A 55,553-nucleotide genomic window follows, 5' to 3' on the forward strand; every position below is an offset into this window, starting at 1 on the left:
TGACTGCGGGGGCGGCCCCTGAACGCCAGTGCTCCGGCAGGCAACGTTTGCCCGTCAAGGAGCGGCGTCGTGGGGGTCCCCCCGCTCGGGCGGAGCCGAGAGTGGGGGAGCGTGCTCTCGGCGTGCCGGGTGCACGTCCTCGTACCGGATGTACGTGGGCTTGTGCCCGGTGCGGCGAGTGGGGGCGCCCCCCGCTCGAAGAGCTCGGGGGAGCGGGCCGGGCGTCGCGACGGGGCGAACGTTGCCTGTTGGGGCACTAGGCTACTGATGTACGCAGGGCCGCCGACTGCTGGAGTTCGTGGGGTCGCTTGGCCTGGTGGTGGCGGTGCCGGGGCCGCTGCCGGCCCGCCGGTCCTGACGCACCGCCCGCGGCCGCGGCGCCCGTCCCCCCGCACCCGGTGCCGGTCGGCCTCCCCCGCCGCCCGTCACACGGTGGACGCGCGCGCCGCACCGTACGCCGCCACCGGCTCCCGTCGCCCGCCGAGGACCCCCCGGACCAGCAGCGCCTGCGCGGCCACGTAGGTGGCCATGACCCAGAAGTCCGCCCGGGGAAGCTGCGGCCAGTCGGCGACACCGGTCGCGATGAGCGTGTCGGAGAGCATGAACAGCGCGCCGCCGACGCCCGCGACGGGGCCGGGCCGGGTGGCGCCGTACGCCATCGCGGTCAGCAGCAGGCTGTAGCCGGCGACCGGGACCCGCAGGCCGGCCGGGAGGCCGGGCCACAGCAGGGCGACGAGGACGACGAGGGCGATGCCGTAGGCGGCGGCGAGCCGTGCCCGCCGCCGGCCCGGCGCGCCGTACCGCCGGAAGAGCAGGAGGTAGCAGACGTGCCCCGCGGCGAAGGAGGCCATGCCGCCGAGGAAGGCGGCGTCCGCGTGGGACATCAGCAGGAGGTCGCCGCCCCACCCGAAGAGCAGGGCCGCGAGCAGCAGGCGCGGACCGCCGCGCACGCCCGCGTGGAGGGCGAGCAGGGGCATCAGGAGGGGCTTGGCCAGGACGTGCCCCAGATGGTGTCCGGCGGCCAGGGATCCGAGGTCGACGACGGCGGCCACCCCGAACGCGACGAGCGACACGCGCCCGAGGCGCTCACGCAGGGGGCTCACGCGGCCGGCTCCCCGACAGCGGGTGCCGTGGTGACGGCCGGTGCCGGTGCCGGTGCCGGTGCCGGCTCCCAGCCGGGCCCGCGGAACATCCGCCCGGCTCGTTCACGCCAACTGCGCGCGGCCCTGACGTCCCTGGCGATGGCCGCGTACTCGTGCGTGGCGACCCTCAGCGGGTTGTACGTGCCGATGTTCTTGGTGAGCCCGTACACCGGCCGTTCGGTCTCGGGGACGAACGAGCCGAACAGCCGGTCCCAGACGATGAGGATGCCGCCGAAGTTGCGGTCCAGATAGCCGCCCTGGGAGGCGTGGTGCACCCGGTGGTGCGACGGCGTGTTGAAGACGGCCTCGAACCACCGGGGCATCCTGTCGATGCGCTCCGTGTGGATCCAGAACTGGTAGACGAGGCTCACGGAGGAGCAGAACGCCAGCGCGGCCGGGTGCACGCCGAGGACGATCAGGGGGAGGTAGAAGGGCCAGCCGGTGAGGGACGTCCAGGGCTGGCGCAGCGCGGTGCTCAGGTTGAACTTGCGGCTGGAGTGGTGCACGACGTGGCAGGCCCACAGGATCCGGATGACGTGGTGCCCGCGGTGGTTCCAGTAGTAGAAGAAGTCCTGCCCGAGGAGCATGAGCGGGACCGTCCACCACAGCACGGGCACCCGCAGCGGCGTGAGCGAGTAGACCGCGTCGTAGATCAGGACGATCGGTATCTTCCACAGGAAGTCGAAGAAGAGGCTGCCCAGCCCCATGCCGATGCTGGTCGCGGCGTCCCTGGCGTCGTACCCCTCGGCGTCCTCGTCGGGGTGGATCCGGTAGCTCACCGCCTCGAGCACGGTGAGCAGCACGAAGGCGGGTATCGACCACAGCACGACATCGGGCAGGTTCGGCATGGATGCACCGTAGGGCCGCAGGTCGGCTGCGGCTAGAGGTTGTTACCGACAAGTATGGCCGGGGTGGGGGCTCGTTCGGTGATCTCCGCCCGTGGACGGCCGGACCTCAGCGAAACCTCAGCCGGACCTCAGCCGGACCGCGGCTAGACCCCTGCCGCGCCCAGCAGCGCGCCCGCCGCGTAGGTGACGGCCATCGCCAGCGCCCCGCCGGCCACGTTCCGCAGCACGGCCCGCCCCGGCTCGGCCGCCCCCAGGCGCGCGCTGGTCCAGCCGGTGAGGACGAGCGCGGCCAGGACGGACACCACGGTCACCGGGATCCGCCAGCCCGTCGGGGGCAGCACGATCGCCAGCAGCGGCAGCAGGGCACCCACCGTGAACGCCAGGAAACTCGCCCACGCCGCATGCCACGGGTTGGTCAGCTCGTCGGGGTCGATGCCGAGTTCCACGCGCGCGTGGGCGCGCAGTGCGTCCCGTTCCGTCAGCTGGACCGCCGCCTCGCGGGCCACCTCCCGCGACAGGCCGCGGTCCTGCAGCAGCCGGGTCAGCTCCTCCAGCTCCGCCTCCGGCCGTTCCCTCAGCTCCCATCTCTCCAGCGCCAGCGCCGCCTTCTCCGAGTCACGCTGGGTGGAGACCGAGACGTACTCGCCGGCCGCCATCGACATGGATCCCGCCAGCAGCCCGGCCAGGCCGGCCGTCACCAGGGCCGAGCGGTCCGTCGTCGCGCCGGCGACACCGACCACGAGGCCCGCGGTGGAGACGATGCCGTCGTTGGCGCCGAGGACCGCGGCCCGCAGCCAGTTCAGCCGCGTGCCGAGGTCGCCGCCGTGGGGCTCGGTGTGCATGGGTTTCGTCACAGGGTGAGGATGGCATCCCGGGCGAACCCTCCGACGCACCGACCCGGGCCCCCGGAGCGCCACCGGACCCGTACCCGGCCCCGGAGTGTCACCAGACCCGTACCCGGCCTCCCCGGGCGAACGCGGGACTCCTCGCGTCCCGCGGCGGCTCGGTCAGCGGTTCCGCGGTCCCCGCGACCGTGGGGCCCGTCCTGGCGGCGATGGGGTCCAGGAAGGCCAGGTCGAAGCCGTACAGCCGGGCCGCGTTGCCGCCGACCATCGCCGCCACCTCCTCGCGCGGCACGCCGGCGTACGCGGCTCTGAGGGCCTCCCGCGTGTACGGGTGGGTGCCTTCGTCGTGCGGGTAGTCGCTCCCCCACATGATCTTGTCGAGGCCGATGCGGTCCCGCAGCGGCACCTCGTGCGGGCGCATGAAGCTCGCGCCGACGAAGCAGTTGGAGCGCCACACCTCCGACGGGCCCCTGCCCATGGACGCCGCCAGGCCCGCGCCGAACTTCGACTCCGCCGTCGACGCCCCCGCGCCCGCCGCCACCAGCCGGCCGTGGTAGTAGTCCAGCATGTCGAGCACTCCGGGGATCCAGCCCGAGCCCTGCTCGGTCAGCACCAGTTTCAGCCCGGGATGGCGGTGGAAGGCCCCGCCGAAGACCAGGTGCCACAGGGCGCGGTGGGAGAACCACGTCGTCTCGACCATGAAGACCGCCCGTGCGGCCGGTTCGTCCCCCAGGGGCGGCGACGCCGACCCCGCGTGGTGGTTGACGGGGACGTCCAGTTCCGCGCACACCGCCCAGATCGGGTCGTAGACCGGCGAGTGGAGCTCGGGCAGACCCGACCCCGGCGGCGTGCCGGGGAGCAGCAGGCCGCCGCGCAGGCCCGCCGCCACCGCCCACCGGATCTCCCGCACCGCCTCCCCGACGTCGTTGAGGAGGATCTGGAAGACGCCCGCCCGGCGGCCGGGGGCCGCCGAACAGAAGTCCGCCAGCCAGCGGTTGTGCGCCCGCAGGCCCGCCCAGCGTCGCTCGAACTCCTCCCGCGTGGGCGTCGGGGCGGTCAGCGAGCCGGACGGGAAGAACGGCGGGATCGTGTTCGGGAAGACGACCTCCGCGACGATCCCGTCCGCCGCCAGTTCCGCGAGCCGCCGGTCCGAGTTCCAGTTCCGGTCGGCGGAGTCGGCGAGCAGGTCCTCGTACGGGTTGACGTACGAGGCCGCCCACGCGTCGAAGTCGTCGTGGTACCGCGACTCCAGATAGGGCCGGTAGTCCAGGAGGTCCGCGCCCGCGTGGCAGTCCGCGGAGATCACGGTGTACCGCTCGCTCACGGGGTCGCTCCCAGGGCCGGGAAGTCCTCGCCGGTGAGCCAGTGGCGGCCCACCTCGCGCGAGCGGGCCCACGACGCCTCCACGGCCGCCTGGTCGTCGCTCTGGCCGAGGTCCGCGGGGGTGGGGCCGATGCGCCGGGCCAGCGGGGTCAGCCGCGCCACGTCGAAGCCGAAGACCTCCGCCGCCGCCAGTCCGAGCATGCGGCGCGTCTCGCCCACCGGGATGTCGTGGAAGGTGCGCCGCAGCCACCCGCGCGTGTCGGGCCAGGTGCCCTCGGGGTGCGGGAAGTCGCTGCCCCAGAGGATGTTGTCCACGCCGATCTCGTACCGCTGGGCCAGTTCGCGCCGTTTGGTGTTGGTCGCGCAGACGAAGACCTGGCGGTCCAGGTACTCGTGGGGCGGCCGCTTCAGCTCGGCGAAGGGCGAGAGCTTCTTGCCGCCGTGCGCGCCCAGATAGAGGCGGTCCATGAACCAGAGCAGGTTCGGCAGCCACCAGCAGCCCGACTCCGCGACGCCGAACCTCAGCCCCGGGTGCCGTTCGAAGACCCCCGACCACAGCAGGAACCAGAGCGGGCGCGCCGGCCACCAGGTGACTTCGGAGACGTAGATGCCCAGGTGGTCGCCGTACTCGTCCCGCGGCGCGGCCCCCGAGTGGGTGAGGACCGGCATCCCGCACTCGGCCGCCGCCGCCCACACCGGGTCGTAACGGCGGTCGTGGTAGGGCTCCTTGCCGGCCCACATGGCGGGGATCAACAGCGCCCCCAGGCCGGACTCCTTGGCTCGGCGCACCTCCGCGACGACGCGGCCGGTCTCCGCCGTGACGGGCAGCAGGGCCACCCCGCAGTGCCGCTCGGGGTGCTCGGACACGAAGTCCGCGAGCCAGCGGTTGTGCGCCTGCGCGCCCGCCATGCCCAGCTCGGGGTCCTGGTCGCCGGAGAGGCCGAGGCCCACGCCGAAGGGCGCGGCCGTCCGGCTGTCCACCGCGTCGGCGTCGGGGAAGACCACCTCGGCGGCCACGCCGTCGCCGTCCAGTTCCTTCAGGCGCTGCGCGGTGTCCCATCCTCCGCGCAGGCCCTCCTCGTTGTCCTGGAACCACCGGGCGGCGAACGTCTCGTTGCGGATGCCGAGCCGGGTCATCTCCTCGCGGCGGCGGTCGCGCCCCGCGAGGAACTCGTCGAAGTCCCGGTGGAAACGGCGCTCCAGATAGGGCCGGTACTCCTCGGTGGGCAGCCCGGCGTGGCAGTCGGAGGAGATGATCAGGTACGGGTCGTGGTCGGTCACGGCTGCCCCCTGTCAGTCCAGGACGAAGCGTTCGAGGTACGACGGGTTCGCGCGGTCGAGCATGGAGCGCGCCCGCGCCCGGATCTGTGCGTCGCTGTGCTCGCTGTCGGGCAGCAGCCAGAAGCGGTCCGCGCGGATGCCGTCCACCACCAGCCCGGCGACCTCCTCGACCGGGGTGAACCGCACCTCACGTCCCGCCGCCCTCATGGCGGCCTCCCACTGGGCGAGGCTGCGGTAGGGGGTCCTGCGGGGCGCGCGTTTGGCGTACCGGTCGGGCCGGTTGCGGTGCGACTCCCACAGTCCGGTGCGCAGCATGTGCGGGCCCGGGAAGAGCACGGAGGCGCCCACGCGCGCGTGCTCGGCCCTCAGGTGCGCGTACAGGGACTCGGTCATCGTCACGACGGCCGCCTTGGTGACGGCGTACACGGAGGCGGTGGGCAGCGGCGCGATGCCGCCGTCGCCCGACGAGGTGTTGACCACGTGGCCGGGCTCGCCGCCCGCGATCATCCGCGGGACGAACGCCTGGACGCCGTGGAAGACGCCCCACACGTTGACCGCGAAGGCCCACGCCCAGTCGTTCGGGTCGTGCTCCCACATGCGGCCCTCCGCGCCCGAGCCGACGCCCGCGTTGTTGCAGAGCACATGGACGGCCCCGAACCGCTCGTAGACGTCGTCGGCGAGGGCCAGCACCTCGGCGCGCTCCCCGACGTCGACCACGCGCGCGTGCACGGCGCCACCCTCCCCGCGCAGCAGGGACGCCGCCTTCTCCAGGGCGCCCTCCTCCACGTCCGCGAGGACGACCCGCAGCCCCTCGGCGGCGAACCGCCGCGCCATCGCGAGCCCGATGCCGCTCGCCGCGCCGGTGACGACGGCGACCTGTCCGGCGCTCAGTTCCATCACACGCTCCCCTCGGGCGGTCCGTCGAGGACCTGCTGCGGGTCGTCGTAGCGCTGGTGGACGTAGGGCAGCAGGGCCTCGGCGCTGACCCGTTCGACGACCGTGCCGCGCTGGTCGCTGGTCTTCTCGCCGATGGTGATCTCGACCAGGCGGCGCACGGGGAGGTCCGCGACGGGGTCGTACGCCGACTCCCGCAGGACGACGTCGCCGGCGATCCGCTCCAGTCTGCGCACCGTCTCGCGGCGTACGCAGTGCACGAGGACGGGGTCGGCGTCGAAGCCCGAACCGTCCACCGCCGGGAGGAACTTGAAGTAGAAGTCGGTCTTCGGGCGGGGTTCGGGCAGCGGCAGGTCACCGCTCACCGTGCCGCGCACCTCCACGAACGCGACGCCGTGGCGGGCCAGCGAGGCGCGGACGACGGGGCCGTCGCGCTCGACGGTCACCTCGCCGAGCTTCTTCGGCTCCCCGAAGACCTCGCGGCCGCCGGTCAGGGCCCGCTCATGGGTCATCGGCATGACGAGCGGGTACCAGCCCTCGACGCCGCCGTGCGCCGCGGCGACCGCGAAGGAGCCCGCGCCCAGTGGGTGTCCCGGCAGCTCGACCGTGCTGATGTTCACCCGCGCCAGGGGGCGCCCGGTGGGTTCGAGCGGGGGTGGCAGCACCGCCGCGACCGCGTCCGGATCGCTCTCCCAGACGGCCACCACACCGGTGGACCAGATGTCGGGGAGCTTCGCGTGTGCGGTGCGTGCCGCGGCGATCTCCGCCTCCGTGCGGGGGCCGTAGCGCACTCGTGCCATGTCGTACCGCCCTTCTTCTGATGGGCCGTCACCTGTAACACAGTTACAGCAGTCCTCGTGCCGGGTAAACAGGGCTGCACGGGCGGACCTTGGGGGGATCATGGCGAGAGCGGCACTCACCCGGGACGAGGTCCTGGCCGCCGCCGCGGACCTGGTGGAGCGGGACGGTCCGGACGCGCTCACCATGCGCGGGCTCGCGGCCCGGCTGGGTACCGCCGTCACGTCGATCTACTGGCACGTCGGCAACCGCGAGTCCCTGCTGGACGCGCTGGTCGAGCGTACGGTCGCCGACCTCGGCGAGATCCGGTCCTCGGGGCGCACGCCCGCAGAGCGGATCGTCTCCGTCGCACGCGCCCTGCGCCGGCGACTGCTCGACCGTCCCCACCTGATCGCGCTGGTCCACGGCCGCGGCCTGACGGAGCGGATGTTCCTGCCCGCCCAGCAGGCCCTGGTGCGCGAGGCGCACGCGGCCGGGCTGCGCGGCGCCGGGGCCGCCGACCTCGTACGGGCGGTGCAGTTCCAGGTCGTCGGTCACGTCCTGGTCGAGCGGAACCGCGAACGCGCCCCCGCGCAGCACCCCGGCGAGCAGGAACTGTGGAGCGCCGCGTCCGCCGGGGACGACCCCGTGCTGGCCCGCGCGCTGGCCGGTCCGCCGGACCCGGAACGGCTGTTCGTCACCTCCGTGGAGGCGCTGACGCGCTCCCTGCTGGCGTCCGCGGACGGGCCCGGCGGACGACCGGCGGACGACGGGCGGACGGAGTTCCCGAAAGCCCCGCGGGCGCCCGTCCCGGACAGGGAACGGACGCGGCGGCGTCCGGGCGGGCGCTGAACTCCTCCGGCTCGCGACCCGGTTGCGGGCGCCCCGTGCGCGAGCGACGCGGGCCGGCGCCCGGGCGCGGGTGCGCGCGGGAGTGTCAGACGGGGCCCGTATCCTCAGTGACCATGCTCGAAGACCGTACGACCGCAGCGGCCCCCGCCGCCTGGCCGGCCGCGTACCCGGAGGGGTACGCGGTCGTCGACGTGGAGACCACCGGCCTGGCCCGGGACGACCGGATCGTCTCGGCCGCCGTCTACCGGCTCGACGCCCGCGGCGAGGTCGAGGACCACTGGTACACCCTGGTCAACCCGGAGCGCGACCCGGGGCCCGTGTGGATCCACGGCCTGACGAGCGAGGTGCTGGAGGGGGCGCCGCTCTTCCGGGACATCGCCGAAGAGTTCGCCGCCCGGCTCGACGGCCGCGTCCTCGTCGCGCACAACGCGGTCTTCGACTGGTCGATGATCGCCCGGGAGTACGCCCGCGCGCAGAGCGAGGCGCCGGTCCGCCGGCGGCTGTGCACCATCGCGCTCTCCAAGGAGCTGGGCCTGCCGCTGGCCAACCACAAGCTGGAGACACTGGCCGCGCACTTCGGCGTGGTCCAACGGCGGGCGCACCACGCCCTGGACGACGCACGCGTGCTGGCCGAGGCCTTCCGGCCGAGTCTGCACGCCGCGGCGAGCGGGGGCCTGCGGCTGCCCCTCCTTGAGTGCCGCCCGCTGGTCGAGTGGTCCGCCTCCCCGACGATCGGCCGGCAGTCCTCCCGGGGGCACTCCCCGGGCAGTTGGCGCCCCTCCCGCAAGCGGCCCGCCTGCCCGTACCCCAACCCGGGGCGGTACGAGGCCGGCAAGCGCCTCAAGCAGGGCATGCGGGTCGCCTTCTCCGGCGACACGTCCGTCGACCGCGAGCTGCTGGAGGACCGGGCCGTCGAGGCCGGGCTGCACGTCGCGACGAGCCTGTCCCGGCTGACCAGCCTTCTCGTCACCAACGATCCGGACTCGGGCACCTCCAAGGTGGTCAAGGCACGGGCGTACGGGACGCCGGTGGTGGACGAGGCGGCGTTCGGGCAGCTGCTGCGCGACGTCGAGCCCGCGGCGGGCGACGCGACACCCGCCACGAAGGAGTGAGGGACGGCGGTTGACCGACGTACGGGTGATTGCCGTGCGACTCGCCCGGCGCCCGCTCGCCCGCGCCGCGCCGACGGCCCACCCTGTGGCGCATGGCGAGATGCGAAGTATGTGGCAATGACTACGGAATGACCTTCGAGGTGCACGCGCAGGGCGCGGTGCACGTCTTCGACTGCTTCTCCTGTGCCATCCACCGGATGGCCCCCATCTGCGAACACTGTCGCGTGCAGATCATCGGGCAGGGTGTGGAGGTCGACGGCCACTTCTACTGCGGGGCGCACTGCTCCCGCGCCGAGGGAAAGGCGGGCATCGTCGACCACGCGTGAAGAGCCCCCGTGCCGGTGCCCCACGTCCCGAGATGTACGGTCGTGGGGTGTACCGCTTCCTGTTGTCCCGGCAGTGGGTGATCCTCACCCTTGTCGCCCTCGCCCTCATCCCGACGATGATCGAGCTAGGCTTCTGGCAGCTGCACCGCCATGAGCACAGGGTCGCGCTGAACAAGGTGATCGCCGACTCGCTCGCGGCGAAGCCGGTGCCCGCGGAGTCGCTCACCTCCCCCGGGGCGCGGGTCCCGCACCGGGACCTGTACCGGCGGGTGACGGCGAGGGGCACCTTCGACACCACGCACGAGGTCGTGGTGCGCCGCCGCACCAACGCCGACGGCGAGGTCGGCTATCACGTCCTGACCCCCTTCGTCCTCGACGACGGCAAGGTCCTCGTGGTCAACCGGGGCTGGGTCCCCGCGGACGCCACGCAGACCGCGTTCCCCCGGATCCCGGCGCCGGCGACCGGCGAGGTCACCATCACGGGCCGGCTGATGCCGGACGAGACGACCGCGGACAGCGGCATCAAGAACGTGCGGGGCCTGCCGGACCGCCAGGTCATGCTGATCGACAGCAGGCAGCAGGCCGGGCGTCTCGGCGGCAGGCGGGTCCTCGGCGGCTACGTCGAGCTGACCTCGCCCGCCCCCGAGGGCGGCAGCCCCCAGCTGCTGCCCGACCCCGAACACGGCGACATCGGGCCGCATCTGGCCTACGCCATCCAGTGGTGGCTGTTCACGGCGGGCGTTCCGATCGGCTGGGCCGCCCTGGCCCGCCGGGAGGCCCGCGACCGCTCCGCGGCGACGAAGCGTCCGAGCGGGGAGCCGGCACCGGCCACGGCGTGAACACCGCCGGCTAGTGCCCCGGCAGGCAATGTTTGCCCGTCAAGGAGCGGCGTCGTGGGGGTCCCCCCGCTCGAGCGGAGCCGAGAGCGGGGGAGCGTGCCGGACGCCGCGACGGGGCGAACATTGCCTGTTGGGGCACTGGCACCGGCCACCGCGGGCGTCAGCAGCAGCGGCTCTGCGGATGGGTCTCCCGGTGCCGTGTGCGCAGCACCTCGTACTCGCGGCGGGTCGGCACCGGCGCGTGCGGATGGCGGCGCCGGTGGTGCGCGCAATAGCGGTCGTACTCCGCCTCCCCGGTCAGCTCGCGCAGGTACCAGCGCACCGCCCGTGCCCAGGTCCGGGCGCTCACGAGGGTGCCCCCACCAGCGGGTCGCCGGCCTGCTCGGGCACGTCGATGCGGGACTCGACGTACGGCGCCTCGGTGGTCGGCGGCGGCACCGGGGAGCGCAGGGCGCGGACGCACACCACCGCCGCGTTGCCGATCACGACGGCGACCAGCAGCAGGAACAGCGCGATCAGCACGCCGTCGACCGTGGAGTTGGTGACCACGGTGTGCATGTCGTCGAGCGTCTTGGCGGGCGGCAGGACCGTGCCGGTGTGGATGCCGTCGACGTACCGCGCACGCTGGGCGAAGAAGCCGATCTTCGGGTCGTCGGAGAAGATCTTCTGCCAGCCGGCGGTGAAGGTGATCGCGACCACCCAGGCCAGCGGGATGCCGGTGACCCAGGCCCAGCGCAGCCGTCCGGACTTGACGAGGACGGTGGTGCACACGGCGAGGGCGATCGCGGCCAGCAGCTGGTTGGCGATGCCGAAGAGCGGGAAGAGCTGGTTGATCCCGCCGAGCGGGTCGGTGGCTCCGGTGTGGAGGAAGTAGCCCCAGGCGGCCACGACGAGACCGCTGCACAGCCAGCTGCCCGGCTTCCAGTTGACCCGGCCGATCGGCTTCCAGACGTTGCCGAGCATGTCCTGGAGCATGAAGCGTCCCACGCGGGTGCCCGCGTCGACCGTCGTCAGAATGAACAGCGCCTCGAACATGATGGCGAAGTGGTACCAGAACGCCTTCATCCCGCTGCCGCCGAAGACTCCGGAGAAGATCTCCGACATGCCGACGGCGAGGGTCGGCGCCCCGCCCGTGCGGGCGATCAGCGTCTGTTCCTCGACGGCCTCGGTCGCCTGCGTCAGCTGGTCGGGCGTGATGGTGAAGCCGAGGCCCGCCACCGCGTGCGAGGCCGACTCGGCCGTCGCGCCGAGCAGCCCGGCGGGTGCGTTCATCGCGTAGTACAGGCCCGGTTCGAGGGTGGCCGCGGCGATCAGCGCCATGATCGCCACGAACGACTCCATGAGCATCGCGCCGTAGCCGATCAGCCGGACCTGGGACTCCTTCTGGATCAGCTTCGGAGTCGTGCCGGAGGCGACCAGGGCGTGGAAGCCGGAGAGGGCGCCGCACGCGATCGTGATGAAGAGGAACGGGAACAGGGAGCCGGCGAAGACGGGTCCGGTGCCCGAGGTGGCGAAGTGGCTGACCGCGTCCTGGCGCAGCACGGGCGCGGCGGCCACGACGCCGATCGCGAGCAGCCCGATGGTGCCCATCTTCATGAAGGTGGAGAGGTAGTCGCGGGGCGCGAGCAGCATCCACACCGGCAGCACGGAGGCGACGAAACCGTATCCGGCCAGGCAGAACACCAGGGTCGTCGGGCTCAGGGTGAACGCGCCGGCCACCGAGGAGTCCTGGATCCAGCTGCCCCCGACGATCGCGAGCAGCAGCAGCGCCACCCCGATGACGCTGGTCTCGACGACCCGGCCCGGACGGATGACGTGCAGCCAGAAGCCCATGAACAGCGCGATGGGGACGGTCATGGCGACGGAGAAGGTGCCCCAGGGCGAGTGTGCGAGGGCGTTGACCACGACCAGGGCCAGCACGCCCAGCAGGATGATCATGATGGCGAACACGGCGATCAGCGCGGCCGCACCGCCCACCCGGCCGATCTCGTCGCAGGCCATCTGGCCGAGCGACCTGCCGTCGCGCCGCATGGACAGGAACAGCACCACCATGTCCTGCACGGCACCGGCGAAGATCACTCCGGCCACGATCCAGAGGGTGCCGGGCAGGTATCCCATCTGGGCCGCGAGCACGGGCCCGACCAGCGGCCCGGCGCCGGCGATCGCCGCGAAGTGGTGGCCGAGCAGCACCCGGCGGTCGGTCGGCTGGAAGTCGACGCCGTCCTCCAGCCGCTCGGCGGGGGTGGCGCGGCGGTCGTCCGGCTTCAGCACGCGGCGCGCGATGAACCGGGCGTAGAAGCGGTAGGCGATGGCGTACGAACCGAGCGCCGCGACCACCAGCCAGACCGCGGAGACCCGCTCGCCGCGGGCCAGCGCGAGGACTCCCCAGGCACCCGCCCCGACCAGCGAGACGGCGGCCCACCCGAGGATCGCCCGGGGGGACGTGCGGGACCGCCCCGGGGGCGGACTCTCGGGGCCGGAGTGCCCGGATCCGGGCATGACTGATGTAGACATGACGACTCCTCGGTCGGCGGGTGACACGGTCACAGGGGTGGGGCAGCGGGGCGCGCGGCAGGGATCAGGGGCCGCCTCGGCGGCCCCGCCGGTGCCGGGCCGGTGGGAGGCCCTCGGCGGGCGCGAGGAGGAGGACGGCGGTCGCGACGCGCCGTGCCCGGCGTTCGCCGGTCCCTGCCATGACCTGGGCTCCTCTCCCGCTCCGCTGCCGGTCTGTGCAAGAGTTGCGCACCCGCCGGAAATGGTGGACGGCGGATTTCCAGCAGATTTCGCGCCGTTTTCGGTCCTCCGAACCGGCCGCTCGCGCAACTCCCCCCTGAGGGCACAGGCACACCAAGGACGGTGACCCATGGCCGACAGCGCCATGACCGCGACGTTCCTCGCCGTGATCGGCGGAGCGTCGCTGCTCGCCGTCACCGCGCGCCGGCTGCGCCCGAACGACCGGCTGCCCTCCCTGGAAGGCTGGGCCCTCGCCGACCGGAGCCTCGGCCCCGTGTGGACCTGGCTGCTGCTCGGCGGCACGGTCTTCACCGCGTACACGTTCGCCGCCGTCCCCGGACTCGCCTACGGCACCGGCGCGCCGGCCTTCTTCGCGGTGCCGTACACGGTGATCGTCTGCCCGCTCGCCTTCGTCCTGCTGTCCCGTCTGTGGTCGGTGGCCCGCCGGCACGGCTACGTCACCGCCGCCGACTTCGTGCGCGGCCGGTACGGGTCGCCGCCCCTGGCCCTGGTGGTCGCGCTGACCGGGATCCTCGCCACGATGCCCTATCTGGCCCTGCAGCTGCTCGGCATCCGCGCGGTGCTGACGGCCGGCGGCGTGTACCCGCGGGGCGCGACCGGCGACCTGGTGATGGTGGCGCTCTTCGCGGGGCTCGCGGTGGCGACCTACCGGCACGGGCTGCGGGCGCCCACCGTCATCTCCGCGCTCAAGGCGGTGGCCGTGTTCGTCTCCCTCACCGCCGTCTGCTGGCTGGTCCTGCACCGGCTCGGCGGCCCCGGTCCGGTCTTCGACGGCGCGGCACGGCGGCTCGGCGGGACGGACGCCGCGCACTCCCCGCTGCTCCTCTCCCCCGCCCAGCAGCCGGCCTACGCCACCCTCGCCCTCGGCTCCGCGCTGGCGCTGCTGATGTACCCGCACGTGCTCACCGCCGCGTTCGCCGCCGACGGCCCGCGCACCCTGCGCAAGGTCTGTGTGGCGCTTCCCGCCTGGACCGGGCTGCTCGCGCTCTTCGGCTTCCTCGGCGTCGCGGCCCTCGCGACCGGAGTCAGGGCCCCGAAGGGCGGGGCCGAGGCCGCCGTGCCCATGCTGGTCGACCGGCTGATGCCGGGGCCGCTGGCCGGGCTGGTGTTCGGCGCGATCACCGTGGGGGCGCTGGTGCCGGCGGCCGTGATGTCCATCGCCGCCGCCACGAGCTTCGTCCGGAACGTGTACGTCGAGTACGTCCACCCGACCGCCACGCCCAAGCGGCAGGTGCGCATCGCCAAGGCGGTGTCCCTCACCGCGAAGGTGGGGGCGGTGGCGTTCGTGTTCGGGCTGCGCGACCAGGACGCCATCAACCTCCAGCTGCTCGGCGGGGTCTGGATCCTGCAGATCTTCCCGGCGGTGGCCGTGGGGCTGTTCACCCGACGGCTGCACCCGCGGGCGCTGCTCGCCGGGTGGGGCGCGGGCATGGCGGCCGGCACGTTCCTGGTGGTGCGGGAGGGGTTCTCGTCGATCGTGCCCCTCGGCGCCGCACAGCCGCCCCTGGAGATCTACGCGGGGCTCGCGGCCCTGCTCCTGAACCTGACCGTCGCCGTGGCCGGGACCGCGGCCCTCGAACGCCTCGGCGTCCCGCGCGGCGCCGACGCGACCGACCTACCGTCGCGCCTGACCGTCAGGCGGCGCCCCGAGACCGGAGCGAACAACCCGTGAGACGCAGACCCAGCCCGCCCGCCACGCTGCCGCAGGAACCGCTCCTCCCGCAGCCCGTCGGCGCCGCCGCGCCCCTCGCCCCCGCGGTCGGCGACCCGGCGGAGCTGGAACGCGAGGCCGCCCTGGCCCGGCTGTTCGAGCTGCACTACGCCTCGATGCTGCGGCTCGCGGTGCTGCTCGGCGCGGACGACCCGGAGAACGTGGTCGCCGAGGCGTACTACCAGATCTACCGGAGGTGGCGGCGGCTGCGGGACACGGAGGCGGCGGAGGCGTATCTGCGCTCCACCGTCTGCAATCTGACCCGCATGCGGATACGCCATCTCCAGGTCGCACGCAAGCACGTCGAGCACCTCGAACACCTCGAGACCCCGGCCGACGACATCGTCGCCTCGGCCGAGAGCACCGCACTCCTCCGCGACGACCAGCGCGTGCTGATCGACGCGCTCCAGCAACTGCCGGCCCGCCAGCGGGAGGCACTCGTGCTGCGGCACTGGCTCGGACTGAAGGAACGTCAGATCGCTGCGGCGATGGGGATCTCCTGCGGCTCCGTCAAGACTCACACGGCGCGCGGCATCGCCGCCCTGACCCAGGCGATGGAGGCCCGGCGATGAACGACACCAGCCCGGACCGGACCGAGCGGGAACTGCGCGAGGCCCTCGCCGCACTGGCGGACGGGGTGCGGGCCGCCCCCGACGCCTATCGCACGGCACGCGGCGAGTGGCTGCGCCGCGAACGCCGGCGCCGGCTCGTCCTCGCCGTGCTCGTCACGGTCGTCTTCACCCTGGCCGTGCTGATCGGCCTGTGGGTCCTCAACCGGGCCCCCGCGGACCCCGGGGTGATCTTCTCCCGCGCCGGCGGCGGCACCGGCGCGCCCTGGGCACCCGGGCGGACCACGACCTGACCGGAAGTGCGCCGACCGGGCCACGGCCTGACCCGGGGGGTACGCCGACCGACCACGGCCTGACCCGGGAGGTACGCCGACCGACCACGGCCTGACCCGGGAGGTACGCCGACCGACCACGGCCTGACCCGGCAGGTACGCCGACCGACCACGGCCTGACCCGGCAGGTACGCCGACCGGGCCACCGCCGCCTCGCGCCCGGTTCGGCCCGCGCCTCGCCGGGAACCCGCACCCCGTGCACCCGTGCATCGAGGACTACGCGCTCATCGGCGACGAGCAGACGGCCGCGCTGGTCGGCCGTGACGGCTCGATCGACTGGCTGTGCCTGCCCCGCTTCGACTCGGCCGCCTGCTTCGCCCGGCTGCTCGGCACCGAGGACCACGGCCACTGGAGGATCGCGCCCGACGGCGCCGGCGCGTGCACCCGCCGCGCCTACCGCCCCGACACCCTCGTCCTGGACTCCGAATGGGACACCCCGGACGGCAGGGTCCGCCTCACCGACTTCATGCCGCAGCGTGACCGCGCCCCCGACCTCGTGCGCGTCGTCGAGGGCCTCGACGGCCGCGTCACCCTGCGCGGCAGCATCCGGCTGCGGTTCGACTACGGCTCGATCGTGCCGTGGATGCGCCGCGCCGAGGGCCACCACGTGGCCGTCGCGGGTCCCGACTCGGTATGGCTGCGCAGCCTGCCCCAGGTGCGCACCTGGGGCAAGGACTTCGTCACCCACTCCGAGTTCACGGTCGAAAAGGGCGAGAAGATCGCGTTCGTCCTCACCTGGCATCCCTCGCACGAACCGCATCCGCCCTTCATCGATCCGTCGGAGGCGCTGGACAGCAGCGTCGCGGACTGGCAGGCCTGGGCGGCGCAGTGCCGTTACCGGGGCCCGCACCGGGACGCCGTCATGCGCTCCCTGATCGTCCTCAAGGCCCTCACCTACGCGCCCACCGGAGGCATTGTCGCCGCCCCCACCACCTCGCTCCCCGAGGTGCTGGGCGGCGTGCGCAACTGGGACTACCGCTACAGCTGGCTGCGCGACTCGACGCTCACCCTGAAGGCGCTGCTGGCGGCGGGCTACCACGAGGAGGCGGAGGCATGGCGCGACTGGCTGCTGCGCGCGGTCGCCGGCGACCCGGCGGACCTTCAGGTCATGTACGGCCTGTCGGGCGAACGGCGGCTGCCCGAGTACGAACTGGCCTGGCTGCCCGGTTTCCGGGGTTCGGCACCGGTCCGGGTCGGCAACGAGGCGGTGCGGCAGATGCAGCTGGACGTGTACGGCGAGGTCATCGACTCGCTCTCGCTGGCCCGGAGTTCGGGGCTGCTGGTCAAACCGCACATGTGGCAGGTGCAGTGCGCGCTGATGGAGTACCTGCGGTCGGTCTGGCGGCAGCCGGACGAGGGGGTGTGGGAGGTGCGCGGCACTCGCCGCCACTTCGTGTACTCGAAGGTGATGGCCTGGGTGGCCGCCGACCGCGCCGTCCGCGCCCTGGAGGAGAACCCGCGGCTCGAAGGCGATCCGGAGCGATGGCGGGCCATGCGCGACCAGGTCCACCGGGAGGTGTGCGAGCGCGGCTTCGACCCCGAGCGGAACACGTTCACGCAGTACTACGGCTCCCGCGCGCTCGACGCCGCGCTGCTGCTGATCCCCCGCGTCGGCTTCCTGCCGCCGGACGACCCCCGGGTGACCGGGACCATCGACGCGGTGCGGGCGGAACTGACCTGCGACGGCCTCCTGCGCCGGTACTCCACGGACGGCCCCGTGGACTCGCTGCCCGGGCGGGAGGGCGCCTTCATCGTGTGCTCGTTCTGGCTCGCCGACGCCCTGCACCTCACCGGCCGCACGGACGAGGCCCGCGAGCTGTTCGAACGGCTGGTGGGACTCGGCAACGACGTCGGTCTGCTCGCCGAGGAGTACGACCCGGCCGCCGGCCGCCTGCTCGGCAACTTCCCGCAGGCGTTCAGCCATCTCGGCCTGGTGGCCAGCGCCCTCGACCTTTTCGGGAGCGGGACGGCAGGATAAGGCCATGGATCTTGGACTGAAGGACCGTGTGTACGTCGTCACCGGCGCCACGCGCGGGCTGGGCAACGCGGCGGCACGGGAACTCGTCGCCGAGGGTGCGAAGGTGGTCGTCACGGGCCGCGACGAGAAGCGGGCCGCCGAGGCCGCGGCCGGCCTGGGCGCCGACGCGGTGGGCGTGCTCGCCGACAACGCCGACCCCGGGGCACCGGCCCGGCTCATCGCCACGGCGCGGGAGCACTTCGGCGGTTTCGACGGCGTCCTGATCAGTGTCGGAGGGCCGCCGCCCGGCCATGTCGCCGACAACACGGACGAGCAGTGGACGGCCGCGTTCGAGTCCGTGTTCCTCGGCGCGGTGCGGCTGGCCCGCGCGGCCGCCGCCGAACTGACCGCGGGCGGTGTCATCGGCCTGGTGCTGTCCAGCTCGGTGCACGAGCCGATCCCGGGGCTGACCATCTCCAACGGCCTGCGTCCCGGGCTCGCGGGCTTCGCCAAGTCCCTCGCGGGCGAGCTGGGTCCGCGCGGCATCCGCGTCGTCGGGCTGCTGCCCGGCCGCATCGACACCGACCGGATCCGTGAGCTGGACGGCCTCTCCGCCGATCCGGAGGCGACGCGCGTGGCCGGCGAGGCCCGCATCCCGCTGCGCCGCTACGGCACCCCGGAGGAGTTCGGCCGCACGGCCGCGTTCCTGCTGTCCCCCGCGGCGTCGTACCTGACGGGCGTCATGCTGCCCGTGGACGGCGGCGCCCGGCACGGCTTCTGACAGCGGGACACCCACCGCGTACGGGCACCGGCGGCGCGGGCCGGTGCCCCGGTCGTCAGCTCACTCGTTCCGGCCGGTGCCGCACCGCGCGCAACCTCACCTCCGCGGGCAGCGCCGCGAGCCCGGCGGAGTCGCGGGCGTGGGCGAGCGCCTCGGTGGTCAGGCGGTGCAGCGCGTCGCCGGGGTCCACGTGCGGTTCCAGCAGGAGCCGCACCCTCGCCTCGGGTGCGCTGCGGCGACCCGTCAGCAGGACCTGCGCCCGCTCGACGCCGTCCAGCCGCCCCGCCTCGCCGGCGATCACGTCCTCCAGGGCCCGGCCGCGCAGCAGGGCGCCCTCGCCGTCGCCGGTGTCGACCAGGACCTCCGTGAGCCGGTGCCGGCGCAGCACCGCCGCCAGCCACCACAGCGCGAGCAGGACGAGGACGGCGAGCCCGGCGAGGACCGCCGGCCACCACCAGCCCTGCTCCCGCCACCGGGTGCGTTCGGTGTCGCTCAGCAGGACGTCGTGCGGGCCCCGGTGGATCCACCACGAGGGCGGTGGGGCGCCCAGGCCGACGGCGAGCACCGAGCCGCCGAGGAGGAGCAGGACCCCTCCGGCCAGCCCGATCAGGACCCGGTTGACGATCCGCAGCATCACGCTCACCCCCTCCGCCCGGGCCGCCGCACATGCACCGACAGCGCGGGCGGCCGGGCGAGCCCCAGGCCCCGTACGGCGTCGGCGAGCACGGCGTCCAGGTCCGCGCGTACGTCGTCGAGCTCCCGGAAGTGCGACACCGCCCGCACGTCCGTGCGGGTGCGCCCCAGACGGACCCGCACGGACCGCACCCCGGAGACCTCCATGGCCCGGTCGCGCAGCACCAGGGCGGCGGCCTCGCGGTGCAGCCCCGCCCTTACGTCCGCGGGCGCCGGGCGCATCCGCAGCACGCCCCGCAGTCCCGGCGCCGTGGCGAGCACCAGCAGCCACAGGCCGAGGGCCACCGCCGCACCGGCCACGACGAGCACCCGGGTGTCGTCGAGCGGAAGCTCGGCCAGCCGGTGGGCGAGGGCCGGGCGCCAGCGCATGGCGGGCCGGTGGGCGCGGACGGCCGCGACGTCGTACAGGGTGAGGCCGGCCGCGATCAGGACGAGCACCGCGAGGACACCCGCGGGAACCCGCCGCGCGGACCAGAACCGGCGGCCCCCGCCGTCCGCCCCGGGAGCCGGCCCGTAGTCCGCCGCCGACGAGAGCTGCCCGGGTCCGCCGTCCGTGGTCTTCTCGAGAACCGGGAGCCTCTGGCTGCTCTCTTGGCCCTGGGACTCGCTCATTGCGTCCTCCCGTGTGCCGGTGCGAGATGCAGCCGCTCCACCCGGACGGCCACCTCGCGCACCTCCATCCCCGTCAGAGCGCCTACCCGCTCGGCGACCCGGCGACGCACCGCACGGCACCGGCCGCCGATGTCGCAGGGGTAGCCGAGCTCGACGACGACGCGGACGTCCGCCGTCGCCGTCCGGGCCGGGGGCTCCCCCGCCCGGAAGGAGCCGACAGCCGGGGCACGTACGACGACCGTGGCGTGCGGCGAAGCGGCGTCCGGCGGCAGGGGGCCGAGCGCCTCGCGTGCCGCCTGCGCCGCGACCTTCGCGACGACCCGGTCGGCGATCCGGGTGGCGCCTCGTTCGGCCGGTGCGACGGCGGTCGCCGCCCGTCCGGCCCGGTCCGCCTGCCGCTGGTCACCGGTGGGGCCGGGCACGGGTCACCGCCGCCTGCCGTCGCGGGGACGGAAGAAGTCTCCGAGGTCCAGGTCCCCCTCCAGGAAGCGGCCGACGACGAAGCCGACGGCGCCGAGGGCGGCCACCAGCAAGAAGGCGCCGAATCCGCCGAAGTACCCGGCGAAGCCCAGCGCCATTCCGGCGATCATGCCGATCACGGCCGAGCTCATGCTGTGCTCCTCACCTCACCCTTCCCCTCGTCCGGCTACTGGAGCCGCGGCTCCGGCTCCTCCTCTTCCTCCGGCAGCTTGACATCGATGACCGCGATGTTGACCTCGACCACCTCGAGTCCGGTCATGCGCTCGACGGACGCGACGACGTTCTCGCGCACGGCGCGGGCGACGTCGGCGATGGACACGCCGTACTCGACGACGATCTCCAGGTCGAGCGCGGTCTGTACCTCGCCGACCTCGGCCTTCACCCCGCGGGCGGCGGCCCGCGACCCGCCGGGCACCCGGTCGCGCACGGCGCCGAAGGTGCGGCTGAGACCGCTGCCCAGCGCATGCACGCCGAGCACCTCGCGCGCCGCGAGCCCGGCGATCTTCTCCACCACGCCGTCGGCGATGGTCGTCCGTCCCCGGGTCGCCGGATGGCCCCCGCCCCGCCGGGTGGGCCTGATGCGCGTCTGCGACGTCTCCGTCGCCCCCGCGGAGGTCGTCTCCGGCCGGTTCGGCCCCGTCGTCTCGGTCATCGCCGCACGTCCCTCTCGGTCGTCCTCCTTCGCCCACAGTAAGGCGGGTTCCACCGTGCGGCGCCCGGCATGCGGCAGGGTGGAGGAACGCCGCGGCGCCCGGCCCCGGGAGGCCCGCGCCGGGGCGGCGGACGGCGGACGGGCCGCGGAGCCGCGGTGACGGAACGGCCCGGTCCGACCGTCGCGGCGGTGGTCCTGCGGATGACGGATCCGCCGGACGGGGGCCGGCCGCCGCCGACGGGCCGCGGCGGCCGGTCCGGGCGGGCCCGGCCGGGCCGCCCGTCGGCCGCCGTGTGGAGGACCCTCGAACCTATTCGCCGACCCCGGCCAGGTCCCGCAGCCGACGCGCCTGGGCGGCCCGCTCGGCGGCCCGCTGCTCCTCGTAGGACCGCCCCCGCGCCCCGCGCAGCAGTGCCTTGGTCTCGATCACCGCGTCCCGGGGCGCCGCGAGCAGCGCGGAGGCCAGGTCCCGCACGGCGTCGTCGAGCTGCTCACGGGCCACCGCGAGGTTCGCCAGTCCCGTGGCCACGGCCTCCTCGGCCGTCACGAAGCGGCCCGTCGCGCAGATCTCCAGCGCACGGGCGTAGCCGACCAGCTCCACCAGCGGATGCGTACCCGTGAGGTCCGGCACGAGGCCCAGGCTGGTCTCGCGCATGGCGAACTGCGCGTCGTCCGCGACGACGCGCAGGTCACACGCGAGGGCGAGCTGGAAGCCCGCGCCGACCGCATGCCCCTGCACGGCGGCGATGGACACGACGTCGTTGCGCCGCCACCAGGTGAACGCCTCCTGGTAGTCGGCGATGGTCGCGTCCAGCTCGGCGTCGCTGCTGCGCGCGAGGTCGATGAAGGTCGGCTCACCCTCGATTCCCTCGGGCGTGAACATCTGCCGGTCGAGACCGGCGGAGAACGACTTGCCCTCGGCGCGCAGCACGACCACGCGAACGGAACCGGGCAGCGCGCGGCCGGCCTCCGTGAGCGTGCGCCACAGAGCGGGGCTCTGGACGTTCCGCTTGGCCGGATTGGCCAACGTCACCGTGGCGATCGCCTCGTCGACGGTGAGCCGTACGCCGTCCGTGTCGAGTACTGGGTCGAGCGAAGCCATGGGGCGCCTCCGATGGGTGCGGTCAGAGAGGATGCCGTGCCACGACATCCATAAGTGACTGCACAGTAACCACCCGGCCGGAGGGGGGCACCCCCAGGGCCCTCAAGGCACTGGGGGACCGACCGACCGGGTGGCCACCACCGAAGCCGATGGGGCGCCCGGCGTCAGGCCGACGGGGCCTTCTTGCCCCGCGTCGCCCCGCCACGCCCTCGGAGCGTGACGCCCGACTCGCTGAGCATCCGGTGGACGAAGCCATACGAGCGGCCGGTCTCCTCGGCCAGCGCCCGGATGCTCGCACCGGAGTCGTACTTCTTCTTCAGGTCTGCCGCGAGCTTGTCGCGCGCGGCGCCGGTCACCCGGCTGCCCTTCTTCAGAGTCTCGGCCACCCGTGCCTCCTCATGGGAAGTGCGCTCTGGTCTCCTCATGATCACCCCTCGGCGGCGCGATGGCCACCCATTCGGCAAGGTCCGTGAGACATGGTTGTGACGACAGGAGCGCATCCCCACGAACGGAATCCGGGATTCCGCCCGGTGGCATCGGTACGCCCGAACGGGTTCATCGGGGAAGCGCCAGGTCAGCGGCGCGCGGCGGGCGGGCCCCCGGGGCGACGGGGTCCGGCCGCCGATTCCGTGCAGGACACACCCGGGTACGAGGAGATCTCACACAGATGATGGATCACGCGTCGGCCGAATGATCCATACGCGGGGGATCAACCATTCGGTCAAACGGCGCTGACCGCCTCCGCCTCCGCGCCGACCGCCGTCGGCCCGTGCTCAGGCGAGCGCGACGAGGTCCTGGTAGCCGGCGCCCCACAGGTCCTCGACACCGTCCGGCAGCAGGATGATGCGCTCCGGCTGGAGCGCCTCGACCGCGCCCTCGTCGTGCGTGACCAGGACGACCGCGCCCGTGTACGTGCGCAGCGCGCCGAGGATCTCCTCGCGGCTCGCCGGGTCGAGGTTGTTCGTCGGCTCGTCCAGGAGCAGCACGTTCGCGGACGACACGACGAGGGTGGCCAGCGCAAGACGGGTCTTCTCACCGCCGGAGAGGACACCGGCGGGCTTGTCGACGTCGTCCCCGGAGAACAGGAAGGACCCGAGCACCTTGCGGACCTCGACGAGGTCCATGTCCGGCGCGGCGGAACGCATGTTCTCCAGGACCGTGCGGTCGGGGTCCAGCGTCTCGTGCTCCTGGGCGTAGTAACCGATCTTGAGACCGTGCCCGGGGACGACGGCGCCCGTGTCCGGCTGCTCGACGCCCGCGAGCAGGCGCAGCAGGGTGGTCTTGCCGGCGCCGTTGAGGCCGAGGATCACGACCCTCGATCCCTTGTCGATGGCCAGGTCGACGTCGGTGAAGATCTCCAGCGAGCCGTACGACTTCGACAGCCCCTCGGCCATCAGGGGGGTCTTGCCGCAGGGCGCGGGCTCCGGGAAGCGGAGCCTGGCCACCTTGTCGGACCGGCGGGCCTCCTCCAGGCCCGCCAGCAGCTTCTCGGCGCGGCGGGCCATGTTCTGCGCGGCGACCGTCTTGGTGGCCTTGGCGCGCATCTTGTCCGCCTGCGCGTTGAGGGCGGCCGCCTTCTTCTCGGCGTTGGCACGCTCGCGCCTGCGGCGCTTCTCGTCGGCCTCGCGCTGCTGCTGGTAGAGCTTCCAGCTCATGTTGTAGATGTCGATCGTGGCGCGGTTGGCGTCCAGGTAGAACACCTTGTTGACGACCGTGTCGACCAGGTCGACGTCGTGCGAGATGACGACGAAGCCGCCGCGGTAGGTCTTCAGGTAGTCGCGCAGCCAGACGATCGAGTCGGCGTCGAGGTGGTTCGTCGGCTCGTCGAGCAGCAGGGTGTCCGCGTCGGAGAACAGGATGCGGGCCAGTTCGATGCGACGGCGCTGACCGCCGGAGAGCGTGTGCAGCGGCTGGCCGAGCACCCGGTCGGGCAGATTGAGGGCGGCGGCGATGGTGGCGGCCTCGGCCTCGGCGGCGTACCCGCCCTTGGTGAGGAACTCGGTCTCCTGGCGCTCGTACTGCTTGAGGGCCTTCTCACGGGTGGCGCCCTGTCCGGTGGCGATGCGCTGCTCGTTCTCGCGCATCTTGCGGATCAGGGCGTCGAGGCCGCGCGCGGAGAGGACGCGGTCGCGGGCCAGCACGTCCAGGTCGCCGGTGCGGGGATCCTGCGGGAGGTAGCCCACCTGGCCGGAGCGGGTGACGGTGCCGCCGGCGGGGAGGCCCTCGCCCGCGAGGACCTTGGTGAGGGTGGTCTTCCCGGCGCCGTTGCGGCCGACCAGGCCGATGCGGTCGCCCTTGGCGACACGGAAGGTGGCGTTCTCGAGGAGGACGCGCGCACCGGCGCGCAGCTCGATACCGGATGCGGAGATCACGGACAGACTCCAGGGCGGGAGGGTGGCGGAATGGGCGGCTGAGGACGTTCCCGCCGTCTAATGCGCGAGGAGAATGGCCATGGGCCCCAGTCTAACGGGGCGGCGCAAGCGCTTTTTCCCGGTGCGGACGTTCGCCGCCGTGATGCCCGTGCCCCGCCCCGCGACCGGGCCGGGGTCACTGTCAGTGGCCGGTGCGAGACTGGGCGCGGCCATGATTCCAGGATCTCAGCAGGACACCGGAGAGGAGTGATCGCGATGGTGGGCATGGACGGCAGGCGTCCGAGCATCTGCCCCACGCTGCTGTACGCCGACGCGAAGGCGGCGATCAAGCAGCTCACGGAGGCGTTCGGCTTCACGGAGCTGTCGGTGTACGAGGACGAGAACGGCTCGGTGCTGCACGCCGAGCTGGTGCAGGGCAACGGCGCGGTGATGCTCGGTTCCAAGGGCCGGGGCGGCGCCTTCGACGAGGCGATGAAGGGCGCGGGCCCGTGCGGGGTGTACGTCGCCGTGGACGACGTCGACGCGCACCACCGGCGCGCGGTGGAGCACGGCGCGGACATCCTGATGCCCCCGACGGACCAGGAGTACGGCTCGCGGGACTACATGGCCCGTGACGCCGAGGGCAACATCTGGAGCTTCGGCACGTACGCCCCGGACATAGCCGTCTGACGGCCGGTCAGCTGCCCCCGGTGTGCACCTGGAAGGCGGCGCGGCGCACGATCTTGGCGAGCGCGGGGTCCGGGTGGGCGGCGGCGAGCGCGACCAGGACCTGCACGGTGCGGGGGTGTCCGACGGCCCGCACCTCGTCGAGGAGCGCGGGCACGGTGGGCTGTACCGCCGACTCCAGGTGGCGCACGAGGAGCGGGGCCTCGCCGTGGTCCGCGACGGCCGCGGCGGTGTCGACCCACAGCCATGTGGCCTCCGCCCGGGTCAGCACCTCGTGGGCGTCCTCGGGATCGGCGCCCTCGTGCTCGGCGAGCCAGAGCAGGGCGTAGGGGCGCAGCGGGGTCTCCTCCGCGGCGGTGCGCACATCGGGCTCGGCGGGGGCCCCGACCACCCGCAGGGCGTCGAAGGCCAGACCGCGCAGCAGGGCGTCCTCGCCGCGGGCGGCGTCCAGGAGTTCGGTGACGGCGCTGCCGACGGTGCGGGCGGCGAGCCAGGCGCGGTACTCGGCGCGGGCCGCGTTCGGGCGGAGCTGGGCGCAGCCGCGGAGCATGTCCTCCGCGTTCTGCTCGATGTTCCCGGCGGGGCTCTGCGCGGCGACGCAGATCTGCTCCAGCTTGACCCAGACCGCCCAGCTGCCGAGCGGGGTCAGGGTGGCCTGCCCGTCCCCGTAGACGAGGGCGCCCACCGAGGCCAGCGCGCGCAGCGCCCAGTCGAGCAGGGGGGCGAGCCGGGTGTCCTCCGCGGGCCGCTGGTCCGGCGTCGGCACGGGGCCGGAATCGGCGGATGCGGCGTGGAGCGCCTCGGCCTCGGGGTCGTGGGCGACGGCCGGGACCAAGGGGATCTCGCAGCGCTCGGTGCGCAGTTCGGTGACCCGCTGCTCCAGGAGGTCGAGGAGCTGCTCGACCGGGACGGGTCCCGCGGACAGCTGCAGGAAGGAGAGCACCTGGGGCATGGCCGAGACGACCTCGGCGACGGCGGCGTGCTCATGGTCCGCGGGCTCGGGGCAGGCGAGCGACCATGCGTCGAAGAGGGCGACCCAGCCGCGCAGCACGGCGGAGTCGTCGCGGTTCCAGGCGCGCAGCCGCCAGCCGGGCCGGGCGCTGTCGCCGTGCACCTCGACGAGGCCGGCGAGGCGGGCGGTGTCCCAGTCGGCACGGACCTGTTCGGGGGTCAGACCCAGTTGGGCGGCGGCCCGTTCGGCGGTGGTGTCCGAGAGGGTGCCCTTGCCGCCCGAGGCCGCGCCGTCGCGTCCCGGCCGGAGCGCGGCGTCCGCCCAGCGGGCGACGCGGGCCGCGTCGGCCAGGCGGGCGCGGGCCATGGCGGCCAGTTCCGCGGGCGGAGGTGTGCCCTCGGGCGGCCGGGGTGCGGGGCGGCGCGAGCGGCGCTGGGTCACCGCTCGGGGAGCGTCGGCCAGAGGCCGCGGGCTGACGAGTCGGAGCCTGGAGTCGCGTGGGTTACGGGACGTCACGGGTGCAGTCTTCCGGTTGACGGTCCGAAAACCCAAACGGAATGTCACGACGCACGACGGGGCCGGCCGACGCACGGGGTCCGAGAAGGATCGCGGCAGGTGCAAGGGCTTGCCCGACGGCTCAAACGGAAGGCGGCGCGGGTCCCGGATCCGAGGGGTGCGGCGGGCTGGGAGGCGGCCCGGTCCGCCGTCACATGAGGGGGGTCAGGAAGCGCCGCATGGCCTCTTCGTAGGCGGCGGGGTCCGCGTTCCACATCGCTCCGTGCGGGGCGTCCTGCACGGTGTGGAGGGTGACCAGGTCCGGTCGGCGCTGCGCCAGGCGGCGCGAGGGCCCCCAGGGAGCGACCGTGTCGCCGGGGCCGTGGAAGATCAGGACGGGCACCGTGAGGCGGTCGACGGCGGCGGACTCCCGCACCCGGTCGAGGCGCAGACCGGCACGGCCCTGCGCGGCGCGCACGGCCAGCGGCAGCAGGGCGTCGGGGGTGCGGCGGGCCGCGGCCAGGGCGCGCAGCGTGGCCTCCCAGCTGAGCACGGGCGAGTCCAGCACGAGCCCGGAGATCCGCTCGCGCAGCGCCGAGTGCGCGGCGGCGCGCAGCGCCATGGTGGCGCCGGTGGACCAGCCGTGCAGGACGACGCGCTCGGCGCCGTGGTCCACGGCGTAGCGGACGGCGGCGTCCACGTCGTGCCACTCGGTCTCGCCCAGGTGGTTCAGGCCGTCCGCGGGGCGGGGTGCCTCGGGGTCGCCGCGGTAGGCGGGGTCGAGGACCGGGAAGCGGTAGCGGCTGAGGAACTCCATGACGTTCATGGGATGTTCCCGGGTGGTGCCCAGGCCGTGCACGGTGATCACCCAGGTGTCGCGGGCGCCGGGCACGAACCACGCGGGCAGGGCCCCGAGTTCGCCGGGCACGTCGACGTCGGTGTGGTGCAGGCCGAGGGCGGTGGCCGGATCGCCGAGGTGCACGGCGGGGGTGAGCCAGGCCCGGTCGCCGGGTTCCATCGTGCCGCGGGTGACGCGTTCCAGGCGGCGTACGACGGTGTCGGCGGAGTGGGGGGCGGCGTGCAGGACCGGCCCCACGACCGCGTGCGAGCCGTCGGCGGACAGACCGTAGACGCCGGGGCGCTGGGAGGCCAGGTCCCGGGTGAGGGTGATCCGGCCGGCCGCCGTGGAGTGCACGGTGAGGCGGGGTTCGGTGGGCAGGGGGCGGCCCGGCGGCGCCTTGAGCGCCGCGTTGCTGGCCATGCGGCCCACGACAAGGCCGGCCGCGGCTGCTGTGGCGATGGCTGCGGTGGCGGCTGCGGCCGCCGCTGTGACAGTGCGCACCCGTCCAGTCTCGCTGTGGAGCCCGCCCCCGGCCAGCGGGAGGACGGCGCGGGGTGACCCGCCCCGGCGCGTCCCGGCGCGTCCCGGCGCGGCCGCCGCGGTTCCCGGCCCTTACCGCTGCCCGTATCCCCGCAGCCGCTCCCCCACCTCCGTCACCTGTTCCCGGGTGAGCAGCGCCGGTGCGAGGCCGGGCACGGACGACGCCGCCAGCCAGACGCGGCACATCCACTCCAGTTGGGCCGTGCGGTCGTACGCCTGGGACAGCGACGAGCCGTAGACGATCGTGCCGTGGTTCTCCAGGAGACAGGCGTTGCGGTCCCGCAGGGCCCGGAGCATGTTCTCGGCCAACTCGGGCGTGCCGTAGGTCGCGTACGGGGCGACCCGGACCGGTCCGCCGAGCGCGGCGGCCATGTAGTGGATCAGCGGCAGCTCCGGGACCAGGGTGGAGACGGCCGTCGCGTGCACGGCGTGCGTGTGGACCACGGCACGCGCCCCGGTGGTGCGGTAGACGGCCAGGTGCATGGGGAGCTCGCTCGTCGGGCGCAGCGAGCCGAGCACCTGCCGGCCGTCGAGGCCGACGCCGACCGTGTCGGCGGGCGTCAGCCGCTCGTACGGCACGCCCGTGGGCGTGACCAGCACGATGTCGCCGACGCGTACGGAGACGTTGCCGGACGTGCCGACGACCAGCCCGTCGGCCACGGTGCGGCGGGCCGTCGCGAGGAGTTCGTCCCACGCCCCCGCCACCTCGTCCGCGGCGTCCGCACCGCCCCGCTCCCGACCGCCCGCCGCGCCCTGCGGCAGGGCCCGTGCGTCGCCTCGCTGCTCAGCCATGCCGCGATCCTGCCAGAGATCGCACACGACCCGGTGGCTGGACCGAGCGGGACCGCAAGGGCCGCAAGGGCCGCAAGGGCCGCAAGGGCCGCAAGGGCCGCAAGGGCCAGAAATAGGCTGAAAAGTGCCGAAAAGAGCCGGAAGGGTCTCGGAGGAAAGGATTCCGCCTTCGTTCGAGAGCACCGCACCGCCGCCCGGCCGCAAACGGAGCGGCGGCACCCCGATCGGTACACCCTTCTGCCTGCCCCAGTTCATCTTCCGTTCACCCAGGTTGCGTACGGTTCACGCGCCACTGACGTCCTAGAGAAGCCTGGGTAAATGGAACACATCACGCTCCTCCTCGGAATCGTGATCGTCACCGCTCTCGTGTTCGATTTCACGAACGGTTTCCACGACACAGCCAACGCGATGGCCACGACCATCTCGACCGGCGCCCTCAAGCCCAAGACGGCGGTGGCCATGTCCGCCGTGCTGAACCTCGTCGGCGCCTTCCTCTCGGTGGAGGTCGCCAAGACGATCTCCGGCGGCATCATCAACGAACAGGGCATACGCGTCGAAGTGATCTTCGCGGCCCTGGTGGGCGCGATCCTCTGGAACCTGCTGACCTGGCTCCTCGGTCTGCCGTCGAGTTCCTCCCACGCTCTCTTCGGTGGCCTGATCGGCGCCGCCGTCACCTCGGCGGGCTGGTCCGCGGTGAACGGCTCGACGGTCGTCACCAAGGTGCTGATCCCGGCGGTCGCCGCGCCGATCGTGGCGGGCCTCGCCTCGATGCTGGCGACGCGCCTGTCGTACGTCGTCGGCCGCCACGCGGACGAGAAGGCGAGCGCGAAGGGCTACCGCGCCGGGCAGATAGCCTCGGCCGGCCTGGTCTCCCTGGCGCACGGCACGAACGACGCGCAGAAGACGATGGGCGTCATCACGCTGGCGCTCGTCACCGGCAATGTCATCGCCCCCGGCTCGAACCCTCCCGTCTGGGTCATCGTCTCGGCCGGCGCGGCCATCGCGCTCGGCACCTACCTCGGTGGCTGGCGCATCATCCGCACGATGGGCAAGGGGCTGACGGACCTGGCCCCGCAGCAGGGCTTCGCCGCGCAGACCAGCGCCGCGACCGCGATCCTCGCCTCCTCCCACCTCGGCTTCTCGCTCTCCACCACCCAGGTCGTCTCCGGTGCCGTCACGGGCTCCGGTCTCGGCCGCAAGGGTGCCGCGGTGCGGTGGTCCACCGCGACCCGGATGCTCGTCGCCTGGGCCCTCACCCTGCCGGCCGCCGGCCTGGTGGCCGGCGCCGCCGAAGTACTCACCAAGCAGGGCACCTGGGGCACCATCGCCACAGGGGTGCTGCTGGTCGCCGGCGCCGGCGCCATCTGGGCCCGCTCCCGCCGCAAGCCGGTCACCGTGCACAACGTCAACGACGTCGAGACGGAGCCCTCGGGCGTCGTCACGGCCGCGATCGCCGCGGTGACCCCGCCGCCGGCGGGCCCGGTCGAGGCGGACCCCACCACGGCGGAAGCCGCAGTGGAAGCCGTGGTGGAAGCCACGGTGGACAGCGCCGCGGTGGACGCCGCCGGACTGAAGACCACCCTCCAGGTCCCGGACGGCGGCCCCTCCGCGGAACCGACCCGCCCCGCGACGGTATAAGGAAGTACACCCCTCATGAAGATCGACTGGGCAGCCCTCGGCTCCGTCTTCGGCGTCAGCCTCGTGGTCACCGTGGCCCTCGTGGGCCTGTTCACGCTGGGCGTCGTGAGCCTGACGAAGAAGGACACGGCGCGCGGCGGCACGGCCGCCCTGGCGGCCACCGGCGCGTACGTCTGCTTCGCGGCGTGCGCGGCGGCCGTGACGTACGGGATCTATCTGATCGTGGCCAAGTAAGCCACCACGACTCATCCGCGCGCTCAGGCGCACACGGTCAAGCCCCCGCAGTGACGATCACTGCGGGGGCTGATCTTTGTTAGATATATGCCGATTTGCTACGGTCTACCCGATACGACCACGTCGAAAAGACAGGTGGCGAATCGGCAGCCCTCTGGCCGCCCATGCCCAACTCACCTAGTCTAATGGGTGAGTTGCTGCCCGACGTTGGCCGCCCGACCAGCCGAAGACGACGTGTAGCAGGGAGCGACATGGCCAGGGACATCGATCCGAGCCTGAACCGACGCAGGCTCCGTATCGAGTTGCGCAAGGCGCGGGAGGAAGCCGGGCTCACCCAGCGGGAGGCGGCCGACGCGCTGGAGTGGTCCCTGTCGAAACTGATCCGGCTGGAGGCCGGCACGGTCAGCCTCAGCGTCACGGACCTGCGCGCCCTGCTCCAGCTGTACCGTGTCACGGACCCCGGGCTGGTGGGCGAGCTGGAGGAGGCGGCCCGCGGCTCGAAGGGGCCGTCCTGGTGGGCGCCGTACAGCGACATGGTGCGGCCGCAGTTCGCCCAGTACCTGGGCTACGAGAGCGCCGCGACCTCGATCCGCTTCTACCACCCGTCGGTCGTCTACTCGCTGTTCCAGATCGAGGACTACACGATGGCCCAGCTGGAACCCCGCGAGACCGCGGAAGTGGCGCGGCGGTCGGCGGAGCTGCGCACCACCCGGCAGGAACGGATCTTCGACGGCGGGCAGGGGCCGGACGTCAGCATCGTGCTGGACGAGGCGGTCGTGCGGAGGGTCATCGGCGGACCGGGGGTGATGCGGCGCCAGCTGGAACATCTCAAGACGATGTCCCAGCACCCCAGAGTCACCATGCGCCTGCTGCCGTTCACGGCGGGCGCGCACTACAGCATGGGCGGATCCTTCACCCTGCTCGGCTTCAAGGACGACGACGATCTGCTCTATCTGGAGGGCGCCACCGGCAGCGTGGCGAACCGGGACGATCTCGATCTCACGTCCCGCTACCAGGAGTGCTTCGAGGACATCAGCAGCAAGGCGTACGACGGCGACCGGATGATCGAGCTGATCGACGCGGTCAAGGAGAGTCTCGGCAACAGCTGAAGCCCGGCCGGAAGGGCCCGGGCGGACAACGGGGAGGGGCCATGGCGGCCTTGGGGATCGCTGACTGGTACAGGTGGCTGCGCACGCTCCGTTCCGTCGCGGCGGGCAGGCCGCCTGCCGCCCCGCCGAGGGCCGCCGGGCCCCAGGGGGGCGCCCCCGCGCCCGACGGGACGCGGCACGCGGGCGGCGACGGCGGCACGCGGCCCCCCGGGGGCCGTCTGCTGCTGGGCACGGCATGCGGCAGCGTCCTGCTGTTCGGCATCGCCGTGTCCGCCCGGGTGGCGCCCAGCCTGGAGCTGCACGCTCTGACCCCCCTGACCGCGACGGTGGCGGGGGTGCTCGGCGCGGCCGCCGTCACCGCGCTCGCGGCGTGCGCCGGCCGCTCCCTGCGCGGCCGCTCCCCGGCGCCGCGCACCCGGGAGTTCAGCGGGTCCCCGAGCCCCGCGGACGAACCGTCGCCACAGCCCGGTCGAGAGCGCGGAGACGCTCCGTGACGGGGGTGAGGCCCCACCACAGGCCGGCGCTGGCGGCCGCGACGATCGTCACCACGAGCCAGACCAGGGCCCGTGCCGTGGACCCCGGCACGAGCAGCGCGGCGAGCGCCCCGAAGCCCACCGCGAACACCCCCGTGGTCAAGGAGAAGAGTGCCAGCGGGGCCGCCGCCGACAAGGACGGGCGCGGAGTGCGGGGACCGCCCGCGCGTGCCGGGACTTCCCTGGCCCTGTCTCCCATTCGGGTCCCTCCCGCCCTCTGGCGGCCCCTTCAGAAACCGTCGGCCGCCGGATTCTCAAGTCCAGCCAGCAAACCACACCACGCGGCACGGCGAAAGACGACCACCGGCCCGCCCCGCCGTTTCGAGTCACGCACCAGCACGTGCCCCTTCTCCACGGCCACTTCGACGCAGTTGGTCTCATCGCTTCCCGAGTGACTGCTCTTGCGCCACACCCGCCCCGTCGGGTCCCTGCCGATCACACCGACCTCCACTCACCAGTCAGCGCACCGACACAGCGTCCTCACCGTGACGCTCCCGAGCGCCGTGTCCCACCGCTGCCCCAGGCAGCAGAGGCCCCGGCCACACCAGGTTCGTCTCCCCGCAACGAATCACCCAATGCCGCTCGTCGGCGCTCTTCGCGTTGGTCATGCCGATTCGTTCGTAGTGCCGTCCCTAGTCTTCCCAGCTTCCCCGCGCGGAAAGAGCGCAGAAACCGCCGATTCGGGTGGCTGACGATATTTCAGCGGTGTGGGGCTCAGCACACCGCAGCGTCGCAGGTCAAGACCCAGTTGACGGGTGTTCGGGGGGCGTGGTGGACTGCCGGGGCCACCACGGCGGCAGGAGAGGAAGCCGGTGCGAGTCCGGCGCGGTCCCGCCACTGTCACCGGGACGGAACGTCCCGCGAGCCAGGAACTCTCACCGCCGGTCTCATCGAACCAGGGCGTGGACACCCTGAGTGAGGACATATCGCCATGCGCGGCTGCCGAACGAGGTCCTGTACCCGGCCCCTGCCCGCCCCCGCGGCCGGCTGAGCCGATGGGTGCCGATCGCGTCTTCGCGTACGGCGCCGCCGCCGGCCTCCTCGGTGACCTGCTGCTCGGCGATCCACGCCGTGGGCATCCGGTCGCCGCGTTCGGGCGGGCCGCGGGCGCCGTGGAGCGGGTGCTGTGGCGGGACCACCGCGGGTGGGGCGCACTGCACACCGCCGTGTGCGCCGGGGGCGCCGTGGCATCGGCGGCGCTGGCCGCCTCCGCCGCGCGCCCCTCACGCGCCGCGTCCCTCGCCCTGACCGCCGCCGCCACCTGGGCCGTCGTCGGGGGGACGTCCCTCGCCCGGGAGGCGCGGGCCGTCGGACGCGCCCTGGAGGCGGGGGACGTCGAGGCCGCCCGTGCACGGCTGCCCCACCTGTGCGGGCGGGATCCCCAGGCGCTCGACGCCGACGGGATCGCGCGGGCGGTCGTGGAGTCCGTCGCCGAGAACACCTCCGACGCCGTGGTGGGCGCGCTGGTGTGGGGGGCCGTGGCCGGTGTGCCCGGGCTCGTCGGCTTCCGCGCCGTCAACACCCTCGACGCCATGGTGGGTCACCTGTCGCCCCGCCACCGGCACTTCGGCTGGGCCTCCGCCCGGCTCGACGACGTCGCCGGCTGGCCCGGGGCGCGGCTGACCGCCCTCCTCGCGGCGGCGTCCGGCCCCGACCCGCGCGGCGCCGTGCGCGCCTGGGGCGCCGATGCCGCCCGTCATCCGAGCCCCAACGCGGGACCCGTGGAGGCCGCGTTCGCGGGCGCGCTGGGCGTGCGGCTGGGCGGAACGCTGTCGTACGGGGGCCGCGTCGAACACCGGCCCGTCCTCAACGCGGCGGGGCGCGGCGTGCGCACGGGCGACATCGAGCGGGCCGTACGGCTCTCCCGCCGGGTGAGCACGCTCGCGCTCGGCGTCACGCTCGCCGGGCGCCTCGTGGCGCGACGGCTTCTCTCGAAGGGACGGACGTCATGAGCGGCGGACTCCTCGTCGCCGGCACCACCTCCGACGCGGGCAAGAGCGTCGTCACCGCCGGGATCTGCCGCTGGCTGGTACGGCAGGGAGTGAAGGTCGCGCCGTTCAAGGCGCAGAACATGTCCCTCAACTCCTTCGTCACCCGCGAGGGTGCCGAGATCGGGCGGGCACAGGCCATGCAGGCCCAGGCGTGCCGGGTCGAGCCGACCGCGCTGATGAACCCCGTGCTGCTCAAGCCGGGCGGCGAGCAGAGCAGCCAGGTCGTGCTGCTCGGCAGGCCGGTCGGAGAGCTGAGCGCGCGCAAATACCACGGGGGGCGGCAGCAACAGCTGCTCGGCACCGTCCTGGACTGCCTCGCCGAACTGCGGGGCAGCCACGACGCGGTGATCTGCGAGGGCGCCGGCAGTCCCGCCGAGATCAATCTGCGGCGCACCGACATCGTGAACATGGGCATCGCCCGCAACGCCCGGCTCCCCGTACTCGTCGTCGGTGACATCGACCGCGGCGGCGTCTTCGCCTCCTTCTTCGGCACGGTGGCGCTGCTCTCGCGCGAGGACCAGGACCTCGTCGCCGGTTTCCTCGTCAACAAGTTCCGCGGCGACGTCTCCCTGCTGGAGCCGGGGCTCGACATGCTGCACGGGCTCACCGGACGGCGGACATACGGTGTGCTGCCGTTCCGGCACGGCCTCGGGATCGACGAGGAGGACGGGCTGCGGGTCTCCCTGCGGGGAGCCGTCCGCGAGTCGGAGGTCGCCGCACCCGCCGGCGAGGACGTGCTGCGCGTCGCCGTGTGCGCCGTCCCCCTCATGTCCAACTTCACCGACGTGGACGCGCTGGCCGCCGAGCCGGGCGTGGTGGTCAGGTTCGTGGACCGGCCCGAGGAACTGGCCGACGCCGACCTCGTCGTGGTTCCGGGCACCCGAGGCACCGTCAGGGCCCTGGAGTGGCTGCGCGAACGCGGCCTCGGGGACGCCCTGGTGCGCAGGGCCGCGGAGGGACGCCCCGTCCTCGGCATCTGCGGCGGCTTCCAGATCCTCGGCGAGCACATCGAGGACGAGGTGGAGAGCCGCCGGGGTGACGTCGACGGGCTCGGGGTACTGCCCGTCCGGATCCGGTTCGCGCCGGAGAAGACCCTGGCCCGGCCCGTCGGCGAAGCTCTCGGGGAGCGCGTCGAGGGGTACGAGATCCACCACGGCGTCGCCGACGTCACCGGTGGTGCTCCCTTCCTGGACGGCTGCCGGGTCGGTCAGACCTGGGGCACGCACTGGCACGGCTCCCTGGAGTCGGACGGTTTCCGGCGGGCGTTCCTGCGCGAGGTGGCCGCCGCCGCGGGCCGCCGCTTCGCGCCCGCGCCCCACACGTCGTTCGCCGCGCTGCGCGAGGAGCAGCTCGACCGGCTCGGCGACCTGATCGAACAGCACGCGGACACGGACGCGCTGTGGCGGCTCATCGAGTCGGGCGCGCCGCGAGGACTGCCCTTCATCCCCCCGGGAGCGCCCGCATGAGCACAGTGTTGTTGTTGTCGACCGCCGACACCGATCTGCTGGCGGCCCGTGCCTCCGGCGCGCCCTACCGGATCGGCAACCCGGTCCGGGTGGACGTGGCGGAGGAGCTTCCGGGGCTGATCGAGGGCGCGGACATCGCCGTCGTACGCCTGCTGGGCGGCAGGCGCGCCTGGGAGGAGGGGCTCGCCCGGCTGAGGGCCTCCGGTGTGCCGACCGTGCTGCTGGGCGGGGAGTCCGTGCCCGACGCCGAGCTGATGGCCGAGTCGTCCGTGCCCGCGGGGGTCGTGGCGGAGGCGCTGCGCTACCTCGTGGAGGGCGGGCCCGCCAACCTCGCGGAACTGGCCCGGTTCCTGTCCGACACCGTGCTGCTGACCGGCGAGGGGTTCGCCGGGCCGCGGAAGATGCCCGAGTACGGGATCCGTGGAGAGCGCGGGCACGTCGAGGGGCGGCCCACCGTGGGCGTGCTCTTCTACCGGGCCCACGAACTGAGCGGCAACACCGCCTTCGTGGACGCGCTGTGCGACGCGATCGAGGCGAAGGGGGCCAACGCCCTGCCCGTGTACTGCGGTTCGCTGCGCGGCGCGGACGAGGGGCTGTACGAGATCCTCGCCGGGGCCGATTCCCTGGTCGCCACCGTCCTCGCGGCCGGCGGCACACACGCCTCGCACGCCTCGGCGGGCGGCGACGAGGAGTCCTGGGACATCGGGGCGCTCGCGGACCTCGACATCCCGGTGCTCCAGGGCCTGTGCCTGACCTCCTCCCGCGCCGCGTGGCAGGAGTCCGACGCCGCCCTGTCCCCCATGGACGCGGCGATGCAGGTGGCGATCCCGGAGTTCGACGGCCGGCTGATCACCGTCCCGTTCTCGTTCAAGGAGCAGGGCCCGGACGGGGTCCCGGTGTACGCGGCCGACCCGGAGCGAGCCGCGCGTGTCGCCGGGATCGCCGTGCGGCACGCCACGCTGAGGCACAAGCCGAACGCGGAGAAGAAGCTCGCGCTCGTCTTCACGGCGTACCCGACCAAGCATTCGCGGGTCGGCAACGCGGTCGGCCTGGACACGCCCGCGTCGGCGGTACGGGTCCTGGACGCGCTGCGCGAGGCGGGGTACGCCGTCGAGGGCCACCCCGCGGAGGGCGACGAGCTGATCCACCGCCTCATCGAGGCCGGCGGCCACGACGTCGAGTGGCTGACGGAGGAGCAGTTGGCCGCCGCGCCCGCGCGCGTGCCCCTCGCCGACTACCGGGCGTGGTTCGACACGCTCGACGCCGGGCTGCGGGACGCGATGGTGGCGGCGTGGGGCGAGCCGCCGGGCGGCCTGTACGTCGACGGCGACGACATCGTGCTGGCGTCGCTGCGGTTCGGGAACGTCGTCGTGATGATCCAGCCGCCGCGCGGCTTCGGCGAGAACCCGATCGCGATCTACCACGACCCCGACATGCCGCCGTCGCACCACTACATGGCGGCCTACCGCTGGCTGGAGAACGGCTTCCGCGCCGACGCCGTCGTGCACATGGGCAAGCACGGCACGATGGAGTGGCTGCCCGGCAAGGGGCTCGGGCTGGGCGCCGGTTGCGCGCCGGACGCCGTGCTCGGCGAGCTGCCGCTGGTCTACCCGTTCATCGTCAACGACCCCGGGGAGGGCACCCAGGCCAAGCGGCGCGGCCACGCCACCGTCGTCGACCATCTCGTACCGCCCATGGCGCGGGCCGACACCTACGGCGACCTGGCGAAGCTGGAGCAGTTCCTCGACGAGTACGCGCTCGTCTCCGACCTGGACCCGGCGAAGGCGCCGGCCGTGCGGGCCCAGATCTGGACGCTGGTCAAGGCGGCCGAGCTGCACCACGACCTGCATGTGGACGAGCAGCCCGACGAGGACGCGTTCGACGAGTTCGTCATGCACATCGACGGCTATCTGTGCGAGATCAAGGACGTGCAGATCCGTGACGGGCTGCACGTCCTGGGCGCCGGACCGGTCGGTGAGCCGCGCGTCAACCTGGTGCTCGCCGTACTGCGCGCCGCGCAGGTGTGGGGCGGGCGGGCCGACGCGCTGCCGGGGCTGCGGGCCACGCTGGCCCGGCACTTCGGACTGGTGGAGAAGGAGTTGCTCGCCGAGCCCGGCCTCCCGGTGAAGGTGCCGGTGGAGCTGACGGCTCTGGTGGACGGGCCGTCCCGTACGGCGGCGGACGCGATCGACCTGCTGGAGCAGCTGTGCCGGCGGATCGCGGAGGGGATGGAGGAGCGCGGCTGGGCGGCCTCCGAGAGCAGTGCCCTGCTGCGGGAGGTGCTCGGCACGGAACCCCCCGACGCCGTGGCCGTCGTGACCTTCGCCTGCGCGGAGGTCGTACCGCGGCTCGCCCGCACCACCGACGAGATCGGCCACATCCTCAAGGCGCTGGACGGCGGCTATGTCCCGGCGGGCCCGTCCGGCTCCCCGACCCGGGGCCTGGTCAACGTCCTGCCGACCGGCCGCAACTTCTACTCGGTCGACCCGAAGGCCATCCCGTCCCGGCTGAGCTGGGAGGTCGGTCAGTCGCTCGCGGACTCGCTGGTCGGCCGCTATCTGCAGGACACGGGCGAGTACCCGAAATCGGTCGGTCTGACGGTCTGGGGTACGTCCGCGATGCGCACCCAGGGCGACGACATCGCCGAGATCCTGGCGCTGATCGGCTGCCGCCCCGTCTGGGACGACGCCTCCCGCCGGGTGACCGGCTTCGAGATCGTGCCGCTCGCGGAGCTGGGCCGCCCCCGCATCGACGTCACGGTCCGTATCTCGGGCTTCTTCCGCGACGCGTTCCCGCACGTCGTGGGCCTCGTCGACGACGCCGTCCGCGCGGTGGCCGAGCTGGACGAGCCCGCCGCACGGAACTTCGTGAAGGCCCACGCCGACGAGGACACCGCCGTCCACGGCGACCGGCGGCGCGCGACCGCGCGTGTCTTCGGCTCCAAGCCGGGCGCGTACGGCGCGGGACTGCTGCCGCTCATCGACGCCCGCAACTGGCGCTCGGACGCCGACCTCGCCGAGGTGTACGCCGTGTGGGGCGGTTACGCGTACGGGCGCGGACTCGACGGACGGGCGGCGCGCGGCGACATGGAGACGGCGTTCCGGCGGATCGCCGTCGCCGCCAAGAACGTCGACACCCGCGAGCACGACCTCGTCGACGCCGACGACTACTTCCAGTACCACGGCGGCATGGTCGCCATGGTGCGCCATCTGACCGGGGCCAGCCCCGAGGCGTACGTCGGCGACTCCGCCGTCCCCGACCAGGTGAAGACCCGGACGCTGGGCGAGGAGACGCACCGGGTGTTCCGGGCCCGTGTCGTCAACCCGCGTTGGATGGCGGCCATGCGGCGCCACGGCTACAAGGGCGCGTTCGAGATGGCGGCGACCGTCGACTACCTCTTCGGCTACGACGCCACGGCCGGGGTCGTGGACGACTGGATGTACGAGAAGCTCAGCGCGGAGTACGTCTTCGACGCCGAGAACCGGGACTTCATGAAGAAGTCCAACCCGTGGGCGCTGCGCGGCATCACCGAGCGGCTGCTGGAAGCGGCCGACCGGGGCCTGTGGGCCGAGCCGGACGCGGACACGCTGGAGCGGTTGCGCGCCACCTATCTGGAACTCGAAGGCGATCTGGAGGGCGACGAGAAGTGAGTACTCCTTTTCCGTTCACGGCCGTCGTCGGACAGGACGACCTCCGGCTGGCACTGCTCCTGAACGCCGTGAGCCCCGCGGTCGGCGGCGTCCTTGTGCGGGGCGAGAAGGGCACCGCGAAGAGCACCGCTGTGCGCGCCCTGGCGGCACTGCTGCCGGAGGTCGCCGTGGTGCCCGGGTGCCGGTTCTCCTGTGACCCGGTTGCCCACGACCCGACCTGTCCCGACGGCCCGCACCAGCCGGGCGTTGCCGGGTCGCGTCCCGCCCGCATCGTCGAACTGCCCGTCGGCGCCTCGGAGGACCGGCTCATCGGCGCGCTGGACATCGAGCGTGCCCTTTCCGAAGGCGTCAAAGCCTTCGAACCCGGCCTCCTGGCTGCCGCAAACCGGGGCATTCTTTATGTCGACGAAGTCAACCTGCTTCACGACCACCTCATTGACGTCCTGTTGGACGCAGCCGCCATGGGCGCCTCGTACGTCGAGCGCGAGGGCGTCTCCGTGCGGCACGCCGCACGGTTCCTGCTCGTCGGGACCATGAATCCCGAAGAAGGCGAACTGCGGCCCCAACTGCTGGACCGCTTCGGTCTCACGGTGGAGGTGGCCGCCTCACGGGAGCCCGACCAACGGGTGGAGGTCGTGCGGCGCAGGTTGGCGTACGACGACGACCCGGCCGGCTTCGCCGCGCGCTGGTCCGGCGAGGAGGCCGCCGTACGGCAGCGGATCGTCGCCGCGCGGGAGTTGCTGCCGCAGGTGCGGCTGGGCGACGGCGCGCTGCGGCAGATCGCAGCGGTGTGCAGCGCCTTCGAAGTGGACGGCATGCGGGCCGACATCGTGGTGGCCCGGACGGCCGCCGCGCTGGCGGCGTGGGCCGGGCGGACCGATGTGCTCGCCGAGGACGTGCGGCAGGCGGCGCTGTTGGCGCTGCCGCATCGCAGACGACGTTCGCCCTTCGACGCCCCCGGGCTCGACGAGGACAAGCTCGACCAGACGCTGCAGGAGTTCTCCGGCGACGACGACCCCGACCCGGGCCCCGACGGCGGCGGACCGGGCGGGGGCGGGGGCGGCGGACAGCCGGCGCCGGACGCCGGGCCGCAGGGCGGGGACACGGGCGCACGGCCCGAGGCCGGGGACGGCGGCGAGCCGCAGCCGTCAGGGGCTTCCGAGCAGTCGCCCGTACGCGCGGCCGAGCCCTTCCGCACCAAGGTGCTGAGCGTGCCCGGGATCGGCGAGGGTGCCGCCGGACGGCGGTCACGGGCGCGGACCGAGCACGGGCGGACCACCGGGGCCCGTCGGCCCCGGGGGACGCTCACCAAGCTGCACCTGGCCGCGACCGTGCAGGCCGCGGCGCCCCACCAGCGGGCGCGCGGCCGGTCCGGGCCCGGGCTGGTGGTGCGCCGCGACGACCTGCGGCAGGCCACCCGCGAGGGGCGCGAGGGCAATCTCGTGCTGTTCGTCGTCGACGCCTCCGGATCGATGGCGGCGCGGCAGCGGATGAGTGCCGTGAAGGGTGCGGTGCTGTCCCTGCTGCTCGACGCCTACCAGCGGCGGGACAAGGTGGGGCTGGTGACCTTCCGGGGATCGGCGGCCGAGGTCGCGCTGCCGCCGACCTCGTCGGTGGACGCGGCGGCGGCCCGGCTGGAGTCGCTGCCGACGGGCGGCCGGACCCCGCTGGCGGCGGGGCTGCTGAGGGCCCACGACCTGCTGCGGGTGGAGCGGCTGCGGGATCCGGCGCGGCGGGCGCTGCTCGTGGTCGTCACCGACGGGCGGGCCACCGGCGGCGGCGCGGACCCGGTCGGGCTGGCGGGGCGTGCGGCACGGCTGTTCGCGGCGGAGCAGGTCGCGTCCGTGGTCGTGGACTGCGAGTCGGGGCCGGTGCGGCTGGGGCTGGCCGGGCGGCTCGCGGGTGAGCTGGGCGGTACGGCGGTGACGCTGCAGGAACTGCGCGCCGACGGCATCGCCGGACTGGTGAGGGACGTGCAGGGGACGCAGAGGACCGCGAGGAGGGCCGCGTAATGCCGCAGGGACAGCCGAGTGTGGTACCCGACGACGGTTTGACGACCCGTCAGCGGCGGAACCGGCCGCTGGTGGTCGTGCACACCGGGATCGGCAAGGGCAAGTCGACCGCCGCCTTCGGGCTCGCGCTGCGCGCCTGGAACCAGGGGTGGCCGATCGGGGTGTTCCAGTTCGTCAAGTCGGCGAAATGGAAGGTCGGTGAGGAGAACGCGCTGCGCGTGCTCGGGGCGTCCGGGCAGGGCGGCACGGTCGCCTGGCACAAGATGGGCGAGGGCTGGTCCTGGGTGCAGCGCGGCCTCCAGGGGGACAACGCGACCAACGAGGAGAAGGCCCGCGAGGGCTGGGAGCAGGTCAAGCGTGACCTGGCGGCCGAGACCTACCGACTGTACGTGCTCGACGAGTTCGCGTACCCGATGCACTGGGGCTGGGTCGACACCGACGAGGTGGTCGAGGTGCTGCGCAACCGGCCGGGGACCCAGCACGTCGTGATCACCGGACGCAACGCGCCCGCCGAGCTGGTCGGCTTCGCGGACCTCGTCACCGACATGTCCAAGGTCAAGCACCCCATGGACGTGGGCCAGAAGGGCCAGAGAGGCATCGAGTGGTGACGTCCGTACCCCGGCTGGTCATCGCCGCGCCCTCGTCCGGCAGCGGCAAGACCACCGTCGCCACGGGGCTGATGGCCGCCCTCACCGAGCGGGGACTGGCCGTGTCCCCGCACAAGGTGGGGCCCGACTACATCGACCCCGGCTACCACGCGCTGGCCACGGGGCGGACCGGACGCAACCTGGACGCGTACCTGTGCGGGCCCGAGCTGATCGCGCCGCTGTTCCTGCACGGGGCACGCGGATGCGACGTCGCCGTCGTCGAAGGGGTGATGGGGCTGTACGACGGGGCCGCGGGCGAGGGCGAACTGGCCTCCACGGCGCAGGTGGCGAAGCTGCTCGGCGCGCCGGTGGTGCTCGTGGTGGACGCGTCGTCCCAGTCGCGGTCGGTGGCCGCCCTGGTGCACGGGTTCGCGTCCTGGGACCCCGGGGTGCGGATCGGGGGCGTGATCCTGAACAAGGTCGCCTCCGACCGGCACGAGGAGTTGCTGCGGGAGGCGCTGGACGCCTCCGGGGTGCCGGTGCTCGGTGTCCTGCGCCGGGCCCCGCAGGTGGACACGCCCTCGCGCCACCTCGGCCTGGTCCCGGTCGCCGAGCGCCGCGCGGAGGCCGTGGCGGCCGTCGCGGCGATGGCCGCACAGGTGCGCGCGGGCTGCGACCTGGAGGCGCTGCTGGCGCTGGCGCACGGTGCGCGGGCGTTGCCCGTCCCCGCGTGGGAGCCGCCGGTCACCGACGCCGGCGGGGCAGCGGTGGTCGCCGTCGCCGGCGGGGCCGCGTTCACCTTCTCCTACGCCGAGCACACCGAACTGCTCACCGCCGCCGGAGCCGACGTCGTGCCCTTCGACCCGCTCCGGGACGAGCGGCTGCCGGAGGGCACCGCCGGGCTGGTGATCGGCGGCGGGTTCCCGGAGGTGTACGCCGACGGGCTGTCCGCCAACGAGCCGCTGCGGCGGGCCGTCGCCGCGCTCGCCCTGAGCGGTGCGCCCGTGGCCGCCGAGTGCGCCGGTCTGCTGTACCTGTGCCGGGAGCTGGACGGGCGGCCGATGTGCGGTGTCCTCGACGCGAGCGCCCGCATGAGCGAACGGCTCACCCTGGGCTACCGCGACGCCGTGGCCGTGAGCGACGGCGTCCTCGCCGCCGCCGGGACGCGGATGCGGGGGCACGAGTTCCACCGGACCGCCGTGGAGCCCGGCGCGGGGGCGGCTCCCGCCTGGGGCATGCGCGTGCCTCACCGGCGCGTCGAAGGCTTCGTGCACCGGGGTGTGCACGCCAGTTATCTGCACACGCACTGGGCGGCCGCGCCCGGTGCGGCCCGTCGGTTCGTGGAGAGGTGCCGGACGTCATGAGCAGCAGGCTGATCGGAGTCGGGGTGGGCCCCGGCGACCCCGAGCTGGTGACCGTCAAGGGCGTGGGCGCGCTGCGGGCGGCCGACGTCGTCGTCGTGCCCGTGATGGCCGCGCCCGACGGACGAGACGGCGGGGAGCGCGGGCGCGCCGAGGCGACCGTGCTGCACTACGTGCCCGAGGAGAAGGTCGTACGGGTCGTGTTCGCGCTCAACGAGCGCAGCGACCGGGCGCGGCGCGAGGCCGCCTGGGACGCGGCCGGGGAGCGCGTCGCGGGGCTGCTGCGGCGGCACGCGGCCGTCGCCTTCGCCACCATCGGCGACCCCAACGTGTACTCGACGTTCACCTATCTCGCGCAGACCGTCCAGCGGCTCCTGCCGGGGACCGTCGTGGAGACCGTGCCCGGCATCACCGCCATGCAGGACCTCGCCGCCCGGTCGGGCGCCGTGCTGACCGAGGGCACCGAACCGCTCACCCTGGTGCCCGTCACCGCGGGCGCCACCGTGCTCAAGGACGCGCTCGGCGGGCCCGGCACCGTCGTCGCCTACAAGTTCGGGCGGCAGGCGCGCGAGGTCGCCGAGGCGCTGCGCGAGACCGGGCGCATCGACGACGCCGTGTGGGGATCCGCGCTCGGACTGCCGGAGGAGTCGATCCGCCCGGCCGCCGACCTCGAGGACGGCGCCCTGCCCTATCTGTCCACGCTCATCGCGCCCGCCCGGCGCGACGGCACCCGCGGCGGCAAGCTGTGACCGCCGCAAGCGCCCCCGACCGGGACGCGCGGCCGGACGCGCACCGGCCTTCGCACCGCCCCGGCCTTCACGAAAGAGGACACATCCCCATGGCCGATGCCACCACCGGCAAGGTGACCTTCGTCGGTGCCGGCCCCGGCGCCGCCGACCTGCTGACGTTCCGTGCCGCGCGCGCCATCGCCGAGGCCGACGTCGTGATCTGGGCGGCCAGCCTGGTGCAGGCGGAGGTCCTGGAGCACGCGCGGGAGGGCGCAGAGATCCTCGACTCGGCCACCATGTCCCTGGAGGACGTCGTCGCCGTCTACGAGCGGGCGCACGCCGACGGGCTGAAGGTCGCCCGCATCCACTCCGGGGACCCGGCGCTGTGGGGCGGCACCCAGGAGCAGCTGGACCGGTGCGCCGCGATCGGCATCGTGACGGAGGTCGTCCCGGGTGTCTCGTCCTTCTCCGCCGTCGCCGCCCTCGTGGGGCGTGAGCTGACCGTCCCCGAGGTCGCGCAGTCCGTCGTGCTGACCCGGCTCGGCGGCGGCAAGACCCCCATGCCGCCCGGCGAGGAGGTGCGCGAGTTCGCCCGGCACGGCACCACCATGGCGGTCTTCCTGTCGGCGGCCCGCAGCGGACAGCTCGTCCGGGAGCTGCTGGAGGGCGGCTATCCCACGACCACCCCGGTCGTGGTGGCCCACCAGGCGACCTGGCCCGAGGAGCTGATCGTCCGGTGCACGATCGGCACGCTGGAGGAGACCGTCAAGCGGCACAAGCTGTGGAAGCACACCCTGTTCCTGGTCGGCCCCGCGCTCGACGCGCGGGGCACGCGCTCGCACCTCTACCACCCCGGCCACTTCCACGGCCACCGCAAGGCCGACCCCGAGGCCCGCAAAGCCCTCCGCACGCGGGGTGCCGGCACATGATCACGGTCGTCGGTACGGGCACGGGGGCGCCGCTTCCCGCCGAGGTGGCGTCGGAGGCGGACCTCGTGGTGGGCGGGCGGCGGCACCTGGCGGCCGCCCGGTTGCCCGCGCAGGCCGAGCGGATCGTCCTCGGCCCGCTGGCGCCCGCGCTCGACGCGATCGAGCGCTGCCTCGACAAGGAGGGGCGGGTGGTGGTCCTCGCCTCGGGCGACCCGGGGTTCTTCGGGATCGTCCGGGCGCTCGCCGAGCGGTTCGGGCCCGGGCGGCTCGACGTGCGACCGGGCGTGTCGTCCGTGGCCGCCGCGTTCGCGCGGCTCGGACTGCCCTGGGACGACGCGGTGGTGGTGAGCGCGCACGGGCGTGACCTGCGGACGGCGGTGAACGTGTGCCGGGCGCATCCGAAGGTCGCCGTGCTGACCGGGCCGGGCGCCGGTCCGGCCGAGCTGGGGGCGGCGCTCTCCTACCGCTGCGGTGAGCGGCTGCTCGTCGTGGCGAGCGCGCTCGGCGATCCCGAGCGGGAGCGCGTGGAGCGGGTGACGCCCGGTCAGGCGGCGGCGCGTGAGTGGGGCGGGGCCGTCAGCGTGGTGCTGTGCCTCGACCCGGCGCGGGCCCTGGGGCCCGTGCGCACGATCGCCGGGCCGCCGCCCGGCCCCGTCGCGTGGGCTCTGGACGAGAGCGCGTTCGAGCACCGCGACTCGATGATCACCAAGTTCGAGGTGCGGGCCCTGGCGCTGGCCCGGCTCGGGCCGCGGCGCGGCGAGCTGGTCTGGGACGTCGGCGCCGGCTCCGGCTCGGTCGCCGTGGAGTGCGCACGGCTGGGCGCCGCCGTCACCGCGGTCGAGAAGACGCACGACGGGGTGCGGCGGATCCGCGCCAACGCGGCCGCGCACGGCGTGGACGTCCGGGTCGTGCACGGGGCGGCGCCGGCCGTGCTGGACTCCCTCGCCGACCCCGACGCGGTGTTCGTCGGCGGTGGCGGACGGGAGCTGCCGGCGATCGTGACCGCGTGCGCGCGGCGGGCCCGGCGGGCGGTGGTGGTCGCGATGGCGGCCCTGGACCGCGTGCCGGCGGCGCGCGAGGCGCTCGTCGGGGCCGGGTTCTCCTGCGACGGCGTGCTGCTGCAGTCGTCGCGGCTCGCGCCGCTGCCGGGGGACGTGACCCGGCTGGCGGCGACCAACCCTGTGTTTCTGCTGTGGGGCATGCGGCCCGCGGCGCCTAGCGAAGGAGTTTCTCAGTGATCGGCCTCATGTCCGCCACCGCGGCGGGAGCGGCTGCGCGGGACCGGCTGGCCGCGGCGTGGCCCGACCGCACGCGGGTGTACGAGGGACCCGTGGGGGAGGCCGTGCGGTCGGCCTTCGCGGAGTGCGAGCAGCTCGTGTGCTTCCTGGCCACGGGGGCGGTCGTCCGGCTGATCGCACCGCTGCTGCGCGACAAGGCGGGCGACCCCGGGGTGGTCTGCGTCGACGAGGGCGGGCGCTTCGCCGTGTCCCTGGTGGGCGGGCACGCGGGCGGCGCCAACGAGCTCGCCCGCGAGGTGGCCGAGGTGCTGGGGGCCGAGCCCGTGGTGACGACCGCGACGGACGCGGTGGGGCTGCCGGGTCTCGACACGCTGGGGCTGCCGGTGGAGGGGGATGTCGCCGGGGTGTCGCGGGCGCTGCTCGACGGCGAGCCGGTCGCGCTGCGGGCGGAGGTGAGCTGGCCGCTGCCGCCGTTGCCCGTCATCCCCGGTGCGGGCGTCTGCACCGTCCGCGTCACCGATGCCCTCGTCGAACCGGGAGAGGGGGAGGTCGTCCTGCGGCCGCCGTCCCTGGTGGCCGGCGTCGGCGCCTCCAAGGGCGCGCCCGTCGAGGAGGTCCTCGAACTCGTCGAGGGGTGTCTGCGGGAGGCGGGGCTCAGCGTGGCGTCGCTCGCCGAGCTCGCCACCGTCGAGGCCAAGGCCGGCGAGCCCGGGATCGTCGGGGCGGCACAGCGGCTCGGGGTGCCGCTGGTGGCGTACGCCGCCGAGGAACTGGCCGAGGTCGAGGTGCCCAACCCGTCCGACGCGCCGCTCGCCGCGGTCGGCACGCCGTCCGTCGCGGAGGCCGCCGCGCTCGTGCGGGGCGGCGAACTGCTGGTTCCCAAGCGCAAGTCGGCCGGGCGTCCGGCGACGGCGACGTGTGCCGTCGCGCGCCGGCCGGGACGCGGGCGGCTGGCGGTCGTGGGGCTCGGGCCGGGCGCCCGTGACCTGCTGACCCCGCGCGCCCGGGCGGAGTTGCGGCGCGCGTCGGTACTGGTCGGCCTCGACCAGTACGTCGACCAGATCCGTGATCTGCTGCGGCCCGGCACCCGGATCCTCGAGTCCGGGCTCGGTGCCGAGGAGGAGCGGGCCCGTACCGCTGTCGCCGAGGCCCGCAAGGGCCATGCGGTCGCGCTGATCGGCAGCGGGGACGCCGGCGTGTACGCGATGGCGTCGCCCGCGCTGGCGGAGGCGTCCGAGGACATCGACGTGGTCGGCGTGCCCGGCGTCACGGCCGCGCTGGCGGCGGCCGCGCTCCTCGGCGCTCCCCTGGGCCACGACCATGTGTCGATCAGCCTCTCCGACCTGCACACCCCCTGGGAGGTCATCGAGCGCAGGGTGCGCGCCGCGGCCGAGTCGGATCTCGTCGTGACCTTCTACAACCCGCGCAGCCGGGGCCGTGACTGGCAGTTGCCGAAGGCGCTCGCGATCCTCGCCGAGCACCGGGAGCCTGCCACGCCGGTCGGTGTGGTGCGCAATGCGTCGCGGCCGGACGAGTCCGCCCGGCTGACGACACTGGCCGGGCTGGACCCGGCGACGGTCGACATGATGACGGTCGTGACCGTGGGCAACACGGCGACCCGTCGGGTCGCGGGGCGCATGGTGACGCCCCGCGGCTACCGCTGGCAGGAGGAGGCCCGGTGAGCCGCGTGGTCCACCCGATCGAGCAGGAGTCCTTCCGGCGGCTGCGGGACCGCCTGGACACCTCGGGCTTCCCGCCGCTGAGCCGGGCGGTGATGGAGCGCGTCATCCACTCCTCGGCCGACCTCGGCTACGCGAGCGACCTCGTCCTGGAGGAGCGCGCGCTGGAGCGGGCGCACGCCGCACTGCACGACGGGGCGCCCGTGGTGGTGGACGTGGAGATGGTCGCGGCCGGTATCACCCGCCGTGCGACGGTCTGCCGCCTCGAGGACGCCAGGTCGGGGCCCGGGCTGACGCGGTCGGCGCACGCGGTCCGGCTGGCGTACGAGGAGGTGGGCCCGGGGGCGCTGTGGGTGATCGGCTGCGCGCCGACCGCCCTGGAGGAGCTGCTGCGGCTGGACGTCTCGCCCGCGCTCGTGATCGGGCTGCCCGTCGGCTTCGTCGGCGCGGCCGAGTCCAAGGCCGCGCTGCGCGAGAGCGGGCTGCCCGCTGTGAGCAACGTGTCCGAGAAGGGCGGTTCGGCGGTCGCCGCCGCGGCGCTCAACGCCCTGCTGTACCACCCCACCTCGAAGGAGTCCCCGTGACCACCCCGCCGCCCGCCCTGCTCATCGCCGGCCACGGCACCCGCGACGACGCCGGGGCCGAGGCGTTCCGTGCCTTCGTACGGGAGCTCGGGCGGCGCAGGCCCGAGCTGCCCGTCGCGGGCGGTTTCATCGAACTGTCGCCGCCGCCGCTGGGCGAGGCGGTGGCGGAGCTGGTGGAGCGCGGGGTCCGCCGGTTCGCCGCGGTGCCGCTGATGCTGGTGTCCGCCGGGCACGCCAAGGGGGACATCCCGGCGGCGCTGGCCCGGGAGAAGGAGCGCCACCCCGGTGTCGCGTACACGTACGGCCGCCCGCTGGGTCCGCACCCGGCGCTGCTGAGCGTGCTGGAGCGGCGTCTGGACGAGGCGCTGGGGGGCACGGCCGGTACGCCTGCCGGGCGGGCCGGGGTGACGGTGCTGCTGGTCGGGCGCGGTTCGACGGACCCGGACGCCAACGCCGAGGTGTACAAGGCGGCCCGGCTGCTGTGGGAGGGCCGCGGGTACGCGGGCGTGGAGACGGCGTTCGTGTCGCTGGCCGCGCCGGACGTGCCCAGCGGGCTGGACCGCTGTGCCCGGCTGGGTGCGCGGCGGATCGTGGTGCTGCCGTACTTCCTGTTCACGGGGATCCTGCCGGACCGGGTGCGGCGGCAGGCCGAGGAGTGGGCGGTGGCGCACCCGGACGTCGAGGTGCGGTCGGCCGACGTCATCGGCCCCGAGCCGGAGCTGCTGGACCTGGTGATGGAGCGGTACGAGGAGGCGGTGCGGGGGGATCTGCGGATGAACTGCGACTCGTGCGTGTACCGGATCGCGCTGCCGGGCTTCGAGGAGAAGGTGGGGCTGCCGCAGCAGCCGCACTTCCACCCGGACGACGAGGGCCACCACGGTCACGGCCACCACCCGCACGGCCACCACGGCGGATCTGCGCACTCTCATGCGCACTGACGGCGCGCACCGTGACGGCGCGCGCGGTGCGGACAGACAGGGTGACGGCGCGCACGACCTGCGGCACCACGGGGACGCCGAGGTCCGCGACGAGGGTTCGGGGCTGACCGACCTCGCGGTGAACGTGCGCGCGGACACGCCGCCGGCATGGCTGCGCGAGGTGATCGCCGCGTCGCTGACCGGTCTCGCGGCGTACCCCGACGGCCGGGCCGCGCGGGCGGCGGTGGCGGCACGGCACGGGCTGCCGGCCGGGCACGTGCTGCTCACGGCGGGCGCGGCCGAGGCGTTCGTGCTGCTCGCGCGGGCCCTGAGGGTGCGTCGCCCGGTGGTGGTGCATCCGCAGTTCACGGAGCCGGAGGCGGCGCTGCGGGACGCCGGGCACACGGTGCGCCGGGTGTTGCTGCGGCCGTCGGACGGTTTCCGGCTGGACCCCGCGCTGGTTCCGGAGGACGCCGACTTGGTGGTGATCGGGAATCCGACGAACCCGACGTCGGTCCTGCACCCCGCGGACGTGATCGCTTCCCTGGCCCGTCCCGGACGGACGCTGGTGGTCGACGAGGCGTTCATGGACGCGGTGCCTCAGGAGCGGGAGGCGCTGGCGGGCCGGACCGACGTGCCCGGTCTGGTGGTTCTGCGCAGCCTGACCAAGACCTGGGGGCTGGCGGGCCTGCGCATCGGCTACGTACTGGCCTCCCCCGGGACGGTCGCCGAACTGGAGCGCGCGCAACCCCTGTGGCCGGTGTCCACGCCGGCGCTCGTGGCGGCCGAGGCCTGTGTGTCACCCCGGGCGCTGGCGGAGGCGGCCCTCGCGGCGCAGCGGGTGGCGGCGGACCGGGCGCATCTGGTGGCGGGGCTGCGGGAGTTCGAGCCGGACGGCGTGTCGGTGGTCGAGCCGGCGGAGGGGCCGTTCGTCCTGATCCGGCTGGAGCGGGCGGCGGCCGTGCGCCATCGGCTGCGCGGCCTCGGGTTCGCGGTGCGGCGCGGGGACACGTTTCCGGGGCTGGACGAGGAGTGGCTGCGGCTGGCGGTGCGGGACCGGGCGACGGTCAACCGGTTCCTGCAGGCGCTGGACCGCGCGATGACGCTCACAGGGCGGTGAGGGGCGGCCGGGCCGCCCCTCACCGCCCCCTTGCCGTGCCTGCTCAGCCTCGGCGCCGGCGGGCCAGCCCCACGGCTCCTCCGCCCGCGGCCAGCAGTGCGACCGCCCCGCCCACGAGGTAGGGCGTCGCCGAACTGCCGCCGGTCTCCGCGAGGTTCTGCTTCGCGGCCGCCCCCTGCGCCTTCACGTCCTGCGCGGGGCCGGCCGTGGATGCCGTGGATGCCGCGGAGCCCGCGGGCTCGGTGGGCGCCGTGGACGCGGCGGGCGCCGTGGACGCGGCGGGCGCCCCCGGGGTCTCGCACGTCGCCTTCGCCAGTGTGACGGTGCCTTCGACCTCGGCCACGTTCAGCTTCAGCGGGTTGACGGACACCTTGAGCCGGAGGGCTGTGGCGGCCGCCGTGCGGGACGTGGTCTCCCGGGTCGACAGGTCCAGGCGGACCTCGCCGACGCCGGGCACCTTCACATCGGTCGTGCCGCCGGCGCTGAGCGTCACCTTCTTGCCGAGGACCGTGACGGCGCCCAGGACGTTCGACACGGCGACCGGCGCCTTTCCGGCCTCGCAGGTCGCCTTCGAGGTGACCCCGTCGACCTGGACGAGGGAGAGCAGCGGCAGGCCCGGCACATGGAGGGCGGCGTGGGCCAGGTTGACCGAGCCCTCGGCCGCGGCATCGGACGTCGTCGCCTTCGCCGAGGCCACGTCCGCGCGCAGCACGCTGAAGGGCTTCCCTCCGTCGACCCCGTCGAGCCGGGCGGTCAGCGCGGTCCTTTCCGCGCTCTGCGGCGCGTGCACCTCGTTGAGGGTGACCGTGAGCGGGACGTTCACGGACTTGTTGAGCAGGGACACGTCGAGCCCGGTGCGCAGCACGACGGCGCTCGCGCGACCGTGGTCGGTGGTCGCGTGGGCGGAGCCCGCGCCGGCCAGCGCCGCCGGGCCGGCGGCGAGGGCCGTGGCCGCCGCGACGGTGACGCAGCGGCGGGCGGGCATGCGGAAGTGGTTGCCGTTCAAGGTGGTGGGACCCCCAGATGAGACATGCTTGGGACCCCGTAAGAATTACGCACTCAGAGTGAACCGTCAGCGATCCTCCGTGACTTCACTCCATCGTGGGGTTTCCGTGGATTTTTTCGATTTCCATGGCACGGATGTTCCCCGTTTCCCCCTCCGTCCCACCCCTGCGCAGGACACGCCGGTGGCCACCCCGCGCGCACGACGGGGTGCACAACGACCCGCTCCGCCGTACGTCACGCTCGGCCGACGGACGGTCAGACGACCACCCGCCCGTTGAGCACCACCCGCCGCGGCGCGGCCAGGACCCGTACGTCCGTGCGCGGGTCCGTCTCGTAGACCACGAGGTCCGCCGGTGCCCCTTCGTCCAGACCCGGGCGGCCCAGCCAGGTCCGGGCGCCCCATGTGGCCGCCGACAGCGCCGCCACCGCCGGGATCCCGGCGGTCACCAGTTCCGCCACCTCCTCCGCGACCAGGCCGTGGGCCAGCGAGCCCCCCGCGTCCGTGCCGACGTAGACGGGGATTCCGGCGTCGTAGGCGGCCCGCACGGTGTCGTAGCGCCGGGCGTGCAGCCGCCGCATGTGCGCCGACCAGCGCGGGAACCGGCTCTCGCCGCCCTCGGCGAGCTTCGGGAAGGTCGCGATGTTCACGAGGGTCGGGACGATCGCGACGCCCCGCTCCGCGAACAGGGGGATCGTCTCCTCCGTCAGGCCGGTCGCGTGCTCGACGCAGTCGATGCCCGCCTCGACCAGATCCCGCAGGGAGTCCTCGGAGAAGCAGTGCGCGGTGACCCGCGCGCCCAGCCGGTGCGCCTCGGCGATCGCGGCCTCGACCGCCCCGCGAGGCCAGCAGGCCGACAGGTCCCCGGCCTCACGGTCGATCCAGTCCCCGACCAGCTTGACCCAGCCGTCGCCGCGCCGGGCCTCCTGCGCGACGTACGCGACCAGGTCGTCGGGTTCGACCTCCCAGGCGTAGTTGCGGATGTAGCGGCGGGTGCGCGCGATGTGCCGTCCGGCCCGGATGATCTTCGGGAGGTCGTCGCGGTCGTCGATCCAGCGCGTGTCCGACGGGGAGCCCGCGTCGCGGACCAGCAGGGTGCCGGTGTCGCGGTCGGTCAGCGCCTGCTTCTCGGCCACGTCGTCGGGGACCGCGCCGTGGGCGTCGAGGCCGACATGGCAGTGCGCGTCGACGAGGCCGGGCAGCGCCCAGCCCTCGACGGTCCGCACGTCGCGGGCGCCCGCCGGGCGGTCGAGGCAGACCCGGCCGTCGACCACCCACACCTCGTCACGGGCCTCGTCCGGTCCGACGAGCACCCGCCCCTTCACATGCAGCACCGCGCGATCGTTCATGCACCGCACCTTAGTCCGGGTGCTCCCCCGTCCGGCCCACCCGGTCGGAGATGCGCTCCCTGCCCGCGCGGTGGGGCCTGCGGTGCCAGACTCCCCGTATGACCTCCACCGACGCCCCCGGCCCCGCCCCCTCCGCCACCCTTCCCGACGGCCGGCCCGTCCCCCTGATGACGGGTGACGAGCGGCCCATGCTGGAGAGCTGGCTGGGGTTCCACCGCGCCACCCTGGCGCTCAAGTGCTCCGGGCTCGACGACCGTCAGGTGCGGCTCGCTTCCGCCGAGCCCTCCGCGCTGACCCTGCTCGGGCTGGTCCAGCACCTCGCCGAGGTGGAACGCACCTGGTACCAGCGGGCGTTCGGCGATCCCGGACTGCCTCCGGTGTTCGACGAGGAGACGGGCTACCGGCTCAGCCCCGCACGCGGGATCGACGAGGCGCTCGCCGTGTGGCGGAGGGAGATCGACCGGGGGCGGGAGGTGTGCGCCGGTCGCTCGCTCGACGACCTGGGGCGCATCCCCGAAGGCGGTCCCCTGGGCGGGCTGGAGGTGAGCCTCCGCTGGGTCCATGTGCACATGATCGAGGAGTACGCCCGCCACAACGGCCACGCGGACATCCTGCGGGAGCGCATCGACGGAGTGACCGGCGCCTGAGTCCGGCCCTTTTTCCGGACCCCTTTCCCGCTTCCCCCGGTCCCGCACAGTCCGCACAATTCAAGAATTCCATTCAGGGCAGCTCCCCGTATTCGTCTGCCCGCTTTCCTCCGGCCTAAACGCAAAGATTCTGCGAAGATCAACCGATGCAATTCGGAGGGATCTCGTGAGGGTTACAGGGGTGTGACCCACTCCACACCCCATCACTTTTGCCCGGTATTCCACGGTCATATCGGACCAAATCTCGCCCCTCCATGCGGGCGTACGCGCCCGCGTGATTAACACATCGACCGACCGCCCGAAAGCCCTTCCGGCGATGCAATTTTAAATTTCTCTCGGTAAATTCATTCCGCATGACCGCCGCACAAGCAGACCTGCAAGCGGAATTCCCGAAAATGCCGGAGGAACCCCGGATCGACCGTCCGGTGGTGGCGGACGGGGCCGCGCTCTGGCGCATGGCCCGGGACTCCGGGGCCCTCGACCTGAACTCCTCCTACAGCTACCTGCTGTGGTGCCGTGACTTCGCCGGCACCTCGGCGGTGGCGCGTACGGAACCGGGCGGGCCGCCCGTCGGGTTCGTCACCGCCTACCTCCGGCCCGACCGACCCCGCACCCTCCTGGTGTGGCAGGTGGCCGTCGACGCCGCCCACCGCGGTCGCGGGCTCGCGGGCCGGCTGCTGGACGCGCTCACGGCGCGGGTCGCGGACGAGCACGGGGTGACGGGGATCGAGACGACCATCACTCCGGGCAACACCGCCTCCGAGCGCCTGTTCCTGTCCTACGCCCGGCGGCACGGTGCGGCCGTGGAGCGTGACGTCCTCTTCGGGACACGCCAGTTCCCCGACGGGCCGCACGAGCCCGAGGTCCTCTACCGCATCGGCCCCCTCTCCGCCTGACCCCCACGTACCGAGGAGCGTTTTCGCCGTGACCATCACCCAGCCCGACCTCGGCGTCTTCGAGACCCTGGAGTCGGAGGTGCGCAGCTACTGCCGCGGCTGGCCCACCGTCTTCGACCGCGCGCAGGGCAGCCGCATGTACGACGAGGACGGGCGCGCGTACCTCGACTTCTTCGCCGGCGCCGGCTCGCTCAACTACGGGCACAACAACCCCGTCCTGAAACGGGCGCTGATCGACTACCTGGAGCGGGACGGCGTCACCCACGGGCTCGACATGTCCACCGTCGCCAAGCGGTCCTTCCTCCAGGCGTTCCAGGACCTCGTCCTGCGGCCGCGCGGCCTGCCGTACAAGGTCATGTTCCCGGGGCCCACCGGCACCAACGCCGTCGAGTCCGCCCTCAAGCTGGCCCGCAAGGTGAAGGGGCGCGAGGCCATCGTGTCCTTCACCAACGCCTTCCACGGCATGTCCCTGGGATCCCTCGCGGTCACCGGCAACGCCTTCAAGCGCGCCGGCGCCGGGATTCCCCTGGTGCACGGGACCCCCATGCCCTTCGACCACTACCTGGACGGCAGGGTCCCGGACTTCCTGTGGTTCGAGCGGCTCCTGGAGGACCAGGGATCCGGACTCAACCGGCCCGCCGCCGTCATCGTCGAGACGGTGCAGGGCGAGGGCGGCATCAACGTCGCCCGGCCCGAGTGGCTGCGGGGACTCGCCGACCTGTGCGCGCGCCGCGACATGCTGCTGATCGTCGACGACATCCAGATGGGCTGCGGGCGCACCGGCGCCTTCTTCTCCTTCGAGGAGGCCGGGATCGTGCCCGACATCGTCACCGTGTCCAAGTCCGTCAGCGGCTACGGACTGCCCATGTCGCTGTGCCTGTTCGGACCGGAGCTGGACATCTGGGAGCCGGGCGAGCACAACGGCACCTTCCGCGGCAACAACCCCGCGTTCGTCACGGCGACCGCCGCCCTGGAGGCCTACTGGACCGACGGGTCCGCGATGGAGAAGCAGACCCGGGCGCGCGGCGAGCAGGTCGAGCAGGAGCTGATCTCCATCACCGAGGAGAACCTCGCCGACATCAAGGAGTACCGCGGGCGCGGGCTCGTGTGGGGCCTGGAGTTCCACGACAGGCGGCGCGCGGAGCGCGTGGCCCGCCGTGCCTTCGAGCTCGGTCTGCTCGTGGAGACGTCCGGTCCCGAGAGCGAGGTCGTCAAGCTGCTCCCGGCCCTCACCATCACCCCCGACGAGCTGGACGAGGGCCTGAGCACCCTCGCCCGCGCCGTCCGGGAAACCGTCTGAACCCCCGGCGCAAGGAGGCACGTACCACCGTGATCGTCCGTT

Annotated in this window: 55 protein-coding genes and 1 riboswitch (2 of these 56 only partly in view); of the genes, 32 read left to right on the forward strand and 23 right to left on the reverse strand. The window is 73.8% G+C overall.

Features of this window, described 5'->3' with window-relative positions:
- Positions 1-3 carry the 3' portion of a hypothetical protein gene (locus ACFYMU_RS11720; protein WP_388371554.1) on the forward strand. Its footprint begins 939 nt before the window's first position, so 3 of the gene's 942 nt are visible here — the last part of the coding sequence; its start codon lies beyond the left edge, outside the window; the stop codon is at positions 1-3.
- Between the two features lie 422 nt (positions 4-425).
- Here the strand turns inward: ACFYMU_RS11720 and ACFYMU_RS11725 are convergent, their stop codons facing one another.
- The 7 genes from ACFYMU_RS11725 to ACFYMU_RS11755 form a co-directional block, all read right to left on the reverse strand.
- Complete coding sequence (locus tag ACFYMU_RS11725) at positions 426-1,094, reverse strand: lysoplasmalogenase (RefSeq protein WP_388372222.1); 669 nt, start codon at positions 1,092-1,094, stop codon at positions 426-428.
- A 5-nt stretch (positions 1,095-1,099) separates the two neighbouring features.
- Positions 1,100-1,990, reverse strand: a complete 891-nt coding sequence (locus ACFYMU_RS11730; protein WP_388371557.1) for a sterol desaturase family protein — start codon at positions 1,988-1,990, stop codon at positions 1,100-1,102.
- A gap of 143 nt (positions 1,991-2,133) precedes the next feature.
- Positions 2,134-2,844: a VIT family protein gene (locus ACFYMU_RS11735; protein WP_388371560.1), complete on the reverse strand. Its 711-nt coding sequence runs from the start codon at positions 2,842-2,844 to the stop codon at positions 2,134-2,136.
- Between the two features lie 88 nt (positions 2,845-2,932).
- Positions 2,933-4,159 carry an amidohydrolase family protein gene (locus ACFYMU_RS11740; protein ID WP_388371563.1) on the reverse strand — a complete coding sequence of 409 codons (1,227 nt, stop codon included), beginning with the start codon at positions 4,157-4,159 and terminating at the stop codon, positions 2,933-2,935.
- Positions 4,156-5,439 (reverse strand): amidohydrolase family protein, encoded by a 1,284-nt coding sequence (locus ACFYMU_RS11745; RefSeq protein ID WP_388371566.1) that lies wholly within the window; start codon positions 5,437-5,439, stop codon positions 4,156-4,158. Before ACFYMU_RS11745 ends, ACFYMU_RS11740 begins: the two co-directional genes overlap by 4 nt.
- 12 nt (positions 5,440-5,451) lie before the next feature.
- Positions 5,452-6,336 (reverse strand): SDR family NAD(P)-dependent oxidoreductase, encoded by an 885-nt coding sequence (locus tag ACFYMU_RS11750; RefSeq protein ID WP_388371569.1) that lies wholly within the window; start codon positions 6,334-6,336, stop codon positions 5,452-5,454.
- Entirely contained in the window at positions 6,336-7,133 is a 798-nt protein-coding gene (locus tag ACFYMU_RS11755; protein WP_388371572.1) for an acetoacetate decarboxylase family protein, read from the reverse strand. Before ACFYMU_RS11755 ends, ACFYMU_RS11750 begins: the two co-directional genes overlap by 1 nt.
- 100 nt (positions 7,134-7,233) lie before the next feature.
- On the opposite strand from ACFYMU_RS11755, the gene ACFYMU_RS11760 reads away from it, so the two are divergent.
- The 4 genes from ACFYMU_RS11760 to ACFYMU_RS11775 all read left to right on the forward strand — a co-directional run bounded on the left by ACFYMU_RS11760 (position 7,234) and on the right by ACFYMU_RS11775 (position 10,239).
- Complete coding sequence (locus ACFYMU_RS11760) at positions 7,234-7,962, forward strand: TetR/AcrR family transcriptional regulator (protein ID WP_388371574.1); 729 nt, start codon at positions 7,234-7,236, stop codon at positions 7,960-7,962.
- A 113-nt stretch (positions 7,963-8,075) separates the two neighbouring features.
- Positions 8,076-9,074 (forward strand): DEDDh family exonuclease, encoded by a 999-nt coding sequence (locus ACFYMU_RS11765; RefSeq protein WP_388371577.1) that lies wholly within the window; start codon positions 8,076-8,078, stop codon positions 9,072-9,074.
- Between the two features lie 92 nt (positions 9,075-9,166).
- Positions 9,167-9,400, forward strand: coding sequence for a hypothetical protein (locus ACFYMU_RS11770; RefSeq protein ID WP_381083147.1), 234 nt, complete (start codon positions 9,167-9,169; stop codon positions 9,398-9,400).
- 47 nt (positions 9,401-9,447) lie between these two features.
- Positions 9,448-10,239: an SURF1 family protein gene (locus ACFYMU_RS11775; RefSeq protein WP_388371580.1), complete on the forward strand. Its 792-nt coding sequence runs from the start codon at positions 9,448-9,450 to the stop codon at positions 10,237-10,239.
- A gap of 160 nt (positions 10,240-10,399) precedes the next feature.
- On the opposite strand, the gene ACFYMU_RS11780 is transcribed toward ACFYMU_RS11775, so the two are convergent.
- The gene (locus ACFYMU_RS11780) at positions 10,400-10,588 is read right to left on the reverse strand and encodes a YbdD/YjiX family protein (RefSeq protein WP_388371583.1); all 189 of its coding nucleotides are present in this window, start codon (positions 10,586-10,588) and stop codon (positions 10,400-10,402) included.
- Complete coding sequence (locus ACFYMU_RS11785) at positions 10,585-12,753, reverse strand: carbon starvation CstA family protein (protein ID WP_388371586.1); 2,169 nt, start codon at positions 12,751-12,753, stop codon at positions 10,585-10,587. The genes ACFYMU_RS11780 and ACFYMU_RS11785 overlap by 4 nt, the downstream gene beginning before the upstream one ends.
- 349 nt (positions 12,754-13,102) lie before the next feature.
- Between ACFYMU_RS11785 and ACFYMU_RS11790 the strand changes: the two genes are divergently transcribed.
- From ACFYMU_RS11790 to ACFYMU_RS11810, 5 genes are all read left to right on the forward strand, one after another.
- Positions 13,103-14,665, forward strand: a complete 1,563-nt coding sequence (locus ACFYMU_RS11790; RefSeq protein ID WP_388371588.1) for a sodium:solute symporter — start codon at positions 13,103-13,105, stop codon at positions 14,663-14,665.
- Entirely contained in the window at positions 14,662-15,276 is a 615-nt protein-coding gene (locus tag ACFYMU_RS11795) for an RNA polymerase sigma factor (RefSeq protein ID WP_388371591.1), read from the forward strand. The genes ACFYMU_RS11790 and ACFYMU_RS11795 overlap by 4 nt, the downstream gene beginning before the upstream one ends.
- Positions 15,273-15,566 carry a hypothetical protein gene (locus ACFYMU_RS11800; protein ID WP_388371593.1) on the forward strand — a complete coding sequence of 98 codons (294 nt, stop codon included), beginning with the start codon at positions 15,273-15,275 and terminating at the stop codon, positions 15,564-15,566. The genes ACFYMU_RS11795 and ACFYMU_RS11800 overlap by 4 nt, the downstream gene beginning before the upstream one ends.
- Positions 15,567-15,801: 235 nt before the next feature.
- A complete protein-coding gene (locus ACFYMU_RS11805) occupies positions 15,802-17,583 on the forward strand; it encodes a glycoside hydrolase family 15 protein (protein ID WP_388371595.1) in 1,782 nt (593 codons plus the stop codon).
- 4 nt (positions 17,584-17,587) lie between these two features.
- Positions 17,588-18,343 (forward strand): SDR family oxidoreductase, encoded by a 756-nt coding sequence (locus ACFYMU_RS11810; protein WP_388371597.1) that lies wholly within the window; start codon positions 17,588-17,590, stop codon positions 18,341-18,343.
- Between the two features lie 55 nt (positions 18,344-18,398).
- Here ACFYMU_RS11810 and amaP read toward each other — a convergent pair whose 3' ends face one another.
- The 8 genes from amaP to ACFYMU_RS11850 form a co-directional block, all read right to left on the reverse strand.
- Positions 18,399-18,977 (reverse strand): alkaline shock response membrane anchor protein AmaP, encoded by a 579-nt coding sequence (amaP, locus tag ACFYMU_RS11815; protein ID WP_388372224.1) that lies wholly within the window; start codon positions 18,975-18,977, stop codon positions 18,399-18,401.
- A 5-nt stretch (positions 18,978-18,982) separates the two neighbouring features.
- Entirely contained in the window at positions 18,983-19,648 is a 666-nt protein-coding gene (locus ACFYMU_RS11820; protein WP_388371600.1) for a DUF6286 domain-containing protein, read from the reverse strand.
- The gene (locus ACFYMU_RS11825; protein ID WP_388371603.1) at positions 19,645-20,070 is read right to left on the reverse strand and encodes an Asp23/Gls24 family envelope stress response protein; all 426 of its coding nucleotides are present in this window, start codon (positions 20,068-20,070) and stop codon (positions 19,645-19,647) included. The genes ACFYMU_RS11820 and ACFYMU_RS11825 overlap by 4 nt, the downstream gene beginning before the upstream one ends.
- A 3-nt stretch (positions 20,071-20,073) precedes the next feature.
- Positions 20,074-20,259 (reverse strand): hypothetical protein, encoded by a 186-nt coding sequence (locus tag ACFYMU_RS11830; protein WP_388371606.1) that lies wholly within the window; start codon positions 20,257-20,259, stop codon positions 20,074-20,076.
- Between the two features lie 35 nt (positions 20,260-20,294).
- Positions 20,295-20,780 carry an Asp23/Gls24 family envelope stress response protein gene (locus ACFYMU_RS11835; RefSeq protein ID WP_388371609.1) on the reverse strand — a complete coding sequence of 162 codons (486 nt, stop codon included), beginning with the start codon at positions 20,778-20,780 and terminating at the stop codon, positions 20,295-20,297.
- 310 nt (positions 20,781-21,090) lie between these two features.
- Entirely contained in the window at positions 21,091-21,882 is a 792-nt protein-coding gene (locus tag ACFYMU_RS11840; RefSeq protein ID WP_388371611.1) for an enoyl-CoA hydratase/isomerase family protein, read from the reverse strand.
- 164 nt (positions 21,883-22,046) lie between these two features.
- Positions 22,047-22,268, reverse strand: a complete 222-nt coding sequence (locus ACFYMU_RS11845; protein ID WP_043439149.1) for a helix-turn-helix domain-containing protein — start codon at positions 22,266-22,268, stop codon at positions 22,047-22,049.
- Between the two features lie 387 nt (positions 22,269-22,655).
- Positions 22,656-24,254 (reverse strand): ABC-F family ATP-binding cassette domain-containing protein, encoded by a 1,599-nt coding sequence (locus ACFYMU_RS11850; protein ID WP_388371614.1) that lies wholly within the window; start codon positions 24,252-24,254, stop codon positions 22,656-22,658.
- Positions 24,255-24,509: 255 nt separating this feature from the next.
- Between ACFYMU_RS11850 and ACFYMU_RS11855 the strand changes: the two genes are divergently transcribed.
- Positions 24,510-24,923 (forward strand): VOC family protein, encoded by a 414-nt coding sequence (locus tag ACFYMU_RS11855; protein WP_388371617.1) that lies wholly within the window; start codon positions 24,510-24,512, stop codon positions 24,921-24,923.
- Between the two features lie 7 nt (positions 24,924-24,930).
- Here the strand turns inward: ACFYMU_RS11855 and ACFYMU_RS11860 are convergent, their stop codons facing one another.
- From ACFYMU_RS11860 to ACFYMU_RS11870, 3 genes are all read right to left on the reverse strand, one after another.
- The gene (locus tag ACFYMU_RS11860; protein WP_388371620.1) at positions 24,931-26,388 is read right to left on the reverse strand and encodes a hypothetical protein; all 1,458 of its coding nucleotides are present in this window, start codon (positions 26,386-26,388) and stop codon (positions 24,931-24,933) included.
- Between the two features lie 190 nt (positions 26,389-26,578).
- Entirely contained in the window at positions 26,579-27,709 is a 1,131-nt protein-coding gene (locus ACFYMU_RS11865; RefSeq protein ID WP_388371623.1) for an alpha/beta hydrolase family protein, read from the reverse strand.
- Positions 27,710-27,820: 111 nt separating this feature from the next.
- On the reverse strand, positions 27,821-28,540 hold the full coding sequence (locus ACFYMU_RS11870) for a class II aldolase/adducin family protein (RefSeq protein ID WP_388371626.1): 720 nt from the start codon (positions 28,538-28,540) through the stop codon (positions 27,821-27,823).
- 318 nt (positions 28,541-28,858) lie between these two features.
- On the opposite strand from ACFYMU_RS11870, the gene ACFYMU_RS11875 reads away from it, so the two are divergent.
- The 4 genes from ACFYMU_RS11875 (at position 28,859) to ACFYMU_RS11890 (ending at position 32,015) form a co-directional block, all read left to right on the forward strand.
- Positions 28,859-30,178 (forward strand): anion permease, encoded by a 1,320-nt coding sequence (locus ACFYMU_RS11875; protein ID WP_388371629.1) that lies wholly within the window; start codon positions 28,859-28,861, stop codon positions 30,176-30,178.
- Between the two features lie 15 nt (positions 30,179-30,193).
- Complete coding sequence (locus ACFYMU_RS11880) at positions 30,194-30,412, forward strand: hypothetical protein (RefSeq protein WP_388371631.1); 219 nt, start codon at positions 30,194-30,196, stop codon at positions 30,410-30,412.
- A 251-nt stretch (positions 30,413-30,663) separates the two neighbouring features.
- Positions 30,664-31,521 carry a helix-turn-helix domain-containing protein gene (locus ACFYMU_RS11885; RefSeq protein ID WP_388371634.1) on the forward strand — a complete coding sequence of 286 codons (858 nt, stop codon included), beginning with the start codon at positions 30,664-30,666 and terminating at the stop codon, positions 31,519-31,521.
- 41 nt (positions 31,522-31,562) lie between these two features.
- Complete coding sequence (locus tag ACFYMU_RS11890; RefSeq protein WP_388371637.1) at positions 31,563-32,015, forward strand: hypothetical protein; 453 nt, start codon at positions 31,563-31,565, stop codon at positions 32,013-32,015.
- A 268-nt stretch (positions 32,016-32,283) separates the two neighbouring features.
- Here ACFYMU_RS11890 and ACFYMU_RS11895 read toward each other — a convergent pair whose 3' ends face one another.
- On the reverse strand, positions 32,284-32,493 hold the full coding sequence (locus tag ACFYMU_RS11895) for a DUF397 domain-containing protein (RefSeq protein WP_388371640.1): 210 nt from the start codon (positions 32,491-32,493) through the stop codon (positions 32,284-32,286).
- 362 nt (positions 32,494-32,855) lie between these two features.
- Positions 32,856-32,929, forward strand: a riboswitch (cobalamin riboswitch).
- Between the two features lie 120 nt (positions 32,930-33,049).
- Here ACFYMU_RS11895 and ACFYMU_RS11900 point away from each other — a divergent pair.
- The 13 genes from ACFYMU_RS11900 (at position 33,050) to cobC (ending at position 50,316) form a co-directional block, all read left to right on the forward strand.
- On the forward strand, positions 33,050-34,006 hold the full coding sequence (locus tag ACFYMU_RS11900) for a cobalamin biosynthesis protein (protein ID WP_388371643.1): 957 nt from the start codon (positions 33,050-33,052) through the stop codon (positions 34,004-34,006).
- Positions 34,003-35,511, forward strand: a complete 1,509-nt coding sequence (locus ACFYMU_RS11905; protein WP_388371646.1) for a cobyric acid synthase — start codon at positions 34,003-34,005, stop codon at positions 35,509-35,511. Before ACFYMU_RS11900 ends, ACFYMU_RS11905 begins: the two co-directional genes overlap by 4 nt.
- Positions 35,508-39,161: a cobaltochelatase subunit CobN gene (gene cobN / locus ACFYMU_RS11910; RefSeq protein WP_388371648.1), complete on the forward strand. Its 3,654-nt coding sequence runs from the start codon at positions 35,508-35,510 to the stop codon at positions 39,159-39,161. The genes ACFYMU_RS11905 and cobN overlap by 4 nt, the downstream gene beginning before the upstream one ends.
- Positions 39,158-41,173, forward strand: coding sequence for a putative cobaltochelatase (locus ACFYMU_RS11915; protein WP_388371651.1), 2,016 nt, complete (start codon positions 39,158-39,160; stop codon positions 41,171-41,173). The genes cobN and ACFYMU_RS11915 overlap by 4 nt, the downstream gene beginning before the upstream one ends.
- Positions 41,173-41,781, forward strand: coding sequence for a cob(I)yrinic acid a,c-diamide adenosyltransferase (cobO, locus tag ACFYMU_RS11920; protein WP_388371653.1), 609 nt, complete (start codon positions 41,173-41,175; stop codon positions 41,779-41,781). Before ACFYMU_RS11915 ends, cobO begins: the two co-directional genes overlap by 1 nt.
- Positions 41,775-43,124, forward strand: coding sequence for a cobyrinate a,c-diamide synthase (locus ACFYMU_RS11925; protein ID WP_388371656.1), 1,350 nt, complete (start codon positions 41,775-41,777; stop codon positions 43,122-43,124). The genes cobO and ACFYMU_RS11925 overlap by 7 nt, the downstream gene beginning before the upstream one ends.
- On the forward strand, positions 43,121-43,870 hold the full coding sequence (cobI, locus tag ACFYMU_RS11930) for a precorrin-2 C(20)-methyltransferase (protein ID WP_388371659.1): 750 nt from the start codon (positions 43,121-43,123) through the stop codon (positions 43,868-43,870). The genes ACFYMU_RS11925 and cobI overlap by 4 nt, the downstream gene beginning before the upstream one ends.
- Positions 43,871-43,959: 89 nt before the next feature.
- Positions 43,960-44,778, forward strand: coding sequence for a precorrin-4 C(11)-methyltransferase (gene cobM / locus ACFYMU_RS11935; RefSeq protein ID WP_388371662.1), 819 nt, complete (start codon positions 43,960-43,962; stop codon positions 44,776-44,778).
- On the forward strand, positions 44,775-46,016 hold the full coding sequence (gene cbiE, locus ACFYMU_RS11940; RefSeq protein WP_388371664.1) for a precorrin-6y C5,15-methyltransferase (decarboxylating) subunit CbiE: 1,242 nt from the start codon (positions 44,775-44,777) through the stop codon (positions 46,014-46,016). The genes cobM and cbiE overlap by 4 nt, the downstream gene beginning before the upstream one ends.
- On the forward strand, positions 46,013-47,698 hold the full coding sequence (cobJ, locus tag ACFYMU_RS11945; RefSeq protein WP_388371667.1) for a precorrin-3B C(17)-methyltransferase: 1,686 nt from the start codon (positions 46,013-46,015) through the stop codon (positions 47,696-47,698). The genes cbiE and cobJ overlap by 4 nt, the downstream gene beginning before the upstream one ends.
- Entirely contained in the window at positions 47,695-48,279 is a 585-nt protein-coding gene (locus ACFYMU_RS11950) for a precorrin-8X methylmutase (protein WP_388371670.1), read from the forward strand. Before cobJ ends, ACFYMU_RS11950 begins: the two co-directional genes overlap by 4 nt.
- Positions 48,276-49,217, forward strand: a complete 942-nt coding sequence (locus ACFYMU_RS11955; protein WP_388371673.1) for a sirohydrochlorin chelatase — start codon at positions 48,276-48,278, stop codon at positions 49,215-49,217. The genes ACFYMU_RS11950 and ACFYMU_RS11955 overlap by 4 nt, the downstream gene beginning before the upstream one ends.
- Complete coding sequence (gene cobC, locus ACFYMU_RS11960; RefSeq protein ID WP_388371676.1) at positions 49,207-50,316, forward strand: Rv2231c family pyridoxal phosphate-dependent protein CobC; 1,110 nt, start codon at positions 49,207-49,209, stop codon at positions 50,314-50,316. Before ACFYMU_RS11955 ends, cobC begins: the two co-directional genes overlap by 11 nt.
- A 43-nt stretch (positions 50,317-50,359) precedes the next feature.
- On the opposite strand, the gene ACFYMU_RS11965 is transcribed toward cobC, so the two are convergent.
- Both ACFYMU_RS11965 and ACFYMU_RS11970 read right to left on the reverse strand, forming a co-directional pair.
- On the reverse strand, positions 50,360-51,322 hold the full coding sequence (locus ACFYMU_RS11965) for an SCO1860 family LAETG-anchored protein (protein ID WP_388371679.1): 963 nt from the start codon (positions 51,320-51,322) through the stop codon (positions 50,360-50,362).
- Between the two features lie 254 nt (positions 51,323-51,576).
- Positions 51,577-52,668 (reverse strand): amidohydrolase family protein, encoded by a 1,092-nt coding sequence (locus ACFYMU_RS11970; protein ID WP_388371682.1) that lies wholly within the window; start codon positions 52,666-52,668, stop codon positions 51,577-51,579.
- A gap of 98 nt (positions 52,669-52,766) precedes the next feature.
- Here ACFYMU_RS11970 and ACFYMU_RS11975 point away from each other — a divergent pair, with 98 nt between their 5' ends.
- From ACFYMU_RS11975 to ACFYMU_RS11990, 4 genes are all read left to right on the forward strand, one after another.
- Positions 52,767-53,315 carry a DinB family protein gene (locus ACFYMU_RS11975; RefSeq protein ID WP_388371685.1) on the forward strand — a complete coding sequence of 183 codons (549 nt, stop codon included), beginning with the start codon at positions 52,767-52,769 and terminating at the stop codon, positions 53,313-53,315.
- 353 nt (positions 53,316-53,668) lie between these two features.
- Positions 53,669-54,211, forward strand: coding sequence for a diaminobutyrate acetyltransferase (gene ectA, locus ACFYMU_RS11980; RefSeq protein WP_388371688.1), 543 nt, complete (start codon positions 53,669-53,671; stop codon positions 54,209-54,211).
- Positions 54,212-54,239: 28 nt separating this feature from the next.
- The gene (gene ectB, locus ACFYMU_RS11985) at positions 54,240-55,511 is read left to right on the forward strand and encodes a diaminobutyrate--2-oxoglutarate transaminase (protein WP_388371691.1); all 1,272 of its coding nucleotides are present in this window, start codon (positions 54,240-54,242) and stop codon (positions 55,509-55,511) included.
- A gap of 29 nt (positions 55,512-55,540) precedes the next feature.
- A protein-coding gene (locus ACFYMU_RS11990; RefSeq protein WP_388371694.1) for an ectoine synthase crosses the window boundary here: on the forward strand, positions 55,541-55,553 show its beginning. The gene runs 386 nt beyond the window's last position; only the first 13 of its 399 coding nucleotides appear in the window; the start codon lies at positions 55,541-55,543; its stop codon lies off the right edge, out of view.

Source organism: Streptomyces sp. NPDC007264 (assembly GCF_042869095.1).
Classification (GTDB): domain Bacteria; phylum Actinomycetota; class Actinomycetes; order Streptomycetales; family Streptomycetaceae; genus Streptomyces.

What these genes read in the sequence shown, in the direction of transcription:
- ACFYMU_RS11905 (WP_388371646.1), top strand. Translation starts at nt 34,003, where the DNA reads ATGAGCGGCGGACTCCTCGTCGCCGGCACCACCTCCGACGCGGGCAAG.
- ACFYMU_RS11975 (WP_388371685.1), top strand. Translation starts at nt 52,767, where the DNA reads ATGACCTCCACCGACGCCCCCGGCCCCGCCCCCTCCGCCACCCTTCCC.
- ACFYMU_RS11820 (WP_388371600.1), bottom strand. Translation starts at nt 19,648, where the DNA reads ATGAGCGAGTCCCAGGGCCAAGAGAGCAGCCAGAGGCTCCCGGTTCTC.
- cbiE (WP_388371664.1), top strand. Translation starts at nt 44,775, where the DNA reads ATGATCACGGTCGTCGGTACGGGCACGGGGGCGCCGCTTCCCGCCGAG.
- ACFYMU_RS11970 (WP_388371682.1), bottom strand. Translation starts at nt 52,668, where the DNA reads ATGAACGATCGCGCGGTGCTGCATGTGAAGGGGCGGGTGCTCGTCGGA.
- ACFYMU_RS11755 (WP_388371572.1), bottom strand. Translation starts at nt 7,133, where the DNA reads ATGGCACGAGTGCGCTACGGCCCCCGCACGGAGGCGGAGATCGCCGCG.
- ACFYMU_RS11840 (WP_388371611.1), bottom strand. Translation starts at nt 21,882, where the DNA reads ATGGCTTCGCTCGACCCAGTACTCGACACGGACGGCGTACGGCTCACC.
- ACFYMU_RS11885 (WP_388371634.1), top strand. Translation starts at nt 30,664, where the DNA reads ATGGCCAGGGACATCGATCCGAGCCTGAACCGACGCAGGCTCCGTATC.
- ACFYMU_RS11770 (WP_381083147.1), top strand. Translation starts at nt 9,167, where the DNA reads ATGGCGAGATGCGAAGTATGTGGCAATGACTACGGAATGACCTTCGAG.
- ACFYMU_RS11900 (WP_388371643.1), top strand. Translation starts at nt 33,050, where the DNA reads ATGGGTGCCGATCGCGTCTTCGCGTACGGCGCCGCCGCCGGCCTCCTC.
- ACFYMU_RS11870 (WP_388371626.1), bottom strand. Translation starts at nt 28,540, where the DNA reads ATGGCTGAGCAGCGAGGCGACGCACGGGCCCTGCCGCAGGGCGCGGCG.
- ACFYMU_RS11875 (WP_388371629.1), top strand. Translation starts at nt 28,859, where the DNA reads ATGGAACACATCACGCTCCTCCTCGGAATCGTGATCGTCACCGCTCTC.
- ACFYMU_RS11800 (WP_388371593.1), top strand. Translation starts at nt 15,273, where the DNA reads ATGAACGACACCAGCCCGGACCGGACCGAGCGGGAACTGCGCGAGGCC.
- ectA (WP_388371688.1), top strand. Translation starts at nt 53,669, where the DNA reads ATGACCGCCGCACAAGCAGACCTGCAAGCGGAATTCCCGAAAATGCCG.
- cobO (WP_388371653.1), top strand. Translation starts at nt 41,173, where the DNA reads ATGCCGCAGGGACAGCCGAGTGTGGTACCCGACGACGGTTTGACGACC.
- cobI (WP_388371659.1), top strand. Translation starts at nt 43,121, where the DNA reads ATGAGCAGCAGGCTGATCGGAGTCGGGGTGGGCCCCGGCGACCCCGAG.
- ACFYMU_RS11830 (WP_388371606.1), bottom strand. Translation starts at nt 20,259, where the DNA reads ATGAGCTCGGCCGTGATCGGCATGATCGCCGGAATGGCGCTGGGCTTC.
- cobN (WP_388371648.1), top strand. Translation starts at nt 35,508, where the DNA reads ATGAGCACAGTGTTGTTGTTGTCGACCGCCGACACCGATCTGCTGGCG.
- ACFYMU_RS11730 (WP_388371557.1), bottom strand. Translation starts at nt 1,990, where the DNA reads ATGCCGAACCTGCCCGATGTCGTGCTGTGGTCGATACCCGCCTTCGTG.
- cobM (WP_388371662.1), top strand. Translation starts at nt 43,960, where the DNA reads ATGGCCGATGCCACCACCGGCAAGGTGACCTTCGTCGGTGCCGGCCCC.
- amaP (WP_388372224.1), bottom strand. Translation starts at nt 18,977, where the DNA reads ATGCTGCGGATCGTCAACCGGGTCCTGATCGGGCTGGCCGGAGGGGTC.
- ACFYMU_RS11750 (WP_388371569.1), bottom strand. Translation starts at nt 6,336, where the DNA reads ATGGAACTGAGCGCCGGACAGGTCGCCGTCGTCACCGGCGCGGCGAGC.
- ACFYMU_RS11760 (WP_388371574.1), top strand. Translation starts at nt 7,234, where the DNA reads ATGGCGAGAGCGGCACTCACCCGGGACGAGGTCCTGGCCGCCGCCGCG.
- ACFYMU_RS11880 (WP_388371631.1), top strand. Translation starts at nt 30,194, where the DNA reads ATGAAGATCGACTGGGCAGCCCTCGGCTCCGTCTTCGGCGTCAGCCTC.
- ACFYMU_RS11835 (WP_388371609.1), bottom strand. Translation starts at nt 20,780, where the DNA reads ATGACCGAGACGACGGGGCCGAACCGGCCGGAGACGACCTCCGCGGGG.
- ACFYMU_RS11890 (WP_388371637.1), top strand. Translation starts at nt 31,563, where the DNA reads ATGGCGGCCTTGGGGATCGCTGACTGGTACAGGTGGCTGCGCACGCTC.
- ACFYMU_RS11765 (WP_388371577.1), top strand. Translation starts at nt 8,076, where the DNA reads ATGCTCGAAGACCGTACGACCGCAGCGGCCCCCGCCGCCTGGCCGGCC.
- ACFYMU_RS11785 (WP_388371586.1), bottom strand. Translation starts at nt 12,753, where the DNA reads ATGTCTACATCAGTCATGCCCGGATCCGGGCACTCCGGCCCCGAGAGT.
- ACFYMU_RS11810 (WP_388371597.1), top strand. Translation starts at nt 17,588, where the DNA reads ATGGATCTTGGACTGAAGGACCGTGTGTACGTCGTCACCGGCGCCACG.
- ACFYMU_RS11855 (WP_388371617.1), top strand. Translation starts at nt 24,510, where the DNA reads ATGGTGGGCATGGACGGCAGGCGTCCGAGCATCTGCCCCACGCTGCTG.
- cobC (WP_388371676.1), top strand. Translation starts at nt 49,207, where the DNA reads ATGCGCACTGACGGCGCGCACCGTGACGGCGCGCGCGGTGCGGACAGA.
- ACFYMU_RS11790 (WP_388371588.1), top strand. Translation starts at nt 13,103, where the DNA reads ATGGCCGACAGCGCCATGACCGCGACGTTCCTCGCCGTGATCGGCGGA.